This is a genomic window from Phenylobacterium deserti (genome assembly GCF_003254705.1).
GTDB lineage: Bacteria > Pseudomonadota > Alphaproteobacteria > Caulobacterales > Caulobacteraceae > Phenylobacterium > Phenylobacterium deserti.
In genome coordinates this window covers 1,425,996-1,481,524 of the sequence record NZ_QFYR01000001.1, presented here as the reverse complement: position 1 = coordinate 1,481,524, position 55,529 = coordinate 1,425,996, and the positions used below count along the sequence as shown (strand labels likewise).

Annotated in this window: 53 protein-coding genes (2 of these 53 cut by a window edge); 23 read left to right on the top strand and 30 right to left on the bottom strand. The window is 69.1% G+C overall.

Features of this window, described 5'->3' with window-relative positions:
• On the bottom strand, nt 1-1,822 hold the 5' portion of the coding sequence (locus tag DJ018_RS07420) for a ribonucleoside-diphosphate reductase subunit alpha (protein ID WP_420849492.1). It extends 59 nt beyond the left edge of the window; the window shows 1,822 of its 1,881 coding nt (coding positions 1-1,822); it begins with the start codon at nt 1,820-1,822; its stop codon lies off the left edge, out of view.
• 245 nt (nt 1,823-2,067) lie between these two features.
• The gene (locus DJ018_RS07415; RefSeq protein ID WP_111514192.1) at nt 2,068-3,849 is read right to left on the bottom strand and encodes an SLC13 family permease; all 1,782 of its coding nucleotides are present in this window, start codon (nt 3,847-3,849) and stop codon (nt 2,068-2,070) included.
• A 131-nt stretch (nt 3,850-3,980) separates the two neighbouring features.
• On the opposite strand from DJ018_RS07415, the gene DJ018_RS07410 reads away from it, so the two are divergent.
• Nucleotides 3,981-4,187 (top strand): hypothetical protein, encoded by a 207-nt coding sequence (locus DJ018_RS07410; RefSeq protein ID WP_111514191.1) that lies wholly within the window; start codon nt 3,981-3,983, stop codon nt 4,185-4,187.
• A gap of 3 nt (nt 4,188-4,190) precedes the next feature.
• Here the strand turns inward: DJ018_RS07410 and putA are convergent, their stop codons facing one another.
• Nucleotides 4,191-7,286 carry a bifunctional proline dehydrogenase/L-glutamate gamma-semialdehyde dehydrogenase PutA gene (gene putA / locus DJ018_RS07405; protein WP_111514190.1) on the bottom strand — a complete coding sequence of 1,032 codons (3,096 nt, stop codon included), beginning with the start codon at nt 7,284-7,286 and terminating at the stop codon, nt 4,191-4,193.
• Between the two features lie 102 nt (nt 7,287-7,388).
• Here putA and DJ018_RS07400 point away from each other — a divergent pair, with 102 nt between their 5' ends.
• Entirely contained in the window at nt 7,389-7,859 is a 471-nt protein-coding gene (locus DJ018_RS07400; RefSeq protein WP_111514189.1) for a winged helix-turn-helix transcriptional regulator, read from the top strand.
• 88 nt (nt 7,860-7,947) lie between these two features.
• Here DJ018_RS07400 and DJ018_RS07395 read toward each other — a convergent pair whose 3' ends face one another.
• A complete protein-coding gene (locus DJ018_RS07395; RefSeq protein WP_111514188.1) occupies nt 7,948-9,138 on the bottom strand; it encodes an OmpA family protein in 1,191 nt (396 codons plus the stop codon).
• Between the two features lie 523 nt (nt 9,139-9,661).
• Nucleotides 9,662-11,443 carry a cation:proton antiporter domain-containing protein gene (locus DJ018_RS07390; RefSeq protein WP_111514187.1) on the bottom strand — a complete coding sequence of 594 codons (1,782 nt, stop codon included), beginning with the start codon at nt 11,441-11,443 and terminating at the stop codon, nt 9,662-9,664.
• A 109-nt stretch (nt 11,444-11,552) separates the two neighbouring features.
• Between DJ018_RS07390 and DJ018_RS07385 the strand changes: the two genes are divergently transcribed.
• The 5 genes from DJ018_RS07385 (at nt 11,553) to DJ018_RS07365 (ending at nt 17,216) form a co-directional block, all read left to right on the top strand.
• Nucleotides 11,553-11,921, top strand: a complete 369-nt coding sequence (locus tag DJ018_RS07385; protein ID WP_111514186.1) for a DUF2946 family protein — start codon at nt 11,553-11,555, stop codon at nt 11,919-11,921.
• Nucleotides 11,922-11,986: 65 nt separating this feature from the next.
• Nucleotides 11,987-14,035: a TonB-dependent receptor family protein gene (locus DJ018_RS07380; protein ID WP_111514185.1), complete on the top strand. Its 2,049-nt coding sequence runs from the start codon at nt 11,987-11,989 to the stop codon at nt 14,033-14,035.
• On the top strand, nt 14,023-14,535 hold the full coding sequence (locus DJ018_RS07375) for a YcnI family copper-binding membrane protein (RefSeq protein ID WP_240609473.1): 513 nt from the start codon (nt 14,023-14,025) through the stop codon (nt 14,533-14,535). Before DJ018_RS07380 ends, DJ018_RS07375 begins: the two co-directional genes overlap by 13 nt.
• Before the next feature lie 13 nt (nt 14,536-14,548).
• Nucleotides 14,549-15,016 (top strand): copper chaperone PCu(A)C, encoded by a 468-nt coding sequence (locus tag DJ018_RS07370; protein ID WP_111514184.1) that lies wholly within the window; start codon nt 14,549-14,551, stop codon nt 15,014-15,016.
• A gap of 124 nt (nt 15,017-15,140) precedes the next feature.
• A complete protein-coding gene (locus tag DJ018_RS07365) occupies nt 15,141-17,216 on the top strand; it encodes a M13 family metallopeptidase (RefSeq protein ID WP_111514183.1) in 2,076 nt (691 codons plus the stop codon).
• Nucleotides 17,217-17,518: 302 nt separating this feature from the next.
• Here the strand turns inward: DJ018_RS07365 and hisG are convergent, their stop codons facing one another.
• The 5 genes from hisG to DJ018_RS07340 all read right to left on the bottom strand — a co-directional run bounded on the left by hisG (nt 17,519) and on the right by DJ018_RS07340 (nt 25,268).
• Nucleotides 17,519-18,511: an ATP phosphoribosyltransferase gene (hisG, locus tag DJ018_RS07360; protein WP_111514182.1), complete on the bottom strand. Its 993-nt coding sequence runs from the start codon at nt 18,509-18,511 to the stop codon at nt 17,519-17,521.
• Nucleotides 18,508-19,638: an ATP phosphoribosyltransferase regulatory subunit gene (locus tag DJ018_RS07355; RefSeq protein ID WP_111514181.1), complete on the bottom strand. Its 1,131-nt coding sequence runs from the start codon at nt 19,636-19,638 to the stop codon at nt 18,508-18,510. The genes hisG and DJ018_RS07355 overlap by 4 nt, the downstream gene beginning before the upstream one ends.
• A complete protein-coding gene (gene hisS, locus DJ018_RS07350; protein WP_111514721.1) occupies nt 19,635-21,104 on the bottom strand; it encodes a histidine--tRNA ligase in 1,470 nt (489 codons plus the stop codon). Before hisS ends, DJ018_RS07355 begins: the two co-directional genes overlap by 4 nt.
• A 412-nt stretch (nt 21,105-21,516) precedes the next feature.
• Nucleotides 21,517-23,133, bottom strand: coding sequence for a glucose-6-phosphate isomerase (pgi, locus tag DJ018_RS07345; protein WP_111514180.1), 1,617 nt, complete (start codon nt 23,131-23,133; stop codon nt 21,517-21,519).
• 32 nt (nt 23,134-23,165) lie between these two features.
• A complete protein-coding gene (locus DJ018_RS07340) occupies nt 23,166-25,268 on the bottom strand; it encodes a protein-disulfide reductase DsbD family protein (RefSeq protein ID WP_111514179.1) in 2,103 nt (700 codons plus the stop codon).
• Nucleotides 25,269-25,412: 144 nt separating this feature from the next.
• Here DJ018_RS07340 and DJ018_RS07335 point away from each other — a divergent pair, with 144 nt between their 5' ends.
• Nucleotides 25,413-25,805 carry a hotdog family protein gene (locus DJ018_RS07335; protein ID WP_111514178.1) on the top strand — a complete coding sequence of 131 codons (393 nt, stop codon included), beginning with the start codon at nt 25,413-25,415 and terminating at the stop codon, nt 25,803-25,805.
• A 61-nt stretch (nt 25,806-25,866) separates the two neighbouring features.
• Here the strand turns inward: DJ018_RS07335 and DJ018_RS07330 are convergent, their stop codons facing one another.
• Nucleotides 25,867-26,661: a SapC family protein gene (locus tag DJ018_RS07330; RefSeq protein WP_111514177.1), complete on the bottom strand. Its 795-nt coding sequence runs from the start codon at nt 26,659-26,661 to the stop codon at nt 25,867-25,869.
• A gap of 213 nt (nt 26,662-26,874) precedes the next feature.
• Between DJ018_RS07330 and DJ018_RS07325 the strand changes: the two genes are divergently transcribed.
• Nucleotides 26,875-27,681, top strand: a complete 807-nt coding sequence (locus DJ018_RS07325) for an acid phosphatase (RefSeq protein WP_111514176.1) — start codon at nt 26,875-26,877, stop codon at nt 27,679-27,681.
• Between the two features lie 9 nt (nt 27,682-27,690).
• On the opposite strand, the gene aguB is transcribed toward DJ018_RS07325, so the two are convergent.
• From aguB to DJ018_RS07310, 3 genes are all read right to left on the bottom strand, one after another.
• Nucleotides 27,691-28,569, bottom strand: a complete 879-nt coding sequence (gene aguB / locus DJ018_RS07320) for an N-carbamoylputrescine amidase (RefSeq protein WP_111514175.1) — start codon at nt 28,567-28,569, stop codon at nt 27,691-27,693.
• On the bottom strand, nt 28,569-29,576 hold the full coding sequence (locus DJ018_RS07315) for an agmatine deiminase family protein (RefSeq protein ID WP_111514174.1): 1,008 nt from the start codon (nt 29,574-29,576) through the stop codon (nt 28,569-28,571). The genes aguB and DJ018_RS07315 overlap by 1 nt, the downstream gene beginning before the upstream one ends.
• Before the next feature lie 155 nt (nt 29,577-29,731).
• A complete protein-coding gene (locus DJ018_RS07310) occupies nt 29,732-32,200 on the bottom strand; it encodes a TonB-dependent receptor (RefSeq protein WP_111514173.1) in 2,469 nt (822 codons plus the stop codon).
• A gap of 210 nt (nt 32,201-32,410) precedes the next feature.
• Here DJ018_RS07310 and DJ018_RS07305 point away from each other — a divergent pair, with 210 nt between their 5' ends.
• Nucleotides 32,411-33,955 carry an ArnT family glycosyltransferase gene (locus DJ018_RS07305; protein WP_240609472.1) on the top strand — a complete coding sequence of 515 codons (1,545 nt, stop codon included), beginning with the start codon at nt 32,411-32,413 and terminating at the stop codon, nt 33,953-33,955.
• On the opposite strand, the gene msrA is transcribed toward DJ018_RS07305, so the two are convergent.
• The 4 genes from msrA to DJ018_RS07285 are packed head-to-tail and all read right to left on the bottom strand — an operon-like array spanning nt 33,930 to nt 36,408.
• Nucleotides 33,930-34,505: a peptide-methionine (S)-S-oxide reductase MsrA gene (msrA, locus tag DJ018_RS07300; RefSeq protein ID WP_240609504.1), complete on the bottom strand. Its 576-nt coding sequence runs from the start codon at nt 34,503-34,505 to the stop codon at nt 33,930-33,932. The two genes, DJ018_RS07305 and msrA, sit on opposite strands and share 26 nt — an antisense overlap.
• A 60-nt stretch (nt 34,506-34,565) precedes the next feature.
• Entirely contained in the window at nt 34,566-35,009 is a 444-nt protein-coding gene (locus tag DJ018_RS07295) for an acetyltransferase (RefSeq protein WP_111514171.1), read from the bottom strand.
• Between the two features lie 5 nt (nt 35,010-35,014).
• Entirely contained in the window at nt 35,015-35,668 is a 654-nt protein-coding gene (locus DJ018_RS07290) for a 3-oxoacid CoA-transferase subunit B (protein ID WP_111514170.1), read from the bottom strand.
• On the bottom strand, nt 35,668-36,408 hold the full coding sequence (locus DJ018_RS07285) for a CoA transferase subunit A (protein ID WP_111514169.1): 741 nt from the start codon (nt 36,406-36,408) through the stop codon (nt 35,668-35,670). Before DJ018_RS07285 ends, DJ018_RS07290 begins: the two co-directional genes overlap by 1 nt.
• A 168-nt stretch (nt 36,409-36,576) precedes the next feature.
• On the opposite strand from DJ018_RS07285, the gene DJ018_RS07280 reads away from it, so the two are divergent.
• Nucleotides 36,577-38,472, top strand: a complete 1,896-nt coding sequence (locus DJ018_RS07280) for a monovalent cation:proton antiporter-2 (CPA2) family protein (protein ID WP_111514168.1) — start codon at nt 36,577-36,579, stop codon at nt 38,470-38,472.
• Between the two features lie 10 nt (nt 38,473-38,482).
• Nucleotides 38,483-39,436, top strand: coding sequence for an isopenicillin N synthase family dioxygenase (locus DJ018_RS07275; RefSeq protein WP_111514167.1), 954 nt, complete (start codon nt 38,483-38,485; stop codon nt 39,434-39,436).
• Nucleotides 39,437-39,439: 3 nt separating this feature from the next.
• Here DJ018_RS07275 and DJ018_RS07270 read toward each other — a convergent pair whose 3' ends face one another.
• The 6 genes from DJ018_RS07270 to DJ018_RS07245 all read right to left on the bottom strand — a co-directional run bounded on the left by DJ018_RS07270 (nt 39,440) and on the right by DJ018_RS07245 (nt 45,409).
• Complete coding sequence (locus DJ018_RS07270) at nt 39,440-41,053, bottom strand: TadE/TadG family type IV pilus assembly protein (RefSeq protein ID WP_165842815.1); 1,614 nt, start codon at nt 41,051-41,053, stop codon at nt 39,440-39,442.
• Nucleotides 41,054-41,170: 117 nt separating this feature from the next.
• Entirely contained in the window at nt 41,171-41,785 is a 615-nt protein-coding gene (locus DJ018_RS07265) for a carbonic anhydrase (protein WP_111514165.1), read from the bottom strand.
• 42 nt (nt 41,786-41,827) lie between these two features.
• Nucleotides 41,828-42,472 carry a maleylacetoacetate isomerase gene (gene maiA, locus DJ018_RS07260; RefSeq protein WP_111514164.1) on the bottom strand — a complete coding sequence of 215 codons (645 nt, stop codon included), beginning with the start codon at nt 42,470-42,472 and terminating at the stop codon, nt 41,828-41,830.
• Between the two features lie 2 nt (nt 42,473-42,474).
• On the bottom strand, nt 42,475-43,158 hold the full coding sequence (locus tag DJ018_RS07255; RefSeq protein ID WP_111514163.1) for a fumarylacetoacetate hydrolase family protein: 684 nt from the start codon (nt 43,156-43,158) through the stop codon (nt 42,475-42,477).
• 40 nt (nt 43,159-43,198) lie between these two features.
• Nucleotides 43,199-43,774 carry a DUF4142 domain-containing protein gene (locus tag DJ018_RS07250; RefSeq protein WP_111514162.1) on the bottom strand — a complete coding sequence of 192 codons (576 nt, stop codon included), beginning with the start codon at nt 43,772-43,774 and terminating at the stop codon, nt 43,199-43,201.
• Between the two features lie 243 nt (nt 43,775-44,017).
• Complete coding sequence (locus tag DJ018_RS07245; RefSeq protein ID WP_240609471.1) at nt 44,018-45,409, bottom strand: HWE histidine kinase domain-containing protein; 1,392 nt, start codon at nt 45,407-45,409, stop codon at nt 44,018-44,020.
• A 219-nt stretch (nt 45,410-45,628) separates the two neighbouring features.
• Between DJ018_RS07245 and DJ018_RS07240 the strand changes: the two genes are divergently transcribed.
• The 3 genes from DJ018_RS07240 (at nt 45,629) to DJ018_RS07230 (ending at nt 46,733) form a co-directional block, all read left to right on the top strand.
• A complete protein-coding gene (locus DJ018_RS07240; protein ID WP_111514161.1) occupies nt 45,629-45,943 on the top strand; it encodes a glycine zipper domain-containing protein in 315 nt (104 codons plus the stop codon).
• On the top strand, nt 45,940-46,353 hold the full coding sequence (locus DJ018_RS07235) for a hypothetical protein (protein WP_111514160.1): 414 nt from the start codon (nt 45,940-45,942) through the stop codon (nt 46,351-46,353). The genes DJ018_RS07240 and DJ018_RS07235 overlap by 4 nt, the downstream gene beginning before the upstream one ends.
• Before the next feature lie 206 nt (nt 46,354-46,559).
• Entirely contained in the window at nt 46,560-46,733 is a 174-nt protein-coding gene (locus DJ018_RS07230) for a DUF1328 domain-containing protein (protein ID WP_111514159.1), read from the top strand.
• Nucleotides 46,734-46,869: 136 nt separating this feature from the next.
• On the opposite strand, the gene DJ018_RS07225 is transcribed toward DJ018_RS07230, so the two are convergent.
• From DJ018_RS07225 to DJ018_RS07215, 3 genes are read right to left on the bottom strand one after another with little or no spacing between them, the layout of a single operon-like run.
• Nucleotides 46,870-47,661: a metallophosphoesterase family protein gene (locus DJ018_RS07225; protein WP_111514158.1), complete on the bottom strand. Its 792-nt coding sequence runs from the start codon at nt 47,659-47,661 to the stop codon at nt 46,870-46,872.
• 1 nt (nt 47,662) lies between these two features.
• Nucleotides 47,663-48,529: a diacylglycerol/lipid kinase family protein gene (locus tag DJ018_RS07220; RefSeq protein ID WP_111514157.1), complete on the bottom strand. Its 867-nt coding sequence runs from the start codon at nt 48,527-48,529 to the stop codon at nt 47,663-47,665.
• A gap of 22 nt (nt 48,530-48,551) precedes the next feature.
• Complete coding sequence (locus DJ018_RS07215) at nt 48,552-48,899, bottom strand: hypothetical protein (protein ID WP_111514156.1); 348 nt, start codon at nt 48,897-48,899, stop codon at nt 48,552-48,554.
• 121 nt (nt 48,900-49,020) lie between these two features.
• Here DJ018_RS07215 and DJ018_RS07210 point away from each other — a divergent pair, with 121 nt between their 5' ends.
• From DJ018_RS07210 to DJ018_RS07195, 4 genes are all read left to right on the top strand, one after another.
• Nucleotides 49,021-49,365: a YMGG-like glycine zipper-containing protein gene (locus tag DJ018_RS07210; protein WP_111514155.1), complete on the top strand. Its 345-nt coding sequence runs from the start codon at nt 49,021-49,023 to the stop codon at nt 49,363-49,365.
• A 75-nt stretch (nt 49,366-49,440) separates the two neighbouring features.
• Nucleotides 49,441-49,893, top strand: coding sequence for an OmpA family protein (locus DJ018_RS07205; protein WP_111514154.1), 453 nt, complete (start codon nt 49,441-49,443; stop codon nt 49,891-49,893).
• 421 nt (nt 49,894-50,314) lie between these two features.
• Nucleotides 50,315-50,527: a hypothetical protein gene (locus DJ018_RS07200; RefSeq protein ID WP_111514153.1), complete on the top strand. Its 213-nt coding sequence runs from the start codon at nt 50,315-50,317 to the stop codon at nt 50,525-50,527.
• An 11-nt stretch (nt 50,528-50,538) separates the two neighbouring features.
• Nucleotides 50,539-50,841 (top strand): hypothetical protein, encoded by a 303-nt coding sequence (locus DJ018_RS07195; protein WP_111514152.1) that lies wholly within the window; start codon nt 50,539-50,541, stop codon nt 50,839-50,841.
• 145 nt (nt 50,842-50,986) lie between these two features.
• Here the strand turns inward: DJ018_RS07195 and phyR are convergent, their stop codons facing one another.
• Complete coding sequence (gene phyR / locus DJ018_RS07190; RefSeq protein WP_111514151.1) at nt 50,987-51,790, bottom strand: anti-anti sigma factor/receiver protein PhyR; 804 nt, start codon at nt 51,788-51,790, stop codon at nt 50,987-50,989.
• Between the two features lie 230 nt (nt 51,791-52,020).
• On the opposite strand from phyR, the gene nepR reads away from it, so the two are divergent.
• The 4 genes from nepR to DJ018_RS07170 are packed head-to-tail and all read left to right on the top strand — an operon-like array spanning nt 52,021 to nt 54,733.
• Nucleotides 52,021-52,209 carry an anti-sigma T factor NepR gene (gene nepR, locus DJ018_RS07185; RefSeq protein WP_111514150.1) on the top strand — a complete coding sequence of 63 codons (189 nt, stop codon included), beginning with the start codon at nt 52,021-52,023 and terminating at the stop codon, nt 52,207-52,209.
• Nucleotides 52,209-52,814: a sigma-70 family RNA polymerase sigma factor gene (locus tag DJ018_RS07180; protein WP_111514149.1), complete on the top strand. Its 606-nt coding sequence runs from the start codon at nt 52,209-52,211 to the stop codon at nt 52,812-52,814. Before nepR ends, DJ018_RS07180 begins: the two co-directional genes overlap by 1 nt.
• Nucleotides 52,815-52,835: 21 nt before the next feature.
• Entirely contained in the window at nt 52,836-54,554 is a 1,719-nt protein-coding gene (gene phyK, locus DJ018_RS07175; RefSeq protein WP_111514148.1) for a sensor histidine kinase PhyK, read from the top strand.
• 41 nt (nt 54,555-54,595) lie between these two features.
• Nucleotides 54,596-54,733, top strand: coding sequence for an entericidin A/B family lipoprotein (locus tag DJ018_RS07170; RefSeq protein ID WP_111514147.1), 138 nt, complete (start codon nt 54,596-54,598; stop codon nt 54,731-54,733).
• A gap of 76 nt (nt 54,734-54,809) precedes the next feature.
• Here DJ018_RS07170 and DJ018_RS07165 read toward each other — a convergent pair whose 3' ends face one another.
• Nucleotides 54,810-54,992, bottom strand: a complete 183-nt coding sequence (locus DJ018_RS07165) for a hypothetical protein (RefSeq protein WP_111514146.1) — start codon at nt 54,990-54,992, stop codon at nt 54,810-54,812.
• Between the two features lie 43 nt (nt 54,993-55,035).
• A protein-coding gene (locus tag DJ018_RS07160; protein ID WP_111514145.1) for a CheR family methyltransferase crosses the window boundary here: on the bottom strand, nt 55,036-55,529 show its 3' portion. Its footprint extends 316 nt past the window's final position; the window shows 494 of its 810 coding nt (coding positions 317-810); its start codon lies beyond the right edge, outside the window; its stop codon occupies nt 55,036-55,038.

Here is a 55,529-nt window from a genome sequence, read left to right as displayed (position 1 = left end):
CCTCGGCCTTCTCGCCGCCGGCGTGGGCCGCGCGCTGCACCGACTTGGAGCGGAGGTAGTAGAGGCTCTTGCAGCCCCGTTCCCAGGCGCTCCAGTGCAGCATGTGGAGGTCCCACTTATCGACGTCGCCCGGCAGGAAGACGTTGACCGACTGCGACTGGCAGATGTCCGGCGTGCGGTCGGCGGCCAGCTCGATCACCCAGCGCTGATCGATCTCGAAGGCGGTCTTGTAGACGTCCTTCTCGTCCTGGGTGAGGAAGTCGAGGTGCTGGACCGAGCCCTCGTTCTGCAGGATCGAGTCCCACACCTGCGGGGTGTTCTGGCCCTTCTCGTCGAGCAGGCGCTCCAGGTAGGGGTTCTTGACCGCGAAGGTGCCCGACAGGGTCTTGTGGCTGTAGATGTTGGCCGGGATCGGCTCGATGCCGGCGCTGGTGCCGCCGCAGATGATCGAGATCGAGGCCGTCGGCGCGATCGCGATCTTGTGGCTGAAGCGCTCCATGACGCCGCGTTCGGCCGCGTCCGGGCACGGGCCGCGCTCGGCCGCCAGGGTGCGCGAGGCGGCGTCGCAGCCGCGGCGCAGGGTCTTGAAGAGCCGCATGTTCCAGCTCTTGGCCAGCGCGCTCTCGAACGGCACGTTCTGCTGCTGCAGGAAGGAGTGGAAGCCCATCAGGCCCAGGCCCACCGAGCGTTCGCGCTTGGCGGCGTAGACGGCGTTGGCCATCTCCGGCGGGGCGCGCTGGATGAAGTCTTCCAGCACGTTGTCGAGGAAGCGCATCACGTCCTCGATGAAGGTCGGGTGGTCGCGCCACTCGAGGAACTTCTCGGCGTTGACCGAGGACAGGCAGCAGACGGCGGTCCGCTCCACGCCCAGGTGGTCCTTGCCGGTGTGCAGCATGATCTCCGAGCACAGGTTCGACTGGCGAACGCTGAGGCCGAGGTCGCGCTGATGCTGCGGCAGGGCGCGGTTCACGGTGTCGGAGAAGATCAGGTAGGGCTCGCCGGTCTGCAGGCGGATCTCGAGGATCTTCTGCCAGAGCGAGCGGGCGTCCACTTCACGGATGACTTCGCCGGTCTTGGGCGAGCGCAGGCCGAACATGGCGCCGTCGCGGACCGCTTCCATGAACTCGTCGGTGATCGACAGGCCGTGGTGGAGGTTCAGGGACTTGCGGTTGAAGTCGCCCGAGGGCTTCCGGATTTCCAGGAACTCCTCGATCTCCGGGTGGTGGATGTCGAGGTAGACGGCGGCCGAGCCGCGGCGCAGGGAGCCCTGGCTGATGGCCAGCGTGAGGCTGTCCATCACGCGGATGAAGGGGATGATGCCGCTGGTCTGGCCCGCGCCCTTCACCTTTTCGCCGATGGAGCGCACGCCGCCCCAGTAGGTGCCGATGCCGCCGCCGTTGGAGGCCAGGGCGACGTTCTCGTTCCAGACGTTGACGATGCCTTCCAGGTTGTCCGGCACGGCGTTCAGGAAGCAGGAGATGGGCAGGCCGCGGTTGGCGCCGCCGTTGGACAGGACCGGCGTGGCGGGCATGAACCACAGCTTGGAGATGTAGTCGTAGATGCGCTGGGCGTGTTCGGCGTCGTCGGCGAAGGCCGTGGCCACGCGGGCGAACATGTCCTGGTAGGACTCGCCGGGCAGCAGGTAGCGGTCTTCCAGGGTGGTCTTGCCGAAATCAGTCAGCAGGGCGTCGCGCGAGCGGTCGACGTCGACCTTGCGGACCAGCTGGAGCTGCGGCCGCTCAGGGCGCATCCCAGACCGTTCGGAACCTTCGGCAGTCGCAACCTTAGCCGCTTCGCTGGTGCTCATCGTCCCAAAACCCATATCATTCAAGGAGCTTCAGGCCCCCCGGCCCCCGGCTCCACCTGCCCTACATCTTGTGGCGACACGCCCCTCAAGACCCACATATGGGGACACAGGCGCGCGGGAGTCGTCAATGAGGCGCGAGCTCCGCCCCCAGACTTTTTCGCTAATCAGACGTTAACGGCCAAGCTTGCCCCTCTGCGCAAGCCCGAAGGCGGCGACGTCTGGCCGCACGCTTCACGAGACTGTGATCACGCCGCCGGCTTTCAGCTCACCGCCGGCCAGACCAGCAGGATGAGCGGCGTGCCCACCAGCAGCACGAGGGCGGTCAGCGGCGCGCCCAGGCGCGGGTAGTCGGCGAAACGGTAGCCGCCGGGCCCCATCACCAGGGTGTTGCACTGGTGCCCGATGGGCGTGAGGAAGTCGCAGGCCGCTCCCAGCGCCACCGCCATCAGGAACGGGTCGGGGTTGAAGCCCAGCAACTTTGCCAGGCTTGCGCCGATGGGCGCCACGATCAGCACGGTGGCGGCATTGTTCAGGAAGGGCGTCGCCGCCATGGCCGCGGCCATCATGGCGCCCACGGCGATGATCGGCGCCTGGCCGCGGAACAGATTGGCCAGGCCGGCCGCCACCAGGTCTGCGCCGCCGGTGGCGCGAATGGCGTCGGATACGGGAATCAGAGCCGCGATCAGCACGAGAACGGGGCCGTCGAGGGCCGAATAGGCCTCGCGCATGCGGATCGAGCCCACCACCACCATCAGCACAGCCGCGCCGAAGAAGGCCACGCCCACCGGCGCGATGCGGAAGGCCACCAGGATCATGGCGGCGGCCAGAATGACCGCCGGGGCCAGCTTGTGGCGCATGCCGCCCAGCCGCACCTCGCGCTCCGCCAGGGGCAGCAAGCCGAGATCCTTGAGCGCGCCCGGCAAGGTGCGCTCGCCGCCCTCGATCACCACGATGTCGTTGGCGCGGAGGCGAACAGTGCGGATCTCGCGGTTGAGGCGATAGCCGCTGCGGCTCACCGCCAGCAGGTTCACGCCATGCTGGCCGTAGAGGTCTTCCTTCTGGGCGGTGCGGCCGACCAGAGGTGAGTCGCCGCCGACCACCGCCTCGACGATCCGCACCTCCTCGGTGGGCTCCTCCATGGTGACCGGACGGTCGGAGCGGGTGAGCTTCAGCTTGGCCCGGTCGACCAGGTCGGCCAGTTCCTGCTGCTCGCCTTCCAGAAGGAGGACGTCGCCGGGCTTGATGGCGGTGTTTCCGTTGGGCGAGGCGCGGCGCTGGCGGCCCCGCAAAAGGGCCATGACGCTGACCCGCCCTTGAGTGATCGCCTGCAGTTGGGAGACGGTCTTCACCTCCGACTTCCAGTCCTCGGGGATCTCGACCTCAGTGACGTAGGGCTGGGCGGAGAGCGCCGCATCGAGGCTTTCCTGGGCGGGGCGCGTCTTGGGCAGCAGGCGGTAGCCGAAGGACAGGAAGATCAGGCCCAGCACGGTTATGCCCAGCCCGACGGGCGTGTAGTCGTACATGCCGAACGGCTCGCCCAGGATCTGCTCGCGCACTTCCGACACCAGGATGTTGGGCGAGGTGCCGACCATGGTCACCGTCCCGCCGATCAGCGAGCCGAACGCCATGGGCATCAGCAGGCAGGAGGAGGACACGCCCGCGCGCTTGGCCACCTGCAAGGCGATGGGCATCATGATCGCCAGGGCGCCGACGTTCTTGGTGACAATGGACAGCAGGGTCACGGCGCCCACGAACAGCGGCACCTGGGTGCGGGCGCTCTTCAGGTGCGGCAGAATCGGGCGCAGCACCCGCTCGACGATGCCGGACCTCGAGAAGGCGGCGCTGACCACCAGGGCGCAGCCGATGATGACGGTAACATCGTTGGAGAAGCCCTCGAAGGCGTTCTCGGCCGGCACCACCCCGATCACCACGCCCAGCAGCAGGGCGGTCACCGCAATCACGTCATAGCGCCAGCGTCCCCAGATGAACGCGACGATGGTGAGGCCGATCAGCCCGAAGGCGAGGCCTTGTTGGAAAGTCATTCAGCGTCCCTCACGCCGGCAAGCCGCCGGCGCCCGTGGGTGCTCAACGCAGAGTGGGAGTTCAGGCTGCGTCAGGCTCCCGACGCAGTGCTCAGTTTGGAGGCGCCGCAGCCGCCCGCTATCTTGAGCAGGTGACGTCCCAGACCGCCGCCGCCCGCTCGATGATCGTGATCTGCGCCGCCCGCGCGGGCGAGGACCGCCGCAGCCATCCGCACCTCACCGTGGGCGCGGCCTATCGCGCGGAGGCGGCCGGCGAGGGCTGGCTGCGGGTGTGGGACGACCGGGAGGAGGACTCCCTCTACCCGGCCGCCTTGTTCACCTACGCCTTCGAGGCCTGAAGCCTAGAGATCCAGGTTCAGCAGGGCCGGATCGCCGCCCTGGGCGGTGATGTTGATGCTGACGGCCCGCTCCACCGCGTAGCGCAGCAGGGCGTGCGGGCCGCCGGCCTTGGGCCCGGTGCCCGACAGGCCTTCGCCGCCGAACGGCTGGACGCCCACCACGGCCCCGATCATCGAGCGGTTCACATAGGCGTTGCCGACGGGGACGGCGCGGCGGACCTCCTCGGCGAAAGCCTCGATGCGGGTGTGGATGCCCAGCGTCAGGCCGTAGCCGGCGGCGCGCAGGGGCGCGGCGGCTTCCTGGAGCTTGCCGGGCTTGTAGCGGACCACGTGCAGGATCGGGCCGAACACCTCCTTGGTGAGGAAGCCGCCGGAGGGGACCTCCGCGATGGCCGGGCCGAAGAAGTGGCCGCCGTCCGGCGCGGGCAGCTGGCGCAGCAGCTTGGCGTCGCGGGACAGGCGCTCGACGTGGGCCTGCAGCATGGCGCGGGCGTCCTCGTCGATCACCGGGCCGAGGTCGGCGCGCGGGTCGGCGGGATCGCCGATCACCAGGGCGTCCATGGCGCCGAGGATGCCCTCGACCACCATGTCGGCGGTGTCTTCCGGCAGGAACAGCAGCCGCAGGGCCGAGCAGCGCTGGCCCGCCGAGCCGAAGCCTGAGGAGAGCACATCGTCAATCACCTGCTCGCGCAGGGCGGTGGTGTCGACGAACATGGCGTTCAGCCCGCCGGTTTCGGCGATAAAGGGCACGATAGGGCCCTGCCGGGCGGCCAGGGTGCGGTTGATGGCCCAGGCCGTGTCGGTGCCGCCGGTGAAAGCCACGCCCGCGCAGGTCGGATGAGAGACCAGCGCCTGGCCGACCACGGCGCCTTCGCCGGGCAAGAGGTGCAGCAGGTCAGGGTTGAGGCCGGCCTTGTGGAACAGGCGCACGGCTTCCGCCGCGATCAGGGGCGTCTGTTCGGCCGGCTTGGCCAGCACGGCGTTGCCGGCCGCCAGGGCGGCGGCGATCTGGCCGGTGAAGATGGCCAGGGGGAAGTTCCACGGGCTGATGCAGGCGAACACGCCTCGGCCGTGGAGGGACAGACGGTTGGTCTCGCCGACCGGCCCTTTCAGCGTTTCCGGCTGGGCGAACTGACGCTCGGCCAGGGAGGCGTAGTAGCGGCAGAAGTCGGCCGCCTCGCGCACCTCGGCGATACCGTCCGAGAGGGTCTTGCCGGCTTCGCGCGAGCACAGGGCGATCAGGCGGTCGATGTTGGCTTCCAGCGCATCGCCCATAGCCCGCAGGACCTTGGCGCGCGCTTCGCCGCCCTGGTCGTCCCAGGCCTGCTGAGCGGCGGCGGCGGCGAGGTAGGCGCTGTCCACCTGGTCGGGCGTGGCGTCCCAGGCCTGGCCGATGACGCGGGACAGGTCGGCGGGGCTGCGGCGCTCCTGCGCCTGGTGAGCCGGAGCGAGCTTGCCGCCGATGATGGGGCCGGCTTCCAGCCGCTCGCCATCGAGGGCCGCGACGGCCCCCGCCAGGCGCTCGCGCACCGCCCGGATCGACAGGTCGAGGCCCAGGGAGTTCCGACGGGCCGAGCCGTAGACGTCGACCGGCAGCGGAATGCGCGGGTGCGGGCCGGCGCCGGTGTTCTGAACCGTGGCGATCGGGTCGGTGACGACCTTTTCCACCGGGGTCTTCTCGTCCAGCAGGGCGTGCACGAAGGAGGTGTTGGCCCCGTTCTCAAGCAGTCGGCGAACCAGATAGGGCAGCAGGTCCTCGTGGCTGCCGACGGGCGCGTAGACCCGCAGCGGGAAGACGCCGTAGCGCTCCTGGGCTGCGCCATAGAGCGCCTCGCCCATGCCGTGGAGGCGCTGGAACTCGGGGTTCAGGCCGGCCTGCCGCGCCATCTCGCGCACCGCCGCCAGGGTGTGGGCGTTGTGGGTGGCGAACTGGCCGTAGAGGTCGGGCGCCGCCGCCAGCAGGGCGCGGGCGCAGACGAGGTAGGAGAGATCGGTGGCCGCCTTGGTGGTGTAGACCGGATAGCCCGGCATGCCGCCCACCTGCGCGCGCTTCACTTCGCTGTCCCAGTAGGCGCCCTTGACCAGGCGCACCATGAGCCGGCGGCCGCTGCCGCGAGCGATGCGCGCCACGGCTTCGATCACCTGCGGGCTGCGCTTCTGGTAGGCCTGAACGGCCAGGCCGAGGCCCGTCCAGGCGCCGAGCTCCGGCTCGCGCGCCAGCCGATCCAGCAGCTCAAGCGAGAGCACCAGGCGGTCCGCCTCTTCGGCGTCCAGGGTCATGTTGATGTCGGCCTGCGCCGCCACAAGAGCCAGGCGCTTGATGCGCGGGTAGAGGTCGACCCAGACCCGCTCGGCCTGGCGCGCCTCGTAGCGGGGCGACAGGGCCGAGAGCTTCACGGAGACGCCGTGGCCGGCTTCCGGCCCCTGCCCCTTGGCGTGGGCGCCGACGACCCGCAGGGCCTCGGCGTAGGCGGCCTCGTAACGGTCGGCGTCGGCGTCGGTGCGCGCGCCCTCGCCCAGCATGTCGAAGGAGCAGACGAAACCGTCCCTGCCGGCGCGCTTGATCGCCCGCTCGATGGTGGAGCCGAGCACGAACTGCTCGCCCATGATCTTCACCGCCGCGCCAACGGCCTTGCGGATGACCGGCTCGCCCAGGCGGCCGGCGAGCTTGCGCACGAAGCCGGACAGGTCGCGGCCGACCTCCTCGTCCGGATCGATGATGCGGCCGGTCAGCATCAGGCTCCAGGTGGAGGCGTTGACCAGCAGGCTGTCGGACTGGCCGATGTGGCTGGCCCAATCGGCGGAGGCGATCTTCTCGGCGATCAGCCGGTCGCGGGTTTCTTCGTCCGGCGTGCGCAGCAGGGCCTCGGCCAGGCACATCAGCGCCAGGCCTTCGCGGGTGGAGAGGCTGAACTCCTGCAGAAAGCTTTCGACAACGCCCTGCTTGCGGGCGGCCTTGCGCGCGGCGCGGACCAGGGCCTCGGCCTCCAGCTTCACGGCGCCGCGCTCGGGCTCGGAAAGCGGCCGGGCCTCCAGGGCGCGGGCGATGGCCGTGCGTTCGTCGACGAACTTGTCCTGGTCCAGATGATCAAACGGCATCGGCGGCTCCCTGCGCTACAATCCACGGCGTAACGCAGATCAGTCTGAATGTGCTACGGAAGTAGGCACCTGCAGCCGCAGGATCATCGGAGCTTCTTTGATATGGCGGAGAACGTTCGGTTGGACGACATCGATCGGCGCCTGCTGCGGGTCCTGCAGGCGGATGGGCGGATCAGCAACGCCGACCTGGCGGATCGCTGCGGGCTGTCGCCGTCGGCCTGCTCCGATCGCGTACGCCGACTGCGGGAGGGCGGCTTCATAACCGGCTTCCACGCCACGCTGGACCCTCAGAAGGTCGGACGCGGGGTGCTGATCTTCGTGGAGGTGGTGCTGGATCGCACGACGCCGGAGGTCTTCGAGAGCTTCGCGGTCGAAGCGCGGCGGGCCGCCGACATCCTGGAATGCCACATGGTGGCGGGGGGCTTCGACTACCTGATCAAGGCGCGGGTCCGGGACCTGGCCGAATACCGCACCTTCCTCGGCGAGGTGCTGGTGCGCATTCCGGGCGTGCGGGAGACCCGGACCTATCCGGTGCTGGAGGAAGTGAAGTCCAGCACCCAGCTTCCGGTCTGAGCGGGCCGCAAGCTTCGCCCCAAAAGCAAAGAGCCCGGCCTTTCGGCCGGGCTCCCGCTTAGTCCGACGTAACCGTCGGCGATCGAGATCAGAAGTTGATGTCGATCGTCGAACGACGGTTCAGCGGTTCCTTCACACCGTCGCCGGTGGAGACGGCGGGTTGGGTCTCGCCCTTCCAGTCGACCGACAGGGCCGTCTGGTTCACGCCCGAACCGACCAGCGCGTCGGCCACGGCCTTCGCACGGCGTTCCGACAGGCGGACGTTGTAGGACTGCGAGCCCGAGGTGTCGGCGTGACCGACGACCACGACGCGGGTGGCGTTGCCAGCCGAGGCGTAGTTCGCAGCTTCCGTCACCACTTGCTGGGCTTCCGGCGTCAGCACGTACTGATCGAACGGGAAGTACACGATGAACTGGCGAGCCTCGTAGGCCGGCGGCGGCGGAGCCGGGGGCTCAGGCGGCGGCGGCGGGGGCGGCGGGGGCGGCGGGGGCGGCGGCGGCGGAGCCGGCGGAGCCGCGAAGGAGTAACGCAGGCCCAGGGTCACCGACTGGTCGCGGTACTCGCCCGAGAAGACGCCCGGCTGGATGTTGTTGCTGCCGGTGCTGGTGAAGTCGAGGTCCGAACCACCGAGATAGCGGTAGGTCAGGTCGACGTTCAGGCGGTCGGTAGCCTTCCAGGCCACGCCGGCCAGAGCTTGCCACGCGAAGGCGCTGTCTTCGTCGTCGATCGTCAGGTTCTGGATCGCCGGGTTGGCGGCGCCCAGGGTACCCGGGATGTTCGAGAACTGGCCGACGGAGTTCAGGTCCACGCGCACCACGCCGACGCCGGCGCCGATGAACGGGTTGAAGGTGGCGCCCGGCGCGACGTCGAAGATGACGTTGCCCATGGCGGTCCACACGCTGGCGTCACCGTCCGGAGAGCCGCACGTGCCGGCGGCGGCGGTGCGGACCACGCCCGGCGTGCAGAGGCCGATGATGGACTGGTTGCCGCTGCCGCGGATCGATTCGATCTCGCCGCTGCGGTAGCCGAGTTCCAGTTCGACGCGCCAGTTCGGGTTCAGCTGATAGCCGAGGCGAGCGAAACCGGCCCAGTCGTCTTCTTGCGAGATGGTCCAGTTGTACGGCGCGCCATTGGCGCCGTTCGCGGACGATTCAACGTCCATGCCTTCCGGCCAGTGGTAGCCGAGGTCGACGGCGCCATACCAGCCCTGTTGCGCGGACGCGCCAGTCGCGGCGAAGACCGCGGCCAGTGCGGCCCCTGCCAGGAGTTTGAACTTCATAATCAGAGCCCTCTCGTTGCCCTCAGTGCTGCGGCCAATTGACCCAGCGCTCTTATATCAAGGCCAGATGGTTGCGTAAGTGTCGCCAAAGCCACACTCCGACCCCATTTTCCCCAGCCAGACGAAGCTAAGCCAGGACGCTATAGAACGATCCCCTCCAGAATCAACTTCGGGGGGAGGAATTCATCCTCCACAAAGGCGATCCCAGCGCGTCCTGCGTGTACGGGGTCACCTTCCGTTTCCTCCACATTCTTTACGGCGACTGGAGACAAGAGGCGAGCTCCTGCTTCCGGGCCGCGTGAAGTCCTTGCTTTTTCTTGTAAAGCACTGAAACCGCCGCAGGGGGCCGACGAAGACGGACGGACGCAAGCGTCCGCTCCCCAATCCTCAGTTCGAACCACCGACACAGCTGTCATCAGGGCCTGCCAGGTCCTTTCGCGGTACATCGCACCGACGCCAAAACCCACACAGCCCAGGTTGGTTCCATGTTGTGGCCAGATGGGGGCCGAATCACCGCCCCATTTCAGCCCCCGTCGGGGCGCCTGAGCCGTTTGCGCCGGCCGCCAAGCGCTTCGGGACGATTGAGATCCTTGCGGAACTCGTCCCGCCGCTCGTGAATCGAGGCGATCACCAACCCCATCGGAACACCCACGTCCACCAGCACCGCTTCGGACAGCTGCAGGCTCGCCTCGACGGTTTCCGGAACGGCGTCGGTGGCGCCCAGCTCGTAGAGCCGCTTGGCGTGGCGGGCGTCGCGGGCGCGGGCGACGATGGTGAGGTCGGGACGAAGCTCGCGGGCCAGGGCCACGATGGCTTCGGCGCCTTCCGGACTGTCCATGGTGACCACCAAGGCGGCGACGTCCGACAGCCCGCAGCGGGCGAGGAACTCCGGCCGCGAGGCGTCCCCGAAGAACACGGCCTCGCCGGCCCGCCGGCCGGCCTCGACCAGCCGGGCGTCCTGCTCGGCCGCCACCCAGCGGATCTCGTGCCGCTTGAGCATGTCGCCGACCAGCTTGCCGACCCGGCCATAGCCGACCACCAGCACGCGGGGCCCGTCCCCTGCCCCGCCTTCCGGATCGGCGGGCAGTTCCGAGGGCGCGATCTTGCGCCCCCCGACGCGGGCGCCGATGGCCGCAAGCAGAGGGCTGCACATCATGCAGAGGGTCGCGGCCACCAGCAGGGCGTCGGCCACGGTGCGGCTGACCAGCTGCTGGCCGGCCGCCTGGCCGAGGATCACGAAGGCGAACTCGCCGGCGCCTGCGAGCAGCAGGGCGGACTCGGCCGCCGCCCGCAGGCTGAGGCCGAACAGGCGCCCCAGTAACAGCACCGCGACGCCGTTCAGCAAGGTGAGGCCCAGGGCGACGCCCAGGATCGCCAGGGGCCGCTCCAGCAGCAGCGGCACGTTGAGGCCGATGCCGACAGACAGGAAGAAGACGCCGAGCAGCAGGCCCTTGAAGGGCTCGATGGTCACCTCGACCTCGTGACGGAACTCGGTTTCGGCGAGCAGCAGCCCGGCGACAAAGGCGCCCAGGGCCATGGAAAGCCCCGTGAGGGCGCTGATCAGGCCGGCGCCGATCACCACCAGGAGGCAGGCGGCGACGAACAGCTCCTCGCTCTTGGCCTTGGCGACCGAGCGCAGCATGGGCCGCAGCAGCAGCCGGCCGACGGCGAACAGGCCGGCCAGCCCCAGCACGGCGGGAGCGAAGGCCAGCAGCAGGTCGGCCGAGAACACCGGCGCCTCGCGCCGCCCCAGCAGGGTCAGGGTGATCAGGATTGGGGCGACGGCCAGGTCCTGAAACAGCAGCACGGAAAATGTGGCGCGCCCCGCCAGGGAGTGCTGCCGCTTTCGCTCCGCCAGCAGGGGCATGATGATGGCCGTCGACGACAGGGCCAGGGCCGAGCCGATGGCGAAGGCCGCGCCCGGCGGCTGCCCCAGCATCAGCGCCGCCCAGGCGATCAGGCCGCCGCACAGGGCGACCTGTAGGGCGCCCATGCCGAAGACGTAGCGCCGCATCCGCCGCAATCGGTCCCACGACAGCTCCAGCCCGATCATGAAGAGCAAGAAGACGACGCCGAACTCGGCGAGCTGCGCCACCTCCACCGGGTTGTCGATGGTGAAGGCGCCCAGCCATGGCACGTCGGCCGCCAGGCGCCCGAGGCCGAAGGGCCCCAGCGCGACGCCCGCCGCCAGGAAGCCGAGGATCGGGCTGATCCTCCAACGGCGGAACAGCGGCACCACCACCCCGGCGGTGGCCAGGAACAGCACAACGTCCTTGTAGTCGCCCGGAGATGTGTGGCCTTCCATCGAATCAGATTTACCCCGCACGGAACCGCAGCGCAGCAACGGGCGCTTGAGAAATCCAAGCGGAAGCGTAGAGAACGCGGCCATGCGAGCCACGAGGCGAGAAAACAGCATGCGACGCGGGCACACGCCCGTGGCCGTCCTGCTGACTTTCCTGGCCTTGATGATTCAGGCGCTGCTGCCCGGCGCGGCCGCCGCCTCGCAAGGGGCGGGCTCGGAGACCATGGTCATCTGCGGCGCCATGGGCGTCCAGACCGTGGAAGTCCCCGCCGACCCAGGCCAAGGCAAGAAGAGCTTCGCCGGCCTGCCATGCGCCGACTGCCTCGCACCGTCGCTGGCCGCCCTGCCCGCCCCGGAGCCGGCCGTCACCACGGTGGTCTATGCGGCCCAGCGGGTCGAGCACGACACCGCCCCGGAACTTTGGCCCCAGCTGGCCCGCGCGCCGCCGCGCCCGCCCGGGCAAGGTCCACCCACCCTCTGAACGACTGATCCGCCGCCGGGCGTGCGCTTGCGCGCGCCCACGACGACCTCGTTCGGAGTTCTTCCATGAGTTTCCTTTGGCGCGCCGCAAGCGCGCTGGCGCTTGGCGCCGCCTTTCTGCCTGGGGCCGCCTGCGCGGCCGACGACGTCCAGACGGTGGACACCGTCATCGTCACCGCCCGTCCCGACCCTGAGGACCCTGCCGTCGTGGCGGCCGCTCGAGACCGCCTGTCCCGCACGCCGGGCGCGGTGGCGGTGATCTCGGCCGAGTCCTACGCCCGTCGTACGGCCCTGGCCCTCGACGACATGCTGCGCGATGCGCCCGGCGTCTACGCTCAGCGCAAGTGGGGCGGCGACATCCGCATCTCGATCCGCGGCTCGGGCCTGGGCAACGCCAACCACAACCGCGGCCTGCTGATCGCCCAGGACGGCGTACCGCTCAACGAGGCCGACGGTTTCGGCGACAGCCAGATCGCCGACCCGCTGAGCGCCCGTTTCACGGAAGTCTATCGCGGCGGCAACGCCCTGCGGTTCGGCGGCGCGCTGCTGGGCGGGGCGCTGAACATGGTCACGCCCACGGGCGCCGATGCGGGCTTTGACCAAGCGGTGCGGCTGGAGGGCGGCTCCTTCGGCCTCGCCCGCGAGCACCTGGCGATCGCCCGCACGTCCGGCGACTGGGACGTCTACGCGTCCGCCACCAACCAGACGGCGCAGGGCTGGCGCCCGCAAAGCCAGCAGAACCTGCAGTTCGCATCGCTGAATGTCGGGCGCCGCCTGGGTGAGGACCGCGAGATTCGACTGATCGTCAATGGCTCCAACATCGCCCAGGAGATCCCCGGCGCGCTGACCTGGACGCAGTTCCAGGCCAACCCGCGTCAGCCGGCGCCGGCCGCCTACGCCGCCGACCAGGGGCGCAACCAGCGCGGCGTCAGAGCCTCGCTGCGGACGCGGTGGCGGCTGAACGAGGACGCGCTGTTCGAAGGCGCCGTCTATGGCGTTTGGAAGGACCTCGACCACCCGATCTTCCAGGTCATCGACCAGCAGAGCCGCAATTGGGGCGCGTTCGGACGGCTGGACTGGAACGGGCAGCTGGCCGGGCGGCGCGCCGACGGGTTCGCCGGGGTCTGGCTGCGCAAGGGCGATCTGGATTCGACCTTCTTCGTGAACCGGCAGGGCGCCCGCGGCGCGCTGCAGTCCTTGTCCCTGCAGAACGCCAAGGCCGCCGACGTCTTTGGTGAGGGCCGGGTGTTCGTCACCGACCAGCTGGCTGTGGTGGGCGGCGCGACCTTTGGGTGGACCGAGCGCGATTACCGCGGTTTCGCCGTCCCGGGGGTCGCCAACAGCTCGACCTTTAACGTGACCAAGCGGTACGACTGGATCGCGCCGCGGGTGGGTCTGCTCTGGCAATCAGCGGGCGGGGCCCAGGTGTTCGCCAACCTGACGAAGTCGGTGGAGCCGCCAAACTTCAGCTCCATGTCGCCGACCAACGGCGGGTTCGCCCCCATTCGCCTGCAGGAGGCCTGGACGGCCGAGGTCGGCACGCGCGGCCGCATGGGCCCGGTCACCTGGGACCTGACCGCCTATCGCGCGGAGCTGGACGGTGAGCTTCTTCAGTACACGGTGCAGTTCGGCGTGCCCGCCACCACCTTCAACGCCGACGACACCGTGCACCAGGGGATCGAGGCGGCGCTGGACTGGCGGGTCACCCCGGCTCTTCGCCTGCGCCAGACCTGGACCTGGTCGGATTTCCGCTTCTCGGGCGACCGGCAGTACGGCGACAACCGCCTGCCGGTGGCGCCGGAGCACTTCTATCGCGCCGAGCTGCGCTACGAGCACCCGGCCGGCTGGTTCGTGGCACCGTCCGTGGAGTGGTCCGCGTCGGACATCTGGGTCGACTTCGCCAACACCGCCAAGGCGCCGTCCTATGCGGTCTGGAACCTCAATGCCGGCTGGCAGATCAGCGAGCAGCTCTCGCTGTTCGTGGACGCCCGCAACCTGACGGACGAGGCCTATGTCTCGAACGTGCAGCCGGTGATCACCCTTGCCCCCGCCACCGCCGCCTTCTGGCCGGGCGACGGGCGCGCCATCTTCGGAGGACTGACGTGGACGTTCTGAAACGCAGCGGCGCGGCGCTGACCTGCGCCGCCCTGACCTTCGCCGGCGCCGCCCAGGCGCATGTGGCCGCCGACCCCAAGCAGGCCATCGCCGGCAGCTATCAGGCCGTGGTCTTCCGGGCGGGACACGGCTGCAACGACGTGCACGCCACCACGGCCATCCGGGTGGAGATCCCCGCCGGCATGGCCGCCGCGCGCCCGCAGCCGAAGCCGGGCTGGAGCCTGCAGATCGAGCGGGCGTCGCCTGGCGCGCCGGTGAGGGCCGTGACCTGGACCGGCCTGCTGCCGGCCGACCAGTTCGACGAGTTCGCGATCCTCTTTCACCTGCCGAAGGAGGCCGGGACGCTCTATTTTCCGACCATCCAGACATGCCAGGGCGCCGTGGCCCGGTGGACGGACATTCCCCAGGCCGGCCAGACCGGCCGGCTCGAGCATCCGGCGCCCAGCGTGACTGTCACCACCCCCGAGCCGGCCGCGCCATCGGCCGGCCACCATCATTGAGGAGCCTTCGGCCATGAAAGCCTTGCCGATCATCGCCGCGGTGCTTTGCGCGTCTTCCGCGCTGGCGCAGACGAACGCCGTCCAGGTGCGGGACGCCTGGAGCCGCCCAGCCGCCGCCGGGACCACCGGAGCCGGCTACATGATCCTGTCGAACCGCGGATCCAAGCCCGACGCCCTGGTGCGGGTTGAGAGCCCGTGGGCCGAGCGGGTGGAGATGCACAGCAGCACCATGAACGGCGGCGTCATGCGGATGGCCAAACAGGCGCGCATCGAGCTGCCGGCGGGCGGGCAGGTCGCCTTCGCCCCCGGGTCCTACCACCTGATGCTGATCAAGCTCGCCCGGCCGCTGAAGACCGGCGATCGGGTGCCAGCCACCCTCACCTTCGCCAGCGGCGCGCAGGTAAAAACCGAGTTCGGCGTGGGCACAGGCTTTGGGCCGCCGGCAGGGAGCGCGCACGGCGGGATGCACATGAAGCGCTAGGATGAGGCAGCGCGAGGCGCCCAGCCGCGTTGTCGCGATCCTGTCTAAAATGTAACGCGTGTGACGCCGGGGCCGGAGGCATGCTTCCGGCCCACAAGAACAACGCCACACGTGAGCATCATCGATGAAGACCCTCTGGCTTGGCGCCGCCGCGGCGGCCGCCCTGCTCGCCGCCGCTCCCAGCCTTGCCGCCGACGCCAAGGCCGCGTCCACGGCCGCCGCGCCGACCGCGCAGGACCTGTCCAAGGCGCCCCGCATGGGGACCTGGGGCTTCGACCTGGCCGGGCGGGACCTGTCCACCAGCCCGGGCAAGAGCTTCAACCAGTTCGCCAACGGCAGCTATCTGAAGACGCTGACCATTCCGTCGGACCAGGCGAGCTATGGCGCCTTCCACGCGCTGAACGACCTGTCCGAAGCGCGCATGCATGCGGTGCTGGAGAAGACCGCCGCCGATCGCGCGGCGAGCGGCGACACCGCCAAGGTGGGCGCGCTCTATCGCAGCTTCATGGATGAGGCGACGGTCGAGAAGCTGGGCGCCCAGCCCCTGGCCGCCGACCTGGCGCAGGTGCGGGCCGTGAAAACCAAGGCGGACCTGGCCCGGCTGATGGGGCAGACGACGCAGGGCTTCGGCGGCTCGCTGTTCTCGCTGTCGATCAGCGAGGACGCCAAGGACCCGGAACGCTACGCGGTCTACGTGGGCCAGGCCGGCCTCGGCCTTCCCGATCGCGACTACTACCTGCAGGCCTCGTTCGCCGAGAAGAAGACCGCCTACCAGGCCTATGTAGCACGCATGCTGACCTTGGCGGGCTGGCCGAACGCGGAGGCTCAGGCCAAGGCGATCGTCGACATGGAAACGGAGATCGCCAAGGTCTCCTGGACCCGGGCCGAGCGGCGCGACGACGAGAAGATGTACAACGCCACGGCTACCTCGGAGCTGGCGAGGATGGCGCCCGGCTTCGAGTGGGCCGCGTTCCTGGACGGCGCCCAGCTCGGCAAGACGGACCGCGTTGTGGTCCAGGAAAGCACCGCCTTCCCGAAGATCGCCGCGATCTACGCCTCGGCCCCGCTGGAGACCCTGAAGGCGCGGCAAGCCTTCAGCATCGTGGACGAGGCCGCGCCCTATCTGTCGAAAACCTTCGCTGACGCCCGGTTCGAGTTCCGCGGCAAAACGCTGAACGGCCAGCAGGAGCAGCGCGCGCGCTGGAAGCGCGGCGTCGCCTTGGTGGACAGCAACGTGGGCGAGGCGCTGGGCAAGCTCTATGTCGACGCCTACTTCCCGGCCGACAGCAAGGCCAAGATGGTGGCGCTGGTCGGCGACCTGCGCACGGCCATGCGGGGGCGCATCGAACGCGTCGACTGGATGAGCCCGCAGACCAAGGCCAAGGCGCTGGAGAAGCTGGCCGCCTTCCGTGTGAAGATCGGCTATCCGGACAAGTGGCGCGACTACTCGGCGCTGAACGTCCGCGACGGCGACCTTTACGGCAATGTGGAGCGCGCCGCCGCGTTCGACTGGGCGTTCCGCGCCGGCCGCCTGGGCGGTCCGGTGGACAAGGAAGAGTGGGGCATGACCCCGCCGACCATCAACGCCTACTACAACCCCACCGGCAACGAGATCGTCTTCCCGGCCGCCATCCTGCAGCCGCCGTTCTTCGATCCCGAGGGCGATCCGGCGGTCAACTATGGCGCCATCGGCGGCGTCATCGGCCACGAGCTGACCCACGGCTTCGACGACCAGGGCCGTCGATATGACGCCCACGGGCGGCTCACCGACTGGTGGACGCCGGAGGACGCGGCCAAGTTCCAGGTGCAGGCGACCAAGCTCGGCAAGCAGTACAGCGCCTATGAGGTGCTGCCCGGGGCGTTCGTGAACGGCGACCTGACCATGGGCGAAAACATCGCCGACCTGGGCGGCCTGCTGCTGGCGCTGGACGCCTACCGCGCGTCGCTGAAGGGTCAGCCGGCGCCGGTGATCGACGGCCTGACCGGCGAGCAGCGGGTGATGCTCGGCTGGGCGCAGGTGTGGCGCAGCAAGCGGCGCGAAGAGCTGCAGCGCCAGCTGGTGACGGTGGATCCGCACTCCCCCGATGCGGCGCGGGTGGACCTGCCGGTCCGCAACATCGACGCCTTCTACCAGGCGTTCGGCGTTAAGCCGGGCGATGCGATGTACGTGGCGCCGGCCGATCGGGTGCGGATCTGGTGAGATCCTGAGCCAGGGCGGAAACAGGAAGGGCGGCCCAGAGGCCGCCCTTCTTTTTGACACCTTCGCTCAAAATCTGATGCGGGCAAAAATTTAGCCCGCTGCGGGGGATAATCGCAGCGGGCTAATTTGAGCTGTCGCTCTGATAATGAGGGCGTTTCCTCCCCGAAACGCCGGGAGACTGATGGACTTGGCCGCCGTCATGTCTCTCGCCAGGCCAAGGAACGGCAAAACAAAGTCCAAGTCAACGGCCGCAAGGCAAGTTCCAAGCTAAACGGCGAAGATTTTTGCGATCGGCGGGAACTTTACGGCGTACTTTTGACCGCTACGTCAGAAACGCGCTTTGCGAGCCCATCAAATGATGAACAAGTCACTTCGAACACGAACTCTGGGCGTGCGACGGTGACGGGTCCGAGGCCTGCCGAGGTGAGCGCCGCAGCCGCCGAGGCGACCTGAGCTGCGCCCACCAGAAGGCCGTTCGGCCGCCGCGAAGCGCCCGCCGCCACAAGCTGCTCGACGAGAGCCGCCTCCGCCTCGTCGTTGGTGGTCGGCCAGATCAGGGTGGCGCTGGTCAGGGCCGCGGCCCGCGCCTCCACCGCCCGCAGGAGCTGTTCCGCCGCGGCGAGCTGATCACGGCTCCAGGGCGCACGCAGGCTGGCCGCCAGATGCGCTTGGCTCTTCAGGATTGTCCCGTCGGAGATGACCTTGAGGCCGTTGGCCGCCAGGGTCGCGCCGGTGGTGGTGATGTCCACGACGAGCTCGGCCGCCCCGGTGGCGGGCGCCCCTTCGGTCGCGCCCCCCGACTCGGTGATCCGGTAGTCGACCACGCCGTGGCGGGCGAAGAAGCTGCGGGTCTGGACCAGATACTTGGTGGCCACCCGCATCCGACGGCCGGTGCGGGCGAGGTGCTCGTGCGCCACCTCCTCCACATCGGCCATGGTGTCGACGTCCAGCCAGCTCTTGGGCGCGGCGACGACCAGGTCCGCACGGCCAAAGCCCAGGGGACGCAGCAGCAGCACGCGGCTGTCGAGCTCCTCGCCCCGCTCACGCAGCAGATCCTCGCCGGTGACGCCCATGTGGACCTCGCCGGCGTCCAGGGCTTCTGCGATGTCGCCGGCCGAGAGCAGGCGCACCTGCACGCCCGGCAGGCCCTTGAGGCTGGCGAGATAGCCGCGGGCGCCGCCGCTGACGCTGAGCGGCAGGCCGCTGTCGGCCAGCCAGGCGTCGACCTGTTCCTTCAGCCGCCCCTTGGAGGGGACCGCGATGACCAGGGGCCCGTTGGTTTCCAGCGCGGTCATGCCTCGCCTCCTGCGAACGCGCGCCAGGGGCGCACCGTGCAGCCCACAGCCCGCCCGTCGCCTGGCCCGCCCAGGCGGGCGATCAGGCTGTCATAGCGGCCGCCGACGGCTACCGGTCGGTCGGAGCCAAGGGCTTGGCTGCGGATCTCGAACGTGAGGCCGTCGTAGTAGTCGAAGGCGTGGCCCAACGCCGGGGCGAACTGCAGCCGGCCTTGCGGAACGGCCGCGTTCAGCACCTTGAGCCGGGTTTCCCAGGCGGCGAGCGCCGCCTCCAGAGCCTCGGATCGCCCGCCGGCCAGGCCCGCGACCTGCGCCAGGCCCGCCTCGGGTTCGGTGCGGATCGCCATGAAGCCGCGAATGGCTTCAGCCTGGGCTTCGGTCAGCGCCGGCGCGTCCTGAGCTTCGGCCCGGCGCACCAGCCGCGCGGCGATCTCGGCCGGACCACGGCCGCCCACCGGCTCGACGCCGGCCAGGGACCAGACCTCTTCCAGCAAGGCCGCCGCCTCGCGTTCGGACAGGCCCGAGAGCATGGCGGCGAGCTGGCTGCCGCCGCTGGACGGCTGAACCGGCTGCCCAGCGCGGGCGAGCTCGGCCTGCAGCAGACGCGGACGGCCGGCGACCCGCTGAAGACGGGCGGCGAGGCCCGGCGCGAGCGACAGGCTGTCGATGAAGGCGGCGAACAAGGCGACGTCGCCCAGCCAGAGCGACAGGTCCCTGCGCCCGCCGGCGGCGGCGGCCTGCCAGGCAAGGGCCGCGATCTCCGCGTCGCTGGTCGCCGGCGCGCCCGGCGCTTCGAAAAGTTCAACGCCGAGTTGGAGGAACTCCTCGGCCCGCTCGGCGCCCTGGGACGCGCGGAAGGCCGGACCCTCGTAGAAGTAGCGGCCGGAGGCTGCGCCGCGCTCCAGGTGACGACGGGCCACGGCGACGGTGAAGTCGGGCCGCAGACAGGCTTCGGCTCCGCCTTCCGACTGCACGACAAACAGGCGGGCGCGCATCGCCTCCCCCGCCAGATCAAGCAGCAGGCCAAGCGGCTGCAGGATGGGCGCGTCGGCGGGTTCGGCCCCGACGACGAGCGGCGCGCGGATGGCGCCCAGCGCCTCCGGCGGAACGGTGGGCTCGATCCTCACGCGCGGGCGTCCAGGATCTTGCGGATGGCGGCGACCATCTCGGTTCGCGCGATGGTCTGCTGGCCCGGGCGCTGTTCGCGCCAGGCGGCGTTGTCGGTGACCTTGCTGGACAGCTCGCGGCCGAGGTCGAGGTCCTTGATGGTCACCGTGCCGGCGGCCAGCTCGTCCTCGCCGATGATCACGGCGGCTGGCGAGAGGCGGCGGTCGGCGTACTTCATCTGCGCCTTCATGCCGGAAGCGCCGAGGTAGACTTCGGCAGGGACGCCTGCGCCCCGCAGCTCGCCGGCCACCTGGAAGTAGTCGGCCATGCGGCTCTGGTCGAAGGCGATGACCACCACCGGACCGCGGACTTCCGCCGCCAGATCACGCCCCGCCGCGCGCAGGGCGCTGGCCAGACGAGAGACGCCAAAGGAGAAGCCGGTGGCCGGCACCGGCTGGCCGGTGAAGCGGGCGACGAGGTCGTCGTAGCGACCGCCGCCGCCCACCGAGCCGAAGCGGATCGGCTGACCCTTCTCGTCCGTGGTCTGAAGGAGCAGCTCGGCCTCGAACACCGGGCCGGTGTAGTATTCCAGGCCGCGCACGACGGACGGCTCGATGACGGCACGGTCGACGCCTACGCCAAGGCCGGTGAGCGCGCGATCGATCGCTTCCAGCTCCGCAAGGCCTGCGTCCCCCTCCGCCGAGCCGCCGACGACGTCCGCCAGCTTGGTGAGGGTTTCGGAGCGGCCGCCGACGCCAGCGGCGGTGAAGGCCAGCACCCGCTCGGCGGCGGCGGCGTTGAGCCCCGCGCCCTTGGTGAAGGCGCCGCTTTCATCAAGGCGGCCTTCACCCAGCAGCAGGCGCACGCCGTCCGGACCCAGGCGGTCGAGCTTGTCCACCGCGCGCAGGACGGCGAGCTTCTGGGCGTCGTCCGCGACGCCGGCGGCGGCCATCAGGCCGTTGAGCAGCTTGCGGTTGTTGATCTTCAGCACCGCCGAGCCGGCGGGAAGGCCCGCGGCCTGCAGCCCTTCAGCCGCCATGGCGATGATCTCGGCGTCGGCTTCCGGGCGGGCGGAGCCGACAGTGTCGGCGTCGCACTGGACGAATTCGCGGAAGCGGCCAGGACCCGGCTTTTCGTTGCGCCACACCGGGCCGAAGGCGTAGCGGCGGAACGGCTTGGGCAGGGTCTCCCAGTTCTGGGCGGCGAAGCGGGCGAGCGGTGCGGTGAGGTCGTAGCGCAGCGCCATCCACTGCTCGTCATCGTCCTGCAGGGCGAAGACGCCCTCGTTGGGACGGTCGGCGTCAGGCAGGAACTTGCCGAGCGCGTCGGCGTATTCGAACGCCCCGGTCTCCAGGGGCTCGAAGCCGTAGCGTTCGTAGACGGCCGAGACCGCCGTCAGGATGCGGCGCTCGGCGACGAGATCGCGTGCGCGGCGGTCGACGAAGCCGCGGGGCGATCGGGCTTCGGGGCGGACAGGCTCGCTCATGGAAATCTCCTTGGGCGCGCGCTTAGCCGCTTGAGCGGCGTCGCTCAAGGTCGGCGGGTCTTGGGAAGAAAGGTCGTCCATCGGTCGGGTCCTGAAAGGGGAGCGACGGACGGAGCTAGATGAGCCGAGCCCCGTCCGCATCGGCGGGGCTTCGGGCGGGGCGCTTAGGCCAAGCGCGACCGGTCCGAACCCGCCAGGGTCGGATGGTGGTGGTGGCCGTGATGGTGCGCAGCGCGGGTCATCGGGAGCGGCTTGTAGAGGGCGTTTGTGAAGAAAGCGAGTCGGAGGCGCCAGATCCTCCCCTTAGGGGGAGGTGGCGCGCAGTGCTGGAGGGGGTTCCAGCCGCAGAGTCGGCGGGTGGAACCCCCTAAGTCGCTTCGCGACAGCTCCCCCTGTGGGCAGCATCTTCGGCCTAGCTCTTCAGCTTAGCGATCAGGGCGGCGGTGGAGGCGTCGTGGGCGCCGGGGGAGCCGCCTTCAAGTTCGGAAAGGACGCGGGTGGCCAGGGTCTTGCCGAGCTCGACGCCCCACTGGTCGAAGCTGTTGATCTCCCACAGCACGCCTTCGACGAAGGTCTTGTGCTCGTAGAGGGCGATCAGGGCGCCGAGGGCTTCGGGGTCCAGGCGCTCGAGCAGGATGAAGCTGGTGGGGCGGTCGCCCGGGAAGGTGCGCTGGGGCGCCAGTTCGTCGATCTCGGCGGCGGACAGGCCCTTGGCTTCCAGCTCCTTGCGGACGTCCGCCTCGGTGCGGCCGACCAGCAGGGCTTCGGCCTGGGCGATGGCGTTGGCCAAGAGCTTACGCTGGGCGGCGGGATCGCCCTCGGAGGCCTCGCGCACGGCGACGATGTCCACCGGGATGATGTCCGTGCCCTGGTGCAGCAGCTGGAAGAAGGCGTGCTGGCCGTTGGTGCCGGCATCGCCGAACACGGACGCGGCGGTGTCGTGCTTCACGGGCTGACCGTGGGCGTCCACGCGCTTGCCGTTGGACTCCATCTCCAGCTGCTGGAGGAAGGGCGCGAGCAGGCGCAGGCGCTGGGCGTACGGCACCACCGCGCGGATGGAGCGGCCAAGACCGTTGCGGTTGAAGACGTGGGCCAGGGCGAGGACCACCGGGGCGTTGGCCTCCAGCGGGGCCGAGGCGAAGTGATCGTCCATGGCCGCGGCGCCCGCCAGCAGGCGCTCGAAGCGGTCGAAGCCGAGTGCGACGGCGCAGGACAGGCCCACCGCCGACCACAGGGAATAGCGGCCGCCGACCCAGTCCCAGAAGGCGAACACCTGGTTGGCCGGCACGCCGAAGGCCTGCGCCCGCTCCGGCGCGGCGGAGACGGCGACGAGGTGGGCGTCTGCGCCCTGGCCCAGAGCCTCGCGCAGCCAGGCGCGGGCGGTCTCGGCGTTGGTCAGGGTCTCCAAGGTGGTGAAGGTTTTGGAGACGGTGACCACCAGGGTCTCCGCGGGATCGAGGCCGACGATCGCCTCGGCGAGTTCGGCCGGATCCACGTTGGCGGCGAAGCGCAGGTCGATCTGCGGATCGAGCGGCTTCAGACCTTCCCAGATGAGGCGGGGGCCGAGATCGGAACCGCCGATGCCGATGTGGAGGATGGTCTTGAACGGCCTGCCCGTGGCGCCCTTCAGCGCGCCGGAGCGCACCTGGTCGGCGAAGACACGGATCTTCTCCCGGGTCTCGTCGACGTCGGCCGAGACGGGGGCGCCTTGGGCGCTGTAGCTGGCGCCCTTGGGCGCGCGCAGGGCCATGTGCAGCACGGCCCGGTTCTCGGACCGGTTCACCGTCTCGCCGGCATAGAGGCGCTGGCGCGCGGCTTCGACGCCGGCTGTGCGGGCGAGGTCCAGGGCGGTCTGGAAGTCGTTCAGCGACCAGGGCTGCTTGGACAGATCCAGGGTCAGCCCCGCGGCCGACAAGGTCAGCCGATCAAGGCGGGCCGGCTCCTCGTCGAACAGGCCAGCGATGCGGCGGGCGCCGGCGCGCTCGGCGGCGGCGTGCAGGGCGGACCAGGCGGCGTCGAGTTCGGACAAGCTTAGACCCTCAGAAAAGGTTGGAAGTTCAGTCAGCCGGCGCTGGCTGCGTCGAGAGCGCGGAGCACCAGGCCCTCGGTCAGGATGGCGGGCAGGATCTTCGGCTCGCCCCCGTCGGCGCCGTAGACCAGATACAACGGAACGCCAGCCCGGCCGAAACGGGCCAAGTCGGCGGCGATCACCGGATCGCGGCGGGTCCAGTCGGCCTTGAGGTAGGCCACGCCCTTGGCTTCAAAGGCGTCGGCGACCTTGGGCGTGGAGAGCGCCAGGCGATCGTTGACCTGGCAGCTGACGCACCAGGCGGCGGTGTAGTTGACGAACACCGGCTTGCCCTGGGCGCGCAGCTCGGCGAGGCGCTGCGGGCTGTAGGCCTCTTCAGCGAGTTTGGCCGGGGCCGCGGCGGCGGGCGCGTCGGCGTAGGCGGGATAGACGGCGGCGCCCACGGCCAGCAGGGCCAGCACGGCCGACGCGCCGCCCAGGGCTGCGGGCCGGCGACCGAGCATCATCTGGCGCTGGGCCGCGCCGGCCAGCCAGGCAGCCAGGGCGACCACGATCGCGGCGGCCAGGATGCGGGCCAGGGCGGGCGCGCCGGCCTGCAGGGTCAGCACCCAGACCAGCCAGGCGGCGGCGCCGTACATCGGAAAGGCCAGGGCCTTCTTGAAGACGCTCATCCAGGGACCGGGCTTGGGCAGGCGGTTCAGCAGAGCCGGTGCAAAGGCCGCCAGGACGAAGGGCGCGGCGAAGCCGACGCCGAGCGCCAGGAACACCACCAGCGCCGCGACCGGAGTCTGGGTCAGGGCCCAGCCGATGGCAGGCCCCATCAAGGGGGCCGTGCAAGGCGCCGCCACCACCACGGCCAGGACGCCGGTGAAGAAGGCGCCGGCCAGGCCGCGGCGGTCCGCGAGCGGCGCGCCGACGTTCTGCAGCGAGGCGCCGACCTCGAAGACGCCGGAGAGGTTCAGGGCCACCGCCAGCATCAGCAACGCGAGCACCGCCACCACCGGCGGGGACTGCAGCTGGAAGCCCCAGCCCACGGCCGAGCCGGCTGCCTTCAACGCAATCAGAACGGAGGCGAGCGCCAGAAAGGTGACCAGCACGCCGGCTCCGAAGGCCAGACCCTGGCGGCGAGCGCCGGCCGCTTCATGCGCGTGGCCGGCCAAGGACGCGGCCTTCATCGCCAGGATCGGGAAGACGCACGGCATGAGGTTGAGGATCAGCCCGCCGACAAAGGCCAACGCCGCCGCAGGCATGAGGCTAAAGCCGCCGCCGGATGACTTGGCAGGGGGCGGTCCGAGGCCGGCCGCCTGGGCAGGGGCGGGCCCCGCAGCGGCGGCCACTTCGAACACCTTGCCGTCCACGGCCAGCACGCCATCAAGCGCGGTGAGCGGCGCGCCGGCCGCAAGGTCGGAGCCCGGCTTGAGGGACAGCGTCAGCCCCTCGGGCCCGCGCTCGACGAGCTGCGGCGCGGCATGGTCCACCACGCCGCCGACGTAGGGGAAGAAATAGGCGTCCGCGCCGTTCACGCTGGCCAGCGGCGGCCCGGCCACCGCCAGGGTGAAGCGCTCGCCGTTGTGCTGGAACGCGGCTTTTACGGCCGGCAGCGGCTTAGGCGCATCGGCCAGGGTGCGGCCGATAGCCGGGCCCCACTTGGGGTCGGCGGGCGGCGCGCCTGCGACTACCGGCAGGTTCAGCGTCAGGTCGGCTTCTTCCGGCACGCACAGCTCGGCGCAGACCAGGAAGTTGGCCTTGGCCTTCAGCGCCACGCTTTCGCCCGGCCTGGCGTCCGCAGGCGCCGTCAGGGTCATCGGCAGCAGGATCTCGCCCTCGAACCCGTAGTTCATGAGCGGGCCGACCGGCAGCCGCTTGGGCGCGGGCCAGACGATCGGCCCGGCGCTCCATCCCTGCGGCAGGCTCCAGAGCACCTGAGTCGCCTCCCCGGAGTCGCCGGAGTTGCGCCAGTAGGTGTGCCAGCCGTCGTCGATTTTCTGGCGCAGGGCCACCTGGACGCTCTGGCCGGGCGCCACGCCGCGCGTCGAGGCCACAAGCTCGGCCTCGAGGTGGCCGGTGTCGACCGGCTGGGCGGCCGCGCCACCCGCCATGGCCAGAGCCATCAGCAAGCCGGTCAAGAACCGCATCGTCACCTCGCCGCCATCCCCCCGGTCCTCGCGCTGGCCGCTATATGGCCCCGCAGAAGCTTTTGCGCAAAGCGAGGCTCGACTTGAACCGCAAGGCTCCGGCATCATTGTGAAATCCTGTTCCGCCACAGCCTGGAGCTTCGTGTGCCCGCAGCGTTCGACGACATCGAGATCGGCCAGGTCGTTAACATCGGGGCCGCCGCCGTGGACCCGGTCGCGCTGCAGACCTTTGTGGATGCGTTCACGCCCGGGTGGACCCTGGACCGCGGCGCCCCGGACTCCATGGTCTATGCGATCTGGTCGCGGCTGGACGCCATGGCGCACACCGATTGGCCGCAGACCAAGCGGCTGGGGGTCGACGCCCTGCGCTGGATCCGCAACCCGCCGCCCGGAGAGCTGCTGCGAGGGCGCATGACCGTGATGGCGAAAGACCCGGTCGGCGAGGGCAAGGGCATCGTGATCTGCCAGCACGACCTGCTGGACGAGGCGGGACGCCTGGTCTTCTCGTGCCTCACCCGCAGCGTGTTCGCCCGCTGAGACCCAAAGAAAAAGGGGCGCCGAAGCGCCCCTTCCCGTCCCTTAGACTGGCCTTCGCCGCTTAGGCATTGGCGGCCGTCGGCTGCACCTGGCGCGCCAAGGCGACGGCGATCAGGCGATCCCAGCCGACCAGCGACAGCAGGTGGGCGTAGATCTGGGCCAGGGCGCCGTTGTCGCGCAGTTCGATGGTCTTCTCGGCCGGCAGGGCGTTGAGCTTCTCTTCCGAGACGCCGAAGTACTCGGCGATCATCTGCGGCTGGCCGGCGCTGCCGTCCGGGTTGGTCGGCGTGAAGGTCGAGGTCTTGGTCTCGAACAAGTCGAGGTCCTTCAGCAGCTGCACGAAGCTCATCGTGCGCTGACGCTCCATCTCGAAGCTGTTGCAGAACTCGATGCAGTTCTTGGTGTAGTCGCTGGGCGAGCCGTCGGCGTTGAAGAACGGCAGGTCGGCCTTTTCGCCGATGAAGTCGGCGGCGCGGTCGACGCAGAGCACCAGCTGCTGCTGTTCGTTGTCCTGGGCGAACACGAACGGATAGCGGCGGACGTAGGCCGGGACGTAGACGCCCGGCTCGAACAGGCCGTCATCGCGCACGAACATGTTCTCACCGGCGTTCAGGCCCATGACGGCCAGCGGCAGCTTTTCGTCGCCGACGAAGATGATCGGGCCGGACACGGCGGCCAGCGGGAATTCGCCGACGGTCAGCGGGATCGCGTGACCGGCCTTGGCGAACTTGAACGGGCCTTCGGTGCGGTTGACGCCCAGGTTCTTGTGCAGGTCGGGCGTGAGCGGCTCCGGCCGGGAATAGAACAGGACGTTGCCGGTGATCTGGCCGAGGCCGGGCTGGGCGGTGGTGGTCATGCGAAGCCTTCGAAGTTCTGGACGCGCCGTCCCCCCGGACGCGCGCGAGGTCGCCGCTTCTAGCCCATAGCGCCGGAGGCGGCAAATGAAGGGCGGCGCGGTCGGCGAAAGGTCGCGCCGAGGCGAACCACGTGATCCGAGGCAATGCGTGATCTGGTGGCGCCGAGCCGCTAAGAACGAAGCTGAAGTCTGTATTCCCGCTCGAGCTGCTCCGTGATCAGAACACCTCTTCTCGCCGCCCTGGCTCTGGCCGCCCTCGCCGGCTGCGCCACCGACAGCCCGCTGGCCACCGCGCCCGTGGCGCAGGCGCAGGGCCCCGCCGATCCGGCCGAGGCCGCCCCGCCGCCCACCGACCTCAAGGGCTACCTGCCGGCGCATGCGCTGGAAGGCGACGAGATCCTGGGCCCGCCGCCCGCCGCCGGCAGCGTTCGCGAGCGCGCCGACCGGGCGGCCTACGAGGAAACCCGCAAGCTGGCCGGCTCGCCGCGCTGGAAGCAGGCGCAGGAAGACAACGACCTGTGGTTCGGCGGGGCGATGAAGCGGTTCAGCTGCATCCTGGGCAAGGAGATCAGCCCGACCGCCACGCCGGCCACGTCGCGCCTGCTGCAGCGGCTGGAGCTGGACGTGCGCACGGTCGGCCACCCGGCCAAGGACCGGTTCTTCCGCACGCGCCCGCTGATCGGCAACGATGCGCCGGTGTGCATTCCGCGGGCCGACTGGCTGCGGACCAACGCGTCCTATCCGTCCGGCCATTCCATGACCGGATGGGCCTGGGGCCTAGTGCTGGCCGAGATGGCGCCGGAGAAGGCCAGCGCCCTTGTGAGCGCGGGCCGTGAGATCGGCTACAGCCGCGTGGTCTGCGGCGCGCACTTCCCGTCGGATGTGGAAGCCGGGCGCTTCCTCAGCTCCGCCATGGTGGCCCGGCTGCACGCCGAGCCGGAGTTCGAGCGCGAGCTGGCCCTAGCCAAGGCCGAGCTCGCTCGCGCCCGCACCCCTGCGCAGAGCTGCCCGGCCGCTTAGAAGACCGAGCTAGGCTGGGCGCGCGTTGGCCAGAGCGCCGTAGAGGTCCGTCCGACGGTCGCGGAAGAAGCCCCAGGCGGCGCGGTGCGTCTGCAGGAAGTCGAGGTCGAACTCGGCGGTGAGCACGCCTTCGTCCTCGCGCCCGAAGGCGGCGACCAGATCCCCGCGGTGGTCGGCGATGAAGCTGGAGCCGTAGAACTGCTGGCCGCCGTTGGGGTAGCCCTCCCACGGCTCGAAGCCGATGCGGTTGGCTCCCACCACGGGGATCACGTTCGACACGGCATGGCCCTGCATCGCCCGGCGCCAGGGCGCGGCGGTGTCCAGGGTGGAGTCATGCGGCTCCGAGCCGATGGCGGTCGGGTAGAGGAGCACCTCGGCGCCCATCAGCGCCATGGCGCGGGCGGTCTCCGGGTACCACTGGTCCCAGCAGATGCCGACGCCGACCTTGCCGAACTTAGTGTCCCAGACCTTGAAGCCCGTGTCGCCCGGCCGGAAGTAGTACTTCTCCATGTAGCCCGGGCCGTCGGGGATATGGCTCTTGCGGTAGACGCCCATGAGGGAGCCGTCCGCGTCCACCATCACGAGGCTGTTGAAGTAGTGCGGGCCCTCGCGCTCGTAGATCGAGATCGGCAGGACGACGCCGAATTCCGCAGCGAGCGGCGCCAGCTGCGTCACGCACGGGTGCTCGCGCCAGGGCTTGGCGGTGGCGAACCACTTCTCTTCCTGCGCCACGCAGAAGTAGGGCCCCTGGAACAGTTCGGACGGCAGGATCACCTGGGCGCCCTTGGACGCCGCCTCACGGATGAAATCCGCGGTCTTGGCGATGTTGGCCTGCAGGTCGTCGCCATACGAGGTCTGGATGGCGGCCACGGAAAGCTTGCGCGTCATCAGGCAGGCTCCTGCTGGGTGATGCAGTGGAAGGACCCGCCACCGGTGAGGATGGCGATGGACGGCAGAGCGATCACCTGCCGGTCCGGGAAGATGTGCTCCAGCGCCTGGACAGCGAACTTGCCGGGATCTTCTTCGTAGACCGGCACGATCACCGCCTTGTTGGCGATCAGGAAGTTCATGTGCGAGGCCGGGATCGGACCCTCGCCCGGTTCGCCCTCGACGAAACCCGGAGAGGGGATGCGCATGACCTTGATCGGGCGGCCGGCGGCGTCGGTGGCTTCCGACAGGCGCTTGGCCGCGTCGTCATAGGCTTCGGCGTTGGGATCGCCCCGGCCCCAGGCCACCGGCACGGCGACGACGCCGGGCGCCACGAAGCGCGCCAGGTTGTCGACGTGGCCGTCGGTGTGGTCGTTCTGCAGGCCATCGCCCAGCCAGATGACCTTCTTGGCGCCGAACGCCTCGACGAAGGCGGCCTCGGCGGCGGCCTGGTCCCAGCCCTCGTTGCGGTTGGGGTTGAGGACGCACTGGCCGGTGGTCAGCACGGTGCCCTCGCCGTCGTGGTCGACCGCCCCGCCTTCCAGAATGAAGTCGTGGCGCGCCAGGGGCGCGCCGGACGCCTGCGCGATCTGTTCGGCGACGGTGTCGTCGTGCTCCAGGTCGTACTTGCCGCCCCAGCCGTTGAAGCGGAAGCCAAGCGCCTTCAGGCCCTCGTTCGTGCGGGCGAAGATCGGGCCGGTGTCGCGCAGCCAGATGTCGCCGAAGCGGCCGGGTACGATCTCGATGTTCGCAACGTCGCCCAGCAGGCGGCGAGCGTCAGCCTCGCCTTCCGGCGAGCCGCACAGCAGGCGCACGCGCTCACCGCCCGGTCCCGCGAGGGCGCGCGCGAGAGCGGCGACCTCGGCCTGGGCTTCCTCCAGGTCGGTCTGCCACAGCTCGGCATGGCTCGGAAAACCCAGCCACATGGCGCGGTGCGGCGCCCACTCCGCGGGAACAGTGACGTTCATCCCACCCCTCAAAGACAAAACAGGGCCTCGAAAACAAAGGCCGGGCGCAGATGGCCCCCGGCGCCCCCCTCGTCAAGCGGCCGCGACAGGAGGCCACAAATAGAAAGGGCGGCCGCATCGCTGCGGCCGCCCCCTCAGGTCTTGGACGCGAGGTCTTAGAACTCGACGTGCAGGGTCGCCACGAGCGAGCGCCCGTAGCCCGGCTGCGCCTGGCCCGTGCCGCTCGGGTTGACCGACAGGTCGCCCAGGTAGACTTCGTCGAACAGGTTGCGGACGTTCACCTGGAGATAGGTGTTCTCCATGTTGAACTGGGCCAGCTTGAAGCGGGCGTCGAGGTCCCACAGAGCGTAGCCCGGCACCTTTTCGGTGTTGGTCAGGTTCGTGTAGCGGCCGCCCACGAACTTGCCTTGGACGCCGAGGCTGACCCAATCGGCCACGTCGTAGTCCACGCGAACCGCGCCTTGCAGCTTCGGAGTCTCGTAGAGCGAGCGACCGGCGGTCGGCAGGGTGGTGCCAGCGGTTTCACCCGGGATGTTGTTCTTGATCTCGGATTCCACATAGGAGGCCGAAGCGTAGAACGACACGTAGTCTTCCGGCTGCCAGCGGACCTGACCGTCGATCCCCTTCAGGGTCACGTCACCGACGTTGATCGAGAAGGCGATGTTGGCGGCTTCGTCGAAGGCGCGTTCGATGCGGTTCGAGAAGTCGTTGTACCAGCCGGCCACCGAGATCAGCAGGGTCGGCGAGGTGTAGCGCCAGCCCAGGTCATAGGCGTGGCCGATTTCCGGCTGCACGTCCGACAGCAGCTGGCCGTACAGGTCGTCCGTCCGCGGCGCCGAAAGGGTCTCGGCGTAGCTGGCGTAGATCTGTTGGTTGCTGGTCACGTCGAAGGCGACGCCGACGTTCGGCAGAACATCGTCATACTTCACGTCGAACGCGCGCGGAGCGGCGTAACGGTTGCCCGCGTTGGAGTTCGCGCTGCTGACCGGGAAGGTATAGAGCGGCCGGCCCGAGCCGTCGTTCGTACCCGGCACGGCGGTCGGCGTCTGCATGGTGCAGTACGCGTTGAACGTGTCGCGCTGGTAGCAGTAGTTGTTCAGGTCACGCTTCAAGGTCGGCATGCGCAGGCCGGCGTTGACCAGCAGGCGCTCGTCCAGGAAACGGCCGCGGTATTCGGCCGAGAACTGATTCAGGGTGGCGATGGAGAAGCGGTCGCGGCGACGCAGGATGTCGCCGTTCGGCAGGTCGATCGCCGGGCCGAAGCCGTCCTTGCCGCCGAACACGTCCAGCGGATCGCCGTTCTGGTCGAACTGGGTCGCTTGGCCGGTCTGACGGTGACGGGCGTAGTCGTAGGTGTAGGCGACGCGGAAGCTCTGCGACGGGCTGAAGCGGTAGATCAGCGACGACGTGATGCTGTAGCGGCGGGTGTTGGTGGTGTTCGGCCAGTAGAGCAGGACCCGATCGACGGTGTCGCCGTCGCCGTTCAGGTCCACCGGGCCGCCGAACTGCAGGTCGTTCTCCGGGAAGATCGTCCGGCCGCCGCCGTTGGCGATGGTGTACTGGAACGAGGGGTCGACCGTCAGGATCAGGTTGTCCGTCAGGTGGAAGCTGCCCTGGCCCCGGATGTTGCCGGTGTTGGACGGGTTGATGTTGTTGCCGACGTAGTTGGCGCAACGGGCGGTGAAGCCGGTGGGCGTCGTGGCCTCGTTCTGGACGCCGGCGCCCGGGGTCGGACGAACGCAGCTGGCCTCGTACACCAGGGTGGTGTCCGGCGTGTTCGTGGCGGTGACGCCTTCACGCTGGAACTGGGCCAGGGTCACGCGCCGGATGAAGTTGTTCCGGTTCTGGTTGTAGTGCGCGATCAGGCTCACGAAGTCGCCGCCGCCCAGGTCCTGATAGATGCGGGCGTTGAACTGCTTCTTCTCGATCTGGCCGGGCGCGTCGACGGACGAGTAGCTCGGCGTCTGGATGTCGTTCTTGCTGTAGAGGCCGCTGATCCACGCCTTGGTGCCGAACGGGCCGAACTGGCCGGTTTCGACGGTCGTGTAGTAGCGCTGGAAGTTGTCCGTACCCATGCCGACTTCGGCGCGGATGCCCATTTCGTCTGACGGGGTGCGGGTCACGTAGTTGATGGTGCCGCCGGCGGCCGCAGCCGTCGGGCTGTCGACGTCGGTGGTGCCGAGGTTCACGTCCACGCGGCTGATCAGGTCGCTGTCCAGCTGCTGGTTCGGATAGATGGCGTAGTTGCCGCTGTCGTTGAGCGGAACGCCGTCCTGAAGAAGGGCGATACGATTGCTGTCGAAGCCGCGCAGGGTGATGTCGCCGCCAGCCGAGCCGTAGGCGTCATTGCTGGTGAAGTTCACACCCGGAAGGATGTTGATCTGGTCCAGGACCGTGTTGCCCGGCGCCTGGCGCGACAGGAAGTCCTGGTCGACCGACACACGCGACTTCGGCGCCTCGACGGCGACCACCCCGCCCAGGGTGGTCGGACCCGTCGCACCGGTGACGACCAGCTCTTCGAGCACGGACGTGCCCGTCGATTGCGCCATCGCGGCGCTGCTGATCAGCAGCCCGGTCGCAAGCGCGGTGCTCGCGCAAAGCGCGCGGCTAAGATTGAAACGCATTGGATATCCCCTTCCAAGAGATCGTCGGCCGCCTAACTTTCCCGACGCCGGACGATCTTGGGCGCGCCTATAGACGAGAAATCCGGGCCGTGGGTGACGCTTTTGTTACGGTCACCCCTCCGTGCGCGGACTCGCCGCATTTCGGCGCAAGTGTGGCTTTACAGCCGCGCAGGCCTGCTTACGGTCCGCGCGCTCGCGAGGGAGGATCGGGTGTCGGACACGTCGGCGAAGACCACAGGCAGCGCCGATTTCCGCGCCGCGCTCATGCTCACGCTGGGCCTGACCATCGTCCGGATCGTGGCGCTGTTCCGCACGCCGCTGAATCTCTACCCGGACGAAGCGCAGTACTGGCTTTGGTCGCGCACCCTGGACTTTGGCTACTATTCCAAGCCGCCGATGATCGCCTGGGCGATCTGGGCCACCACCCAGGCCGGCGACGCGGAGGCCTGGGTGCGGCTGTCGGCGCCGCTGTTCCAGGCCGGCGCCACCCTGGTCGTCTTCGCCATCGGCCGCAGGCTCTATGACAGCCGCATCGGACTGGCCGGGGCGGCGCTCTATGCGCTGACGCCGGCCATCCAGCTCTCCTCGGCGGTGATCGCCACGGACGCGCCGCTGCTGTTCTTCCTTGGACTGACGATGCTGGCCTACGTGAGCCTGCAGGAGGCGGAAGGCGCCCGGCGAGCCAAGCTGGCCCTGGGGTTCGGCGCGTCGCTGGGGCTGGCGTTCCTGTCCAAGTACGCCGCGATCTACGGCGTCGTCGGCGTGGCCCTGCACCTGGCGCTTTCCAGGGAAGCGCGGCGCGCGTGGACGCCGTCGAGCGCGGGTCTGGCGGTTGCCGCCTTCCTGCTGATCCTGGCGCCGAACCTCGTTTGGAACGCCAACCATGGGTTCGCCACCTTGCACCACACGGCGGCCAACGCGGCCTGGGGCGGGCGCAAGCTGTTCAACCCGGGCGAGTTGGCCGACTTCCTGGGCAGCCAGGTGCTGATCTTCGGACCGATCCCGTTCGCGGCGCTGGTGATCGGGGTGGTGCTGGCGGTGCGGCGCAAGCGGCTGACGGGCGCCGACCTGCTGCTGCTGTGCTTCATCCTGCCGCCGCTGCTGATCGTCAGCGTCCAGGCGTTCATCAGCCGGGCCAACGCCAACTGGTCCGGGGCGAGCTATCTGCCTGGCGCGGTGCTGGCCGCGGCCTGGCTGGTGCGCTGGCGCGCCAGGCGCTGGCTGACGGTCGCCTTTGCGCTGCAGGCGGCGCTGGCGGCCTTCTTCCTGGCCTGCGTGATCGCGCCCCGCCTGGCGGACGCGGCGGGGGTGTCCAACAGCTTCAAGCGGGCCAAGGGCTGGGACCAGATGACCGCGGCGGTGATCGAGCGGGCGGTCGAGGAGCAGCCGAAGGGCCTGACCGCCATCGCCGTCAACAGCCGCTTCCTCTACTACGCCCTGTCCTATTACGGCCGGAACTACTTCGGGGACGAGCGGGCGCCGCCTCTGCGGGCCTGGATGCTGACCGGCACGCCGCAGAACCAGGCGGAAACGAGCGCGCCGCTCACCACCGGGCAAGGGCGCCGAGTGTTGGGCATCGTCAACGAGGACGCCTGGGAGGACGAGTTCAAGGCCGACTTCGCCCAGGTCTCGGACGAGCAGATCACGCGGGTGCGTCTGGACCGCAAGCGCTCGCGGCAGATGGAGCTGTTCGTGGGCGAAGGCTTCTCGCCGCGTCCCCGTGATCCGGCTACCGGCCTGCCCACACCGCCTTGATGCGGGCGTCGCGTCCGCAGCCGATTCGGTAGGCGTTGTAGTTGATCGGGTTCTTGCGGGCGAAGTCCTGGTGATAGGCCTCAGCCGGCCAGAAGGCGGCGGCGGGGCGGATCTCGGTGGCCACAGGCTTCTTCAGCGTGCGCGAGACCTGCGCCTTCACCGCTTCGGCGGTTTTCCGCTCCGCGCCGTCGGCGACGAACACGGCGGTGCGGTAGGACGGGCCGCGATCGCAGATCTGGCCGCCGCCGTCGGTCGGGTCGATGTTGTGGAAGAAGGCGTCGGTGAGCTGCGCGTAGCTGACCTTCGACGGGTCATAAGTGACCTTCACCGCCTCCAGGTGGCCCGCGTGGTTCTGGTAGTTGGGGTTGCGGCTGGCCCCGCCCGCATAGCCGGACACCACGTTCCGGACGCCGGGCACATGCTCCATGGCCTTTTCGGCTGACCAGAAACAGCCGCCGGCGAAGACGGCGGTCTTCAGCGCCGCGGCGGCGGGCGCGGCGGAGGCCAGCAGGAAGCTCGAAGCGGCGAGCGCGGGGACGATGCGGCGGATCATGGACGACCTCGTGAGACGTTCACGAGGAGATACGTAGGCGCCCGCCGGCCGGATGCGCTAGCCCGCCCAGGCCATGTGCACGATGGGATAAGGCCGCCCTGTGGGATCGGAGGCCGACCAGCCGCGGCGCACGAAGCCGAGCTTTTCGTAGAAGCCGACGCCGCGGGGGTTCTGCTCGTTGACGTCCACCGTCACCGACCCGGCCAGGGTCACCGCATGGTGGACCAGCGCCTTGCCGACGCCTTGGCCATGAACGGCCGGATCGACGAACAGGGAGTCGATGTGCCCCTCGCGCAGGCCCATGAAGCCCAGCGGGCGATCGGCCGCGTCCACCGCAACCCAGAACTCAGCGGCCGGGAGGTAGTCCTCCTCGACGATGCGGGCGATCTCCTCGAAGTCGCCGGGCTCGAGGAAGTCGTGAGTGGCGAGCACGGCCTCGCGCCAGATCTGGAAGTTGCGCGCGACGTCCTGCGGCCCGCTCTGGCGGATCGAATGGCCCATGCCGCTCAGGCCGCCGTCTCCAGCGCCACTTCGAAGGGCGCTTCCGTCTTGGCGCGGACGTCCTCCAGCGTGACGTCGGGAGCCAGCTCGATCAGGCGCAGCGGGCTCTTGCCGCGGTTCACCTCGAACACGGCGAGGTCGGTGATGACGAGGTCTACGCAGCCCTGCCCGGTGAGCGGCAGGGAGCAGGCGTTGACCAGCTTGGGCGCGCCGGACTTCTCCACGTGTTCCATCACCACGACCACCCGCTTGACGCCGGCGACGAGGTCCATGGCTCCGCCCATGCCCTTCACCATCTTGCCCGGCACCATCCAATTGGCGAGGTCGCCGGAGCCGGACACCTGCATCGCCCCCAGGATGGACAGGTCGATGTGCCCGCCACGGATCATGGCGAAGCTGTCGGAGCTGGAGAAGTAAGAGCTGCTGGGCAGGCTGGTGATGGTCTGCTTGCCGGCGTTGATCAGGTCGGGGTCGGCCTCACCTTCGAACGGGAACGGGCCCATGCCGAGCATGCCGTTCTCGCTTTGCAGGGTCACCTGCACGCCGGGGGCGATGTAGTTGGCCACCAGGGTCGGAATGCCGATGCCGAGGTTCACGTAGAAGCCGTCGCGCAGCTCGGTGGCGGCGCGGGCCGCCATCTGGTCACGGGTCCAGGGCATCAGACTTCCTCTCCGGCGCCGGCGGCCGCGGTCGCGGTTTGGCGCGGACGCGTGGTGACGCGCTCGATCCGCTTCTCGTAGACGGCGCCCTTCAGGATGCGGTCCACGTAGATGCCGGGGGTGTGGATCTGGTCAGGATCGAGCTGGCCGACCTCGACCAGCTCTTCGACCTCGGCCACGGTCACCTTGCCGGCCGTGGCCATCATCGGATTGAAGTTCCGAGCGGTCATTCGGTAGACGAGGTTGCCTTCCGCATCGCCCTTCCACGCTTTGACGATGGACAGGTCCGCGGTGAGCCCGCGCTCCATCACATAGGTCTCGCCGTCGAACTCGCGGGTTTCCTTGCCCTCGGCCACCAGCGTGCCTACGCCCGTCTTGGTGAAGAAGGCTGGGATGCCGGCGCCGCCGGCGCGGATGCGCTCGGCCAGGGTGCCCTGCGGGTTGAATTCCAGCTCCAGCTCGCCGGAGAGATACAGCTGCTCGAACAGCTTGTTCTCACCCACGTAGGAGCTGATCATCTTCTTGATCTGGCCGCCCGCCAGCAGGATGCCGAGCCCGAAGTCATCCACCCCGCAGTTGTTGGAGATGACGGTCAGGTCCTTGACCCCGCTTTCGCGGATCGCGGCGATCAGGTTTTCGGGGATGCCGCAGAGGCCGAAGCCGCCGGACATGATGGTCATGCCGTCGAACAAAAGCCCGGCGAGGGCGTCGGCGGCGGAGGACTGCACCTTGTTGGCCATGGGTTGCCGTTTACGACGCCTTGGAGCGGTTGAGAACCGGCTGTCGCGGGGAATTCATCGTCTGTCGCAAGGCTGCCTTGCTGCAGGGCGGAAAAACAGCGTGCAACGGCGCCGAAGTCGCTGTCCATTGTGGCGCATGTTCCAGTCCCTTTCCCCAGCGTCAAACGCATGAGCGGCAATCTTCTCACCCAGGCCCTGGTCTATCTGGCGGCCGGCGTCTTCTCGGTGCCGATCGCCAAGCGGCTCGGGCTCGGCTCGGTCCTGGGCTACCTGCTGGCCGGGGTGCTGGTGGGTCCCTTCCTGCTGAACCTGGTGGGCGAGCCGGGCGACGTCATGCGCTTCGCCGAGTTCGGCGTGGTCATCCTGCTGTTCCTGATCGGCCTGGAAGTGCGGCCCGCCCTGCTGTGGCGGATGAAGACCACCATCTTTGGCCTCGGCCTGGCGCAAGTGGCCGGCTCGGCCGCGGTGCTGGGCGCGGCGGGCATGGCGTTCGGCCTGGACTGGCGAACCGCCCTGGCTGTCGGCCTGGTGCTGGCGATGTCCTCGACCGCCATTGTGCTGCAAGGGCTGGAAGAGCGCGGCCTGCGGCAGGGGCCGGTGGGCGAATCCGCGTTCGGCGTTCTGCTGTTCCAGGATCTGGCGGTGATCCCGCTGTTCGCCCTGCTGCCGCTTCTGGCGGTTTCGGCTGGCGTGGCGCACGTGGACCACGGCCATTCGATCGTTTCGGGCCTGCCAGGCTGGGCCGGCGCGCTGGTCGGGCTGGCGGCCGTGGCGGTGATCGTGGTGGCGGGGCGCTATCTCACCCGGCCGGCCTTCCGGTTCATTGCGGCCGCGCGCCTGCGGGAAATCTTCACGGCCTCGGCCCTGCTGCTGGTGGTCGCGGTGGCCGTTCTGATGGAGCTGGTCGGACTTTCGCCGGCGCTGGGCGCCTTTTTGGCCGGCGTGGTGCTGGCTGAGAGTGAGTTTCGCCGGGAGCTGGAGACGGACATCGAGCCGTTCCGGGGTCTGTTGCTGGGACTGTTCTTCATCACGGTCGGCGCCGGCCTCGACTTCGGCGTGGTGGCGGCCCAGCCGGTTCTGATCATCGGCCTGACCTTGGGGCTGATCCTGCTGAAGTTCGGCGCGATGTTCGCCGCGGCGCGAGCCTTCCGCGTCCCCCAGCGCGCTGCGATGACAACGGCCGTGGCCCTCGCTCAGGGTGGAGAGTTCGCGTTCGTCCTGCTGGGCTTCACCACCCAGGCCCGAGTGCTGGACCCGACCCTTGCGCGCCTGCTCACCGCGGTGGTGGCGCTATCCATGGCGCTGACGCCGATCGTCATGGCGCTCTACGCCCGCTTCGTGCTGAACCGCCAGGAAGAGCGAGCCGAGCCCGAGCACCTGCCATTTGACGAGGGAGACCCGGACGTGGTGGTGGCGGGCTTCGGCCGGTTCGGCCAGATCGCCACCCGTCTGCTGATCGCCAACGACTTCAAGGTGGTGCTGCTGGATTCCAGCATCGATCAGATCGACACGATCCGTCGCTTCGGCTGGCGGGTGCACTATGGCGACGCCAGCCGCATCGACTTGCTGCGCACCGCTGGCGCCGAGAAGGCCAAGCTGCTGCTGATCGCGATCGACGACCGCGACAAGGCGCTGGAGATGGTGGAGTCGGCGCGGGAGGCCTTCCCCCATCTGACCATCATGGCCCGGGCTTACGATCGGCCGCACGCCTACCAGCTGATCAAGGCCGGGGTAGACGAGGTGGAGCGCGAAACCTTCGAGGCCGGGCTGACCTTCGGTCGCAAGGCGCTTGTCCGCCTGGGCCTGACGGAGCGCCGGGCCGGCCGCGCCGCCGACGTGTTCCGCCAGCAGGACCTCAAGCTGTTCCGCCAGCTGGAGCCCGCCTCCGGCGAGAGGGAGCGCTACATCTCCGCAACCCGCGCCTCGCGCGAGACCATGGAAAAGCTGCTCCGCATCGAGATGGCGCGCCTCGCCGAAGAGGAGCAGCTGGATGCGGAGGGCGACGACGGGCCGCGGGCGGACGACCTCGCCGCCACGCTGGAGACCGATCGTCAGCGGGTGTAGGGAAGCCGGCATGAGCCAAGCCACCCAGATCCAGGACCGTATCGAGCCCGTTTCCTACGCGCTCTACGACCAAGACTTCGCCGGTTTCACCCAAGCCCTCGGCGGCTCCTTCGCCCGCTTCGGCTTTGCGGTGATCAAGGACCACGGCCTGCCGCAGGACCGCATCGACGCGGCCATCGACGCCGCCAAGGCGTTCTTCGCCCTGCCCGAAGAGGTGAAGCGCAAGTACAAGCTGCCGGTCGGCGGCCAGCGCGGCTACACTCCGTTCGGCATCGAGACCGCCAAGGGTCACCAGCACTACGACCTGAAGGAATTCTGGCACGTGGGCCGCGACCTGCCGGCCGGCCACCGCTATCGCGACCACATGCCGGACAACGTCTGGCCGGACGCGGAAATCCCGCAGTTCCACGAGACGGTGGGCTGGCTGTACGGCGCGCTGGACGCCATGGGCCTGAAGGTCCTGGAGGCGATCGCCACCTGGCTGGAGCTGGATCGTCACTTCTTCGATCCCACCGTGGACTTCGGCAATTCGATCCTGCGCCTGCTGCACTACCCGCCGGTGCCGCAGGACGGGCCGCACATCCGCGCCGGCGCCCACGAGGACATCAACGTCATCACCCTGCTGCTGGGCGCCGAAGAGGCCGGCCTGGAAGTGAAGGAGAAGGACGGAAGCTGGCTGCCGATCAACCCGCCGCCCGGCGCCCTGGTCGTGAACATCGGCGACATGCTGCAGCGGCTGACCAACCACCGCCTGCCGTCCACCACGCACCGGGTGGTGAACCCGGCTCCTGAGCGGCGGGGCTTCCCACGCTACTCCACGCCGTTCTTCCTGCACTTCAACTCGGACTACCTGATCAAGACGCTGCCCAACTGCGTGGACGCCGAGCACCCGGACCGGTACCCGACCCCGATCACGGCGGACGAGTACCTCCAGGAGCGCCTGCGCGAGATCAAGCTGGTCTGACGGCTACTTGGAGATCCGCAGGTTCTGGATAGAGGCGGCGATCTGGTCGAACGCCGCCCCGAGACCGGACGCGTTCTGCACGTCGTAGAACTTGTCCGGGGAGGACGCGCAGTTCTGCAGCAAGGTGCTGGAGCCGGTCGTGACCTCCACCCGCACCGTGTAGACGATGATCTTCTTGTTCTTGATGTTGGTGCACAGCTGCGAGAGCCGGTTGTTCAGAGCCGTGGTGCGTTGCGTGTTGCTGGCGCCAGCGCCGATACCCAGCATCTCCTGCCAGATGTAACCAAAGCCATGGTAGAACGACTTGTTGTTCTCACCTCGCGTGGTGAAGGTGTTATCGCCGTCCGTCATCAGGATGATGATCTTGCGCAGGTCCTTGGTCTCGTAAGCCTTGCCGTTAGCGAGCGGCATGTTCGGGCTCAAGGTGTGCCAACCCCACATCAGGCCTAGCGGGATGTTGGTCTCGCCCACCGCAGTCATGGCGTTGATCGCGGTCTTCACGGACGCATAGTCGTTTGTGAGCCGGATCATCGGCTGAAGGCCGCATCCAGCGTTCGGCCCGAATGAGTAGCCCGACATGAAGGTCCCGGTGTTCTTCCAGCCGAGATTCTCGCTTTGTATCTTCTGATACTTGGCTGAGCGCTTCTCCTTGACCCGCCAGTCGGAGTTGGTGGTGTTGTCTTTCAGATAGTCGTTGATCTGATTGGACGCGGCGCTCCCGTTGTCGGGCTCGTCGGGCCAGAAGTAGGGCACGAACATGCTGGCCGGGACGCTGGCGTTCGGCGCGTCCTCACGAATGTCGAAGGGTGCGCGCCGGGATTCGATGCAGCCCGACCAAGAGCCGCCCCAGGTCTTCATGATCGCCAAGCGATCGCTCTGGTTATCGAAGATGTCGTAGGTCGAACCTGACGTGCGATGCGCCAGGCCCTGAGGATCGATCCACGAAGGGATATTGGAGCCAGAGTGGCTCGCCGTGTTGTAGGCTGGGTTGAGCAATGAGGTGGTCGGCAGGATCCGCACCGTCGACGAGAACGGCACCAGCGATATCCTCAGCGGATCGGAGTTGGTGCTGCGCCTGGACGCGTCCACCAGCTTGTCCACCAGGCTGTTGGCGGCGTTCTTCAAATTGGTGAGCTTCGTGCCGGCCATGGAGCCGGTGTTGTCGAGCACCAGGGCGACTTCGATCTGCCCGGCTCGCTGAGCTTCGGAATCCACGCGCAGAACGCCGTCGCCGGGCGTCGGCCCGATCTTCGGAAGACGGACGTTGGCGTAGGAGATGACCTTGTTGCCTTCGAGGTCGAAGGTGGAGCCGATGAGCTCCGCGCCGGGGATCAGCGCCAGGTTAGCGGCCAGGGCGGCGTCGCCGATCTGGTCGATTTCGGCGTCCGTTTGAGCGGGGGAGCGCGCGGCCGCCAGGGTGGCGGAGTCCAGCGCGTCCTGCAGCTTCCCCTTCTGCTGGCTGGTCACATAGACGTCGAGGACGCCCAGGCTGACCGGCGCCAGGACAGCCAGGCTGATGGCCAGGGTGACGGCGGTGCCGCCGCGCTGGTCAGCGCCGAAGCGCGAGACAAGCCGCGAGGCCCTTCGCCGGAACATGTCGCCTTGGCCCATCCGCATCGCGGCCCCCTGACTCTTCAACAGCCAAGGCAACATTTGCATTAGCAGGGTGAATCAATTGGGCGCCAGGCACGGTAAACACCCAAAACACCCCGATCCCGCAGGCGCGGAGTCGGTTCAGCTCAGGCGGTCGAGCTCACCCACGCCGCTGACGGTGACGGCCAGATCTTTCACCAGGCCGTTGGCGATGGAGTAGACCCATCCGTGCACGCTGATCTGCTGCCCACGGGCCCAGGCGTCCTGGACGAAGACGTCGGAGGCCACGTTGCGGACCTGACGGATGACGTTCAGCTCCACCAGCCGGTCCCAGCGTTCCCGGTCGCCCTCGATGGCCTCCAGCTCGCAGCGATGCTCGTGATGCACTTCCCGGATGGGGTGGAGCCAGTGGTCCACCAGCCCACGCCGCTGCCCGTCGACGGCTGCGGCGACGCCGCCGCACCCATAGTGGCCGACCACCATGATGTGCTTCACTTTGAGCACGTCCACCGCGAACTGCAGGACCGAAAGGTAGTTGGCGTCCTGCGGCGGCGCGAGGTTGGCGACGTTGCGGTGCACGAACAGCTCGCCGGGATCGAGATCGACGATCTCGTTGGCGGGCACGCGGCTGTCGGAGCAACCGATCCAGAGATACTCGGGGGCCTGCTGCCCCTCGAGGCGCTTGAAGAAGCCCGGGTCGGCCGCGACCTTGCGTTCAGCCCAAGCCCGGTTGTTGGCCTTCAGGTGTTCAAGCATGGCGCGCCTGTAGACCCGCCAAGCCGTCGCCGCAAGCGAGCGTCAGGCGGGCGTGGCGTCCGGCTGGCGGTCCGGATGGGCGGCGGCGAACGCCGGGTGGGCAGCGGCATGATCGGCGACCGCGCGGATGGCCGGAAAAGGCGCCAGATCCACACCGTAGCGTCCTGCGGAGTAGACCTGCGGGACGAGACAGCAGTCCGCCAGCGTCGGCGCCTGGCCATACGCAAAGCCGCGGCCGTGCCGGACGACCATCGGCTCGAGGGCGCGAAAGCCGTCCTCGATCCAACGCCGGCTCCAGGCGCCGCGCGCCTCGGCATCGAGACCCATGGCTTCGAGCTGTTGCTGGACACGCAGGTTGTTGAGGGGGTGGATGTCGCAGGCCACGAGGGCGGCCATGGCCCGAACCGCCGCGCGCGGCGCGGGCTCAACCGGAAGGAGGGCCGGCGCCGGATAGGTTTCGTCCAGCCACTCGAGGATCGCCAGGCTCTGGGTGAGGACCGCGCCGTCCTCCGTCACCAGGGCCGGGGTCAGCTCCTGGGGGTTCAGGGCCTTGTAGGCGTCGTCGTGCTGCGCGCCCTTGGCGAGGTTCACCGAGCGCAGCTCGTAAATCAGACCTTTCAGGTTCAGGCCGATCCGAACCCGGTAGGGGGCGGTGGCGCGCCAGTAGCCGTGGAGGACGAGCGGCATGATCAGGCCATCCGGAAGGACAGGCGGCCGACACCCTCGACCTCGCCGTCCACCTGGTCGCCGCGGATCAGCGGGCCGACGCCTTCGGGCGTGCCGGTGAAGATGAGGTCGCCCGGCTCCAGACGCCAAAGCTTTGAGGCCTCGGCGACGATCTCGGCGATGTTCCAGATCATGTCGGCGACCGAGCCGTCCTGACGCACCTCGCCATTCACCGAAAGCCGGATGGCGCCCTGAGGGGCCGGGCCGCTCCAGCGGCGGATGGCGGAGATCGGAGCCGACTGATCGAAGGCCTTGGCCGCTTCCCAAGGCTGGGCCTTCTTCTTGGCTTCGGCCTGGATATCACGACGGGTCAGGTCGACACCGACGGCGTAGCCGAACACCAGATCGAGGGCTGCGTCGGGCGCGATGCCGACGCCGCTCTTGCCGATAGCCACCACCAGCTCGATCTCGTGATGCAGGTTGGCGGTCGCCGGAGGATAGGCGACATCGCGGCCTGGCGGGACCAAGGCGTCGGCGGGTTTGGCGAAGAAGAATGGCGGGTCGCGATCGTCCTCGGCCGCGCCCATCTCGCGGCGGTGGGCGGCATAGTTGCGGCCGACGCACAGAACGCGCCGCACCGGGAACAGGGCGGCTTCACCCTCCACGGGAACGGCGGCGACGGCGGGCTCGAAGAGGTAGGCGCTCATTCCTGCGGATTAGACCCGGCCCAAACAGAAGGGAAGCGGTTCAACCGAGCTGTTCGGCCAGCTGCTGCGCCTGGGCGAGATGCTGCTGGACGAGCACCGCAGCGCCGGCAGCGTAGGCGCGCAAGGCGGTGTTGCCGCCGTCTTGAGCGTACGCCTGCAGGCGGGCCAAGGCCTGCTGATGCGCCTCCACCTGGCCGGCCATGAAGGCGGCGTCAAAGTTCTCCCGGCCGGAGCCCTCCATGCCGGCGGCGGCCGGCGGGGCGGATGACACAGCGAGCGGCTGGCCAGACTCCGCGATCGCCTTGGCGAGCCCGCCGCGGGAGGCTTGGTGGTCCCGTAGGATCGTGCCGGCGAAGCGCTTCACCCGGGGATCGGCGGCGCGGGCCAGGGCCGATTGTGCGGCGGCGATCTCGGACGCCTCCATCGCTGTGGCCGCGGCGACGAACTCGGCGTCGGACGGCGGCGGCGCAGGCTCGGAGACAATCAGCACCGGCGCAGGCCTGGGCGCGTCGGCCACCCGAGCGGCGGCCTCGGCGCCGCGCGCAGGCACGCGGCCGCAGCTTCCCAGAAGGACCGCGGCGCTGCAGAGCGTCAGAAGGATGAAACGGGCGGACATCAGCGCAATCGAAGCTCCAGCGCCTCAATTGCCCTCAACGCCCAGGCGTTCCGCTGCGCGGGCTCAGGTTCGGTCGGCCCGCGACCTTTGCCGCGGACCAGACGCAAGGGTCGGGTCGCATGATCCGGGCGATGTCCCTGGGCCGCCGGTCCGGCCCCTGCGGTCAGTCCGCAGGCCCCATGCGCAGAGTTCTAAGGCTCAGCTTTTTCCGGAGCTAGGTGACTGCTTGTCTCAGGGGGTGCGTCAGCTTGACCGCAGGAGCTCCGCCACAGCGGCGGCGACCTGGGTGACGTCGTAGGGCTTGCGGATCACCGGAGCCTCGAAGCCGCCGGGCGCGCCGCCGGTCTCGCCATAGCCGGTGGCGAAAACGAACGGGACCTTGCGGGCGAACAGCGCCTCGGCCACCGGCGTGACGGAGCGTCCGTTCAGGTTGGCGTCCAGGACGGCGGCGTCGATGGGCCGGTCCAGAAGGGCCAGCGCCTCTTCCAGTTCGTAGGCGGGGCCGATCACTTCGGCGCCGGCGTCGGAGAGGCCAGTTTCCAGCTCCAGCGCCAGCAGCACCGCGTCCTCGACGATCAGCACCCGCGAGCCCTTCAGGCTGGCGGGGCCGGAAGAAGCGGTGATGGTCTCCACCACCCGCTGCGGCGCGGGCGCTTCGGGCACGGTCTCGGGACGCGGGGCGACGGCCTGGACGCCGGCCACCAGGCGGGCGCGGACGCCGCCGGGGCCATACTCCACCCCCGCCTCGCCGTTCAGCTCGCGGCCGGTCACCTGCTCCAGAAGGGTGGAGCCGAAGCCGCGCCGAACGGGCGGCGCCACGCGCGGCCCGCCGCTTTCCGTCCAGATCAGCTCGAAGCCGCCCTCGCCCAGCCGTTTCCAGCGCACGTCCACGTGGCCGGTCTCGATGGAGAGCGCGCCGAACTTCACCGCGTTCGTGGCCAACTCGTGGAGGGCCAGGGACAGGGCGTTGGCGGCGCGGGGGGTCAGGAAGAGCTCGGGCCCGCTCCAGCTGGTCTGGCCGGGCGCCAGCGCGCCTAGCTCAGCGGACACCAGGTGGTCGATGGCCGCCCCGCGCCAGCGGGCGGCGGTGAGCAGCTCGTTCGCTGAGGCCATGGCCTTCAGGCGGCCGCCGAAGTTCTGCAGGAAAGCGTCCAGAGAGGTCGTTCGCTTGGCGGTCTGCTGGGCCAGCACCTGCACGGCGGCCAAGACGTTCTTCACCCGGTGGTCGAGCTCGGCCATCAGGGTCTGGCGCTGCTCCTCTTCGAACTTGCGGGAGGTGACGTCGAGAACGATGCCGGTGACGCAGGCAGGCCGGCCGTTTTTGTCCACGGCCTGGACGCCCGCCGAGCGGATCCAGATCACCCGTCCGTCATCGGGTCGGATCTGGCGGAATTCCACTTCATAGCCGCGGCCGCTGGCCACGTTGGCTTCACGCTCCGCTCGCAGCCGCGGGAGGTCTTCGGGGTGCACATGGCGGTCCAGCGCCCGGCCGCCGTCCGCCGCGATTTCGCCCGCAGGCAGGCCGGTGATAGCCGCCATCCGCGGACTGATGCGCATGACATCAGCTTCCAAGTCCCATTCGAACTCGCCGAGGCCGGCGGCCTCCAAGGCAAGTTCCAGGCGTTCTTGGTTCACTCTGCACCCCGGCTCTGGCGCGACCACAAGTCGCAGACCATAGGGCGATGCGCGCTGCGGCTCCAACAGGAACCGTGCATTTCCCACAGCGTTTCCGCCAGAAGGGGCGCCTAACAAGCTCTGCTTTTGCGCGCAGAGCGGAACCCACCTATGCTGTTCCCCGTTCAGGCATGCGCACCCCGCTGCTTGCCGGGGCCCCAATCTTCGGAGACATCGAGAATGCCCGCGAACGCCGCCGATCAGTCCGTCGATCAAGCCGCCACCGGCTCCGCCAATGACAGCGCGGCCCGCCTGAGCGCCGAAGCGCAACGCACCTTCGCCGAAGTGCGCACCCGCATCGAGCAAGTGGCCCAGGACGCGCTGGAGCAGATCCGCGCCCAATCGCGCACCTATGCCGACACCGCCGGCCAGCAGCTGGAAACCGCCCAGACCTACGTCACCGAGCGCGTGCGCGAGCGTCCGATCGCCGCCACCGGCGCGGCCCTCGGCGTGGGCGTCCTCATCGGCCTGCTGCTGTCCTCCGGGCGCCGTTGATCAAGAAAGCCATCAGCCTCGCCGCCGCCATCGCCGCGCTTGCGGCGGCGGCCGGCGTGTGCGTGATCGCGGCGGCCTATGCGCTGTTCGCGGTCGCCCGCACCTATCTGGGCCCGGCCGGTGGAGCGGCGGTGGTCGCCGCCGTGGCGGCCATTTTCGCCATCGCCCTCGCCCTGGTGCTGATGCGGAAGGCCAACCCGCCCCCGCACGCCGCGCCGGTCGAGGAACAGAGCTTCACCAGCCGGCTCATCGACCTGGCGCGCGACAAGCCGATCCTTGCCGCTGGCGCGGCGGCGGCGGCGGGCCTGGTTCTGATGCGCAATCCCAAGCTGATGACCACCATCGTCACGGCGGCCATGGCCAGCAAGGCCGGCAAGGCCGCTGGACGGGCGGAAGAGCGGCGCCGCTAAGGCGCACGGCTAGACCCAAACGACGTGAGCGCCGGGGCCTCCCCGGCGCTTTTTTCTTGGCCGGAGCTCAGGCGCAAGAACGGGTTCGTCGCAGATGTCAAGCATCCATCGGGAACAGCGCCGGTTCCGGAACGTTGTTTACAGCGAGCGGGCAGTCGGTCCCGCGCAACAGAACGGCGCTTCGAGCGCCGGATGGAGAACGCCAAATGCTCGGCTGGGCCCTGACCTTCCTTGTGGTCGCCTTGATCGCCGCTGTGCTTGGATTCACCAGCATTGCGGGCACCGCCATGGGCGTCGCCAAGATCCTCTTCTTCGTTTTCCTCGTACTCTTCCTCGTGTCTGCCGTTATGCATCTTGTCCGAGGACGAGGCGTGCCCTGACCCAAGTAGCGCCGGCCGGATCTCCGGCAAGGCACTGACCAGGCTCGCGAGACGAGCCGGTCCCAACCGGGGCGGCGATCCATCGCCGCCCCTTTTGCTTTCGCGCTTCGGATCGCCAGCAGCAGGAGGTCGGCGCTTAGGCGTCGGCGCGACGATCCAATGACCAGGTGCGGTAGGCTTCGTAGCGCGAGCCGGCCCAGGCCAGCGCCTGCACGCGGATGGCCGAGCCTTCGATCTCCACCACATTGAAGCCGGGCGGCACGCCGCGCTCCCGGATCGACAGGGTGCCGGCCCCCACCGCGTAGGTCTTGCCGTCCCCATAGGGGTAGGGCCAGGCGAAGGGCGCGTGGATGTGCCCGGAAAGCACCAGGTCCACACGCGCCTCGGCGAAGGCGCGAGCCGCCGCCTCTCCGCCCCAGACCTTGGCGGTCATGGGGCCGCCGATCATCTCGATCAGCGGATGGTGGCAGGTGACGATCCGAAAGCACTCCTGGGGCGCGGCGTCGAACCAGCGCACCGCATCTCGCGCCTGGCCGGCGGAGATCTGGCCTTTGGACCAGTTCATGCGCGGCTGTGCGCCCCGGGCGGTGTTCAACCCAAAGACGGCGAAGCCGCCGCCGAGATGGCTCTGCGCCCAAGCCGGGCCGATGGCGCGCTCATAGCGACGGAAGGGAGCGAACACCCGCTCGAACGGTGCCAGGTACGGTGCGTCGTGGTTGCCCGGCGTCACCAGCCGCGGCCCCTTGAGCATCGATAGCCAGGCTGCGGCGGCCTCGAACTCCTGCGGCTCGGCGAAGCGCGTGAGGTCGCCCGAGATGATGGTCAGGTCGAAGTCGCCGCCGTTCACATACTCGGCCGCGGCGGCGACGGCCTCCGGGTTCTCGCCACCAAAGTGGATGTCCGAAAGATGCGCGAAGCGGATCGTCACGTCAGACGTCTTTCGGGATGCCGAGCACGCGCACCACGTCGGGTCTGTATACCACTTCCGCCAGCTGCTTCAGCCGCACGGACTCGCCGTCTAGCAGGGCGGGAATGCCCTGGGCCGCCCACAGACGCGCCACCTTGCAGCGCTCGCTGTCTACGACCGGCGCGTCGCGCCAATCGCCGACAAGGAATTGCAGGCCGAGGCGGAAAGCATCCGCCGCCCCTTTGACGTCCAGCGCCGCCGCCTCGAGGACCTGCTCATCTTCGTTGAGGGCGCGGGAGGTGGTGGGACAAAGGAACACCATGGCCTCGGCCTTCTCACGCGGGCCATCGTCCAGGTTGTAGCGAAGGCGCCCCGAGAAGGCGCGCTTCATGGCCTTTCGGGCGCGGAGAAAGGCGAGCTTCTTCTGGTTGTAGCGAACGGCCTCGCGCGCTGGGGCCCATAGGGCGGGCGAGCCGAAGATGGCGGCGACCATGAAGCGGTGGCCCTCCACTTCCCCGCCGCCCAGAATGCGTTGCTCGCCTTGGGTGAGGGCGATGGTGAGGGCGTCCTGCCAGGCGCGCGGACCGTAGATCGCGTGGGGCAGCATGTTCATGGTGCCGCCTGGCAACGGCGCGATGACCGGCCCGTCAGGACCGCACATCTCGGCCGCGGCGCGCGCTGTGCCGTCGCCAGCGATCACCACAAGCAGATCGGGGGCCGAGTCGACCGCCGCCCGCAGGCAGGCGCCGAGTTCGCCCTTCTCCGGCGCGCAGACATGGGCGTTCAGCCCGAAGTCGGCGAAGATCTTCTCGGCCTGTTCGGGCGCGTCCTTGCTGACGCTGCCCGAGGCCACGTTGGCGATGACCTCAACCTTGCGGATCGATGTCACCGCCTCTGCCCCCAGTTGCTTGTCATCCGGCCGTGTCGTTCGCCTTGTCGCGCACCTGATTGCCGGCGTCGCGGAGCGTGTCGCCCGCGTCGCTGGCCGCGTCGCGAACCACCGGCTCGGCCTTGTTGGCGGCGACGTTGAGGTTCTTGTCCACCACTCCGCCGGCAGAAGTGAAGGAGCCGTTCACCGCCGCCAGGGCAAGTAGAACGACGCCGACGATCGCCGCGACGAAGGTGAAGGTCATCAGCACCGGGTGCCGCTTGCGGCTGGCGCGCTCGTCACGGCGCCCGCGCTCATAAGCCTCGCGCAGGTCCGCCCGCTCGACGGCCTCGGCCGAGGTGCTCTCTTCTTTCAGGCGTCCACCGACCATGGTCAGGTCTCCGAAACCGCATCCTTGCGGCCTGAACGGCGGGCGAGCGGGGCGGTTCCGGGGAACTGTGGCGCTTGCCTCGCGTTTGGGCGCTCAGGGGACACGCAAGGAGAGCCATCAAATGCTCAAACCCATGATCGCCCTCGCCGGCGCAGCTACGCTTCTGACCGCCTGCGCCAACGATCCGCACACCACCAACACCGCCCTTGGCGGCGCCGCGCTCGGCGCTCTCGCGGGTGCTGTGGTCGGCAACAACGTGGGCTCGGGCAACGCCGCCACGGGCGCGGCTGTCGGCGCCCTGGTGGGCGGCGCGGCAGGCGCCGTGAAGGGCTGTAACGACCAAGGCGGCTGCGGCGCCGCGAACACGCCGCGTCGCCAGTACTACGATGAACGCGCCGGTCGTTATTACTACTACGACTCCGCCACCGGCCGTTACTTCTGGGAAGACGGTACGCCGCGCTACTGAGGCGTGCGGACTTGAACAGCAAGGGGCGGTCGGACATTCCGGCCGCCCTTTCTCGTGCAAAATTGGGAGGGGCTATTGAGACGATCCGCGAACCTGATCTTGTTGACCGCCGGGCTTGCCGTGACCTTGGCCGGCTGTTCCACGGTGCAGAACGCCCGCGAGCGGCTGGTCCGTGCGCCGGTGCGCTGCGTCGACCAGACGGTTCAGATCTATTTCGAGCCTGATGCGGCGGAACTCACCTCGGAAGGCCGCGCCGTGATCAAGGCCGCTTCCGAAGGCGCCGCCGGCTGCGAGGTGCGCAGCGTGGAGGTCGTCGGGCTGACCGACGCCACCGGCGCGCCGCAGGCCAACCTGGAGCTGTCCCGCCGCCGGGCCCAGTCGGTGACCGCCGCCCTGGCCGCCTCCGGCCTGCCCGCCGCTGAATTCCGCGTCGCCGCCGTGGGCGACGCCGGCGCCGTGACGGCGGACGGTCGCGCCGCCCCCTTGCGCCGCCGCGCCGACGTGATCCTGCGTCTGCAGCCCCGCTGACAGAAAGATCGTCGGCCGGACCGAACAAGAGTCCGGCCGGCCGCACGCGCACAAGAAAAGGCGGGCCTAACGGCCCGCCGGAAGTGTGTGCATCATCGAGAAAAGGGGTGCGGAGACGGCAGACTGGCATGGTCGCCAGTCTCAAGTCGGGGGGGGCGTCGCCGCCTCCGCAATCCAGAAACACGCAGTCCCCCGGATGCGTTCCGGAGGGCGAGTACTTTTTTCAAGAAAACACCGACGCGCGAGCGCATAGGCGAGCACATCGAGCGCTGCCGGTAGCTTTGGTTTAGCGTCCGACGCTTGAAATTGCAAGGCTTTCCAAACCCGCGCCCGCTTTTGGCCAAGCTCCGGAACAGCGCGGCCTTCGCTCGCGTTCTGCCTGTGGCGGGCGTTTGGCCCGCACCGATTGGGAGGGCAAGCCATGCGCAGTTCCTTCGTATCCCGAAGCGGCTTCGTTCTGTCGAAGACGCCCAACTATCGTCAGCAGGCGGCGCGTCGTCGCCTGGCGGTGGTGGGCGCCGTCGTTGGTCTGGCGCTGGTCAGCGGCCTGATCGGATCCCTCACATCCCATTCCAGCGGCGACGCGCCGCGCGGCGCCCACACCGGCCCGTTCAGCTACTTCCCGTCTGAGTAAGGAGCGACTTCATGGCGCCTACCACGCGCACCACCGGCCATCCGACGGTCGACGCCACCCGGGCGCGGCAGGGCCGCCTCGGCCGTCCGATCCTTTTCGTTCTCGCCTTCGGCATCCTGCTTGTCGTGTTGGGCTTCTTCGCCGCCTACACCTGGAAGGCCGACGACCTGGCGAGCACCGAGCCCAACAACGCCCGTGAGCAGGCCGACGCGCAGATCTTCAACGCGCCCGAGCCCGCCCCCATCAATCCGCAGCCCTACCAGAAGGAAACCCCGCCGGAGGGCAACCACACCGGGCCGGGCCCGAACCCCTGATCGCCTAGCTGCAAGTCTGAACGACGACGGCCGCCTCTCGGGGCGGCCGTTTCCGTTTGTGCGAGCGCAAGCGCTGGAGCCGAAAACGAAGAAGGGCGCCGCGGAAGCCGCGGCGCCCTTGCGTCTCGCTGCCTTGCCTGAAGGCTTAGGCGGCCTGCTTGTTCGTCCGACGGGGATGGAAGAACAGGGCCTGGCCGATCGCCGCCTTCACCGTTTCCGGCTGGAAGGGCTTTGTGATCAGGAAGGTCGGCTCCGGACGCTCGCCCGTGAGCAGGCGTTCCGGGAAGGCCGTGATGAAGATCACCGGCACGTCGTAGCGAGCCAGAATGTCCTTCACCGCGTCGATGCCCGAGGAGCCGTCGGCCAGCTGGATATCGGCGAGCACCAGGCCGGGGGTCTTTCGGGTCACCGCGTCCACCGCTTCGGTGCGGGTGGCGGCGATGTCCACCACCGTGTGACCGAGTTCGCGGACCAGCGCCTCGATGTCGGCGGCGATCACAGGCTCGTCCTCGATAATCAGGACGTCGGTGGCCAGCTCGGCGTCGATCTCGGCCTGAGCCTCGGCGATCAGACGCTCGACCTCGGCGAAGTCGGTGCCCAGGATCTGGGCCGCTTCCGACGGCGTGAAGCCTTCAAGGGCGGTGAGAAGGAAGGCCTGGCGCGAGCGCGGGGCGATGCGCATCAGGCGGCGGGTGGTGTCGTCGGCCGCCAGACCGTCGTCGTCTTCCGGGGCTTCCAGCTGAGCGCCCGACGAGCACCAGATGGCGTGGAAGACGTGATAAAGAGCGACGCGGGGCGTCAGGTTCGGCTCAAGGACGCGCTCGCCGGCGGCCAAAGCTTCCAGCGCCACGCGGACGTAATGGTCACCGGTGGTTTGGTCACCAGTGAGAGCGCGGGCGTAACGGCGCACGTACGGCAGGTGCGGCGCCAGGCGGGCAAGAAGACTCAAGGGTGACCCCTCCCGAAGAATTAGCTGTGAGGCAACCGCGCACGGGGAGCCACGCCCCCGTTCGGCTGCATCATGAGACCAAAACGCCAGGACATGGAACCGGTTCCCGACGATCATAGTTTTCGGCATCTTGGTTCCACGTCTGAGGGAACCCAGGCTGGAGTGGGGCGTTGAGCGCTAACGAGGATGCAACGAGGGGGCGGCCGCCGCGAGAGCGGAGCGCCGACGACATGATCGAACAACGGCCTTCAGAGGAACGGCGCAAGTCGTCCGCCGCGATGGACGAAGCCCGCCTGCGTCAGCAGGCGATCGGCGTGCGCCTGCGTCAGATGTTTGACGAAGTGGTCAACGAGCAAGTCCCGGACGAGTTTCTCGAAATTCTCCGCCGGGCCGACAGCCGCTCTTCGGAGAAAGGCTGATGGCCGAGGAAAACGCGACGCCCAAGCCGCGCCAGCCGGCGGACGACAATGCGTTCAAGCGTGAGCTGGTCCAGCTGATCCCGCACCTGCGGGCCTTTGCGCGCACCTTGTGCGGCGACCCGGCTGCGGCCGACGACCTCGCCCAGGACGCGATGATGAAGGCGTGGGACGCCCGCAACAGCTTCCAGATGGGCACGAACATGAAGGCCTGGACCTTCATGATCCTGCGCAACCAGTTCTATTCGGAAAAGCGCCGGTCCTGGCGTCAAAGCCAGCTCGACCAGGAAGCCGCCGAGCGGACTCTGGTGGCGGTGGACGACCCCGAGGCTCCGGTGGCGTTGGACGAGCTGCGTCAGGGCCTGGCCATGCTGCCGCCGGAACAGCGCGAAGCCCTGATCCTGGTGGGCGCTGGCGGGTTCGCCTACGAAGAAGCGGCGGAAATCTGCGGCTGCGCGGTGGGCACGGTGAAAAGCCGGGTCAGCCGGGCGCGGCGGGCGCTGCACGCCATTCTCGACGAAGGCAACTACGACCGTGACGGGGCTGCCGCTGGCGACGCCATGCGGTCTATTCTTGCCGACGCGGAGCGGCTAAGCACCGTCCGCTAAAGGACGGTTCGAGCCTCTGCCATGACGAGCCCCAACTGGGCTTCGCTGAGCACGATCAGGGTTCGCCTCACGGCGGCCCTGGCCGTCGCTTTGCTGCCCGTACTCCTGCTCGGGGTCCTTCAGGCCGCGATCGCCTTCCATCGCGAGGGTGTCGGCCTGCGGGAGAACCTTGGACGCGCGGCGCAGCAAAGCGCCGCGGCCGCCCGCGCGCGCATGGAAGGAGCGGAGATCCTGCTCCAGACGCTTGCGCCCGGGTCGGTCGGATTCCAGTGCGCCCAGCGGCTCGCCCAGGTCACCCAGCGCATTCCCGGCTACGCCAACCTGGTGCGGTTCGACCGCGCCGGACGGGTCGCTTGCGCCGCCGGCGACGTGCCTAACGATCCCCAGCGGCAAGGCCGCACCTGGTTCCAGCATCTCGCTGCGGGCGACAGCCTGGTGGTCACCCGCGATCCCGGCGCCGGCTATGCCGATGGCCCATCGGTGCTGGCGGCGATCCGCGCCACCACCCCCGGCGGCGTTTTCGATGGCGCGTTCGCCGCGGTGATCCCGCTGGCGAGCCTGCAACCCTCGACCACCGATCCGTCCCTGCCCCGCGGCGCGGAAGTGGCGCTGGTGGATCCGGCAGGCCGGTACATCAACAGCACCAACACGAGCGCCTTCCCGGGCCTGCCGGGCGACTGGCGCGCGCGGATCGGCAAGAGCGGATCGGCCGTCTGGTACGCCGACGATCGCAACGGCGAGCGGCGGGTGTTCTCCGCCGCGCCCGTGGTGCGGGACGACGTCTATGTGGTGCTGTCCGCGCGCTCGCCCGGCGTGCTGTCCTGGGCGCGGCTCAACCCGCTGACCGGCATCCTCTTCCCGTTGCTGACCTTCGTGCTCGCCCTGACCGCGGTGACGGTTGTGAGCGAGCGGGTGGTTATCCGCTGGATCGCCTATCTGCAGCGGATCGCGGCGCTGTACGCCAAGGGCCGCCTGAGCGTGCGTCCCGTGCAGGCCGAGCAAGCCCCGCCCGAGATCCGTGACCTGGCCGCCACGCTCCAGGAAATGGCCACCGCCATCGTCGGCCGCGACGCCACCCTGCGCGACAACCTCGCCCAAAAGGACGCGCTGATGCGCGAGATCCATCACCGGGTGAAGAACAACCTGCAGGTCATCTCCTCGCTGCTCAACATGCAGCAGCGGGCGCTGACCGATCCGGCGGCGCGGGCGGCCATGTCCGACACGCGCCAGCGGATCACCGCCCTGGCCCTGATCTACCGCGCCCTCTACCAGGGGCCGGACCTGAAGCGGGTGGACCTGCGTCCGTTCCTGGAAGAGCTGACCGCTCAGCTGGTGGCGGGCGAGATGCTGCACGGTCCGCCGGTGCAGACCGAGCTGTCCGTCGACGCCCTGGTGATCGACCCCGACCGGCTGGCGCCGCTAGCCCTATTCGCCGTGGAAGCGATCACCAACGCCCAGAAGCACGCCTTCGCCGGGCGCGGCGGCATCCTGAACGTGAACTTCCATGTGCGGGGCGACGAGGCCGAACTGGAGATCAGCGACGACGGCAAAGCGTCGGACGATGCGCTGGTGTCCTCGGGTGTCGGCCGCACCCTGATGACTGCCTTCGCGCGCCAGCTGCGCGGCCGGGCCGAGGTGGTCCGCAACCCCGGCGGCGGGATCACGGCGCGCCTGCTCTTCCCCACCCCCGCAGCTGAAGACGTGCCCCCGAGCGCACCTGGGAACCAAGCTGCAGCATAGTTCGTTTCTGCCCGGCACCAACAAACCCCGGGAGTTTCCCAATGCGCAAGATCATCGTTCTGGCGGCTATCGCCGCCAGCATGGCCGTGGCCGCCTGCAACACCGTCGAAGGCGCTGGCCGTGACGTTTCCGCCGCGGGCGCGGCCGTGACCGACACCGCTCGCGACGCCAAGCAATAAGCATCGTTCCAGATGCAATCGGCCCCGCCGCTCCCTGAGCGGCGGGGCCTTCTGCGTTTAGGCCTACGCCGTGACGCTAGACGCGGTCCGACGGATCGGTCTCACCGGGCGTCTCATCCCGGGCCGGCTGCAGCGCTTGGCGCGCCAGCTCAACCTTCGAGCGGATGCGCTCCAAGCCGCCCCTCAGGGAGCTGAGCGCCGCCTCCGCCTCTCCGTTCTCAGGCCAGGACCGCGTCTCCTGATCGATCTTCTTCGTCATCTGTGCGCTTCCCCAACCGGCGGCGCTTAAACACGGTTCCAGTTCAGGCGGCCGCTGAGCGACGCGTTGGCGCGCCGCCGAAGGCGCCGGGCACGCCAAGGAACGTCGGCAGGCGGTCACCGACGTCATCGCCGGGCGAGAGCACGAGTAGCCCCCCGGGAGCGACGGCCTGGACCAGACCATCCACGGCGCGGTTGCGCCCCTCGTTCGTGAGCCCGGAAAGGACGTGCCGGCAGAGCACCACGTCGAACTGACCGAGCGAGGTCAGGTCCTCCACCAGGTTCACGCGCCGCCAGCGAACATGCTGGCGCACGCGGCGAGACAGCAGGAAGGCTTCGTCGCGCTTCTCGAAGTGGCGGATCAGGCGGCGGGCGGAAAGGCCTCGCTGGACCTCGAATTGCGAGTAGACGCCGGCCTGCGCCTTCTCCAGCTGACGCTCGGCGATGTCCGAGGCGAAGAGCTCGACCTGCACGCCGGGGATCGGCCGCTCCTCCAGCAGCATGGCCAGGGAGTAGATCTCCTGCCCGGACGCGCAGC

Excerpts from the sequence above, each read along its gene's own strand:
- DJ018_RS07415 (WP_111514192.1), bottom strand. The coding sequence starts at position 3,849 with ATGACTTTCCAACAAGGCCTCGCCTTCGGGCTGATCGGCCTCACCATC.
- putA (WP_111514190.1), bottom strand. The coding sequence starts at position 7,286 with ATGCCGTTTGATCATCTGGACCAGGACAAGTTCGTCGACGAACGCACG.
- DJ018_RS07400 (WP_111514189.1), top strand. The coding sequence starts at position 7,389 with ATGGCGGAGAACGTTCGGTTGGACGACATCGATCGGCGCCTGCTGCGG.
- DJ018_RS07395 (WP_111514188.1), bottom strand. The coding sequence starts at position 9,138 with ATGAAGTTCAAACTCCTGGCAGGGGCCGCACTGGCCGCGGTCTTCGCC.
- DJ018_RS07390 (WP_111514187.1), bottom strand. The coding sequence starts at position 11,443 with ATGGAAGGCCACACATCTCCGGGCGACTACAAGGACGTTGTGCTGTTC.
- DJ018_RS07385 (WP_111514186.1), top strand. The coding sequence starts at position 11,553 with ATGCGACGCGGGCACACGCCCGTGGCCGTCCTGCTGACTTTCCTGGCC.
- DJ018_RS07380 (WP_111514185.1), top strand. The coding sequence starts at position 11,987 with ATGAGTTTCCTTTGGCGCGCCGCAAGCGCGCTGGCGCTTGGCGCCGCC.
- DJ018_RS07370 (WP_111514184.1), top strand. The coding sequence starts at position 14,549 with ATGAAAGCCTTGCCGATCATCGCCGCGGTGCTTTGCGCGTCTTCCGCG.
- DJ018_RS07365 (WP_111514183.1), top strand. The coding sequence starts at position 15,141 with ATGAAGACCCTCTGGCTTGGCGCCGCCGCGGCGGCCGCCCTGCTCGCC.
- hisG (WP_111514182.1), bottom strand. The coding sequence starts at position 18,511 with ATGACCGCGCTGGAAACCAACGGGCCCCTGGTCATCGCGGTCCCCTCC.
- hisS (WP_111514721.1), bottom strand. The coding sequence starts at position 21,104 with ATGAGCGAGCCTGTCCGCCCCGAAGCCCGATCGCCCCGCGGCTTCGTC.
- DJ018_RS07340 (WP_111514179.1), bottom strand. The coding sequence starts at position 25,268 with ATGCGGTTCTTGACCGGCTTGCTGATGGCTCTGGCCATGGCGGGTGGC.
- DJ018_RS07330 (WP_111514177.1), bottom strand. The coding sequence starts at position 26,661 with ATGACCACCACCGCCCAGCCCGGCCTCGGCCAGATCACCGGCAACGTC.
- aguB (WP_111514175.1), bottom strand. The coding sequence starts at position 28,569 with ATGACGCGCAAGCTTTCCGTGGCCGCCATCCAGACCTCGTATGGCGAC.
- DJ018_RS07315 (WP_111514174.1), bottom strand. The coding sequence starts at position 29,576 with ATGAACGTCACTGTTCCCGCGGAGTGGGCGCCGCACCGCGCCATGTGG.
- DJ018_RS07310 (WP_111514173.1), bottom strand. The coding sequence starts at position 32,200 with ATGCGTTTCAATCTTAGCCGCGCGCTTTGCGCGAGCACCGCGCTTGCG.
- DJ018_RS07295 (WP_111514171.1), bottom strand. The coding sequence starts at position 35,009 with ATGGGCCATTCGATCCGCCAGAGCGGGCCGCAGGACGTCGCGCGCAAC.
- DJ018_RS07290 (WP_111514170.1), bottom strand. The coding sequence starts at position 35,668 with ATGCCCTGGACCCGTGACCAGATGGCGGCCCGCGCCGCCACCGAGCTG.
- DJ018_RS07285 (WP_111514169.1), bottom strand. The coding sequence starts at position 36,408 with ATGGCCAACAAGGTGCAGTCCTCCGCCGCCGACGCCCTCGCCGGGCTT.
- DJ018_RS07280 (WP_111514168.1), top strand. The coding sequence starts at position 36,577 with ATGAGCGGCAATCTTCTCACCCAGGCCCTGGTCTATCTGGCGGCCGGC.
- DJ018_RS07275 (WP_111514167.1), top strand. The coding sequence starts at position 38,483 with ATGAGCCAAGCCACCCAGATCCAGGACCGTATCGAGCCCGTTTCCTAC.
- DJ018_RS07270 (WP_165842815.1), bottom strand. The coding sequence starts at position 41,053 with ATGCGGATGGGCCAAGGCGACATGTTCCGGCGAAGGGCCTCGCGGCTT.
- DJ018_RS07265 (WP_111514165.1), bottom strand. The coding sequence starts at position 41,785 with ATGCTTGAACACCTGAAGGCCAACAACCGGGCTTGGGCTGAACGCAAG.
- maiA (WP_111514164.1), bottom strand. The coding sequence starts at position 42,472 with ATGCCGCTCGTCCTCCACGGCTACTGGCGCGCCACCGCCCCCTACCGG.
- DJ018_RS07255 (WP_111514163.1), bottom strand. The coding sequence starts at position 43,158 with ATGAGCGCCTACCTCTTCGAGCCCGCCGTCGCCGCCGTTCCCGTGGAG.
- DJ018_RS07250 (WP_111514162.1), bottom strand. The coding sequence starts at position 43,774 with ATGTCCGCCCGTTTCATCCTTCTGACGCTCTGCAGCGCCGCGGTCCTT.
- DJ018_RS07240 (WP_111514161.1), top strand. The coding sequence starts at position 45,629 with ATGCCCGCGAACGCCGCCGATCAGTCCGTCGATCAAGCCGCCACCGGC.
- DJ018_RS07230 (WP_111514159.1), top strand. The coding sequence starts at position 46,560 with ATGCTCGGCTGGGCCCTGACCTTCCTTGTGGTCGCCTTGATCGCCGCT.
- DJ018_RS07215 (WP_111514156.1), bottom strand. The coding sequence starts at position 48,899 with ATGGTCGGTGGACGCCTGAAAGAAGAGAGCACCTCGGCCGAGGCCGTC.
- DJ018_RS07210 (WP_111514155.1), top strand. The coding sequence starts at position 49,021 with ATGCTCAAACCCATGATCGCCCTCGCCGGCGCAGCTACGCTTCTGACC.
- DJ018_RS07200 (WP_111514153.1), top strand. The coding sequence starts at position 50,315 with ATGCGCAGTTCCTTCGTATCCCGAAGCGGCTTCGTTCTGTCGAAGACG.
- DJ018_RS07195 (WP_111514152.1), top strand. The coding sequence starts at position 50,539 with ATGGCGCCTACCACGCGCACCACCGGCCATCCGACGGTCGACGCCACC.
- nepR (WP_111514150.1), top strand. The coding sequence starts at position 52,021 with ATGATCGAACAACGGCCTTCAGAGGAACGGCGCAAGTCGTCCGCCGCG.
- DJ018_RS07180 (WP_111514149.1), top strand. The coding sequence starts at position 52,209 with ATGGCCGAGGAAAACGCGACGCCCAAGCCGCGCCAGCCGGCGGACGAC.
- phyK (WP_111514148.1), top strand. The coding sequence starts at position 52,836 with ATGACGAGCCCCAACTGGGCTTCGCTGAGCACGATCAGGGTTCGCCTC.
- DJ018_RS07170 (WP_111514147.1), top strand. The coding sequence starts at position 54,596 with ATGCGCAAGATCATCGTTCTGGCGGCTATCGCCGCCAGCATGGCCGTG.
- DJ018_RS07165 (WP_111514146.1), bottom strand. The coding sequence starts at position 54,992 with ATGACGAAGAAGATCGATCAGGAGACGCGGTCCTGGCCTGAGAACGGA.